Source organism: Deinococcus grandis (assembly GCF_001485435.1).
Lineage (GTDB): Bacteria > Deinococcota > Deinococci > Deinococcales > Deinococcaceae > Deinococcus > Deinococcus grandis.
This window is the reverse complement of the sequence record NZ_BCMS01000001.1, coordinates 1,864,174-1,919,817: the sequence shown is the minus strand read 5'-3', so window position 1 is coordinate 1,919,817 and position 55,644 is coordinate 1,864,174. Positions and strand designations below refer to the sequence as shown.

General features: G+C 71.9%; 60 protein-coding genes and 1 tRNA gene (2 of these 61 cut by a window edge). 35 read left to right on the top strand and 26 right to left on the bottom strand.

The window, feature by feature from the left end:
* On the bottom strand, positions 1-89 hold the 5' portion of the coding sequence (gene rsmA, locus DEIGR_RS09495) for a 16S rRNA (adenine(1518)-N(6)/adenine(1519)-N(6))-dimethyltransferase RsmA (protein ID WP_083523989.1). It extends 841 nt beyond the left edge of the window; 89 of the gene's 930 nt are visible here — the first part of the coding sequence; its start codon is at positions 87-89; its stop codon lies off the left edge, out of view.
* A 157-nt stretch (positions 90-246) separates the two neighbouring features.
* Here rsmA and DEIGR_RS09490 point away from each other — a divergent pair, with 157 nt between their 5' ends.
* The 5 genes from DEIGR_RS09490 to DEIGR_RS09470 all read left to right on the top strand — a co-directional run bounded on the left by DEIGR_RS09490 (position 247) and on the right by DEIGR_RS09470 (position 7,030).
* Positions 247-1,065 (top strand): tetratricopeptide repeat protein, encoded by an 819-nt coding sequence (locus DEIGR_RS09490; RefSeq protein WP_058976739.1) that lies wholly within the window; start codon positions 247-249, stop codon positions 1,063-1,065.
* Between the two features lie 11 nt (positions 1,066-1,076).
* Positions 1,077-2,570 (top strand): bifunctional ADP-dependent NAD(P)H-hydrate dehydratase/NAD(P)H-hydrate epimerase, encoded by a 1,494-nt coding sequence (locus DEIGR_RS09485; RefSeq protein ID WP_058976738.1) that lies wholly within the window; start codon positions 1,077-1,079, stop codon positions 2,568-2,570.
* 47 nt (positions 2,571-2,617) lie between these two features.
* Positions 2,618-3,328: a DUF4388 domain-containing protein gene (locus DEIGR_RS09480; RefSeq protein WP_058976737.1), complete on the top strand. Its 711-nt coding sequence runs from the start codon at positions 2,618-2,620 to the stop codon at positions 3,326-3,328.
* 128 nt (positions 3,329-3,456) lie between these two features.
* Positions 3,457-5,130, top strand: coding sequence for a glycerol-3-phosphate acyltransferase (locus DEIGR_RS09475; RefSeq protein ID WP_058976736.1), 1,674 nt, complete (start codon positions 3,457-3,459; stop codon positions 5,128-5,130).
* A gap of 436 nt (positions 5,131-5,566) precedes the next feature.
* Entirely contained in the window at positions 5,567-7,030 is a 1,464-nt protein-coding gene (locus DEIGR_RS09470) for a phospholipase D-like domain-containing protein (RefSeq protein ID WP_058976735.1), read from the top strand.
* A gap of 29 nt (positions 7,031-7,059) precedes the next feature.
* Here the strand turns inward: DEIGR_RS09470 and DEIGR_RS09465 are convergent, their stop codons facing one another.
* Positions 7,060-7,482: a hypothetical protein gene (locus tag DEIGR_RS09465; protein WP_058976734.1), complete on the bottom strand. Its 423-nt coding sequence runs from the start codon at positions 7,480-7,482 to the stop codon at positions 7,060-7,062.
* A 191-nt stretch (positions 7,483-7,673) separates the two neighbouring features.
* Here DEIGR_RS09465 and ispH point away from each other — a divergent pair, with 191 nt between their 5' ends.
* From ispH to DEIGR_RS09405, 12 genes are all read left to right on the top strand, one after another.
* The gene (ispH, locus tag DEIGR_RS09460) at positions 7,674-8,669 is read left to right on the top strand and encodes a 4-hydroxy-3-methylbut-2-enyl diphosphate reductase (protein WP_058976733.1); all 996 of its coding nucleotides are present in this window, start codon (positions 7,674-7,676) and stop codon (positions 8,667-8,669) included.
* A complete protein-coding gene (locus DEIGR_RS09455; RefSeq protein ID WP_058976732.1) occupies positions 8,670-9,002 on the top strand; it encodes a DUF1294 domain-containing protein in 333 nt (110 codons plus the stop codon).
* A 44-nt stretch (positions 9,003-9,046) separates the two neighbouring features.
* Positions 9,047-9,850 carry a [LysW]-aminoadipate kinase gene (locus DEIGR_RS09450; RefSeq protein WP_058976731.1) on the top strand — a complete coding sequence of 268 codons (804 nt, stop codon included), beginning with the start codon at positions 9,047-9,049 and terminating at the stop codon, positions 9,848-9,850.
* Between the two features lie 48 nt (positions 9,851-9,898).
* Positions 9,899-10,180, top strand: coding sequence for a hypothetical protein (locus DEIGR_RS09445; protein WP_058976730.1), 282 nt, complete (start codon positions 9,899-9,901; stop codon positions 10,178-10,180).
* Between the two features lie 80 nt (positions 10,181-10,260).
* Positions 10,261-11,808 carry a gamma-glutamyltransferase family protein gene (locus tag DEIGR_RS09440; protein WP_083524152.1) on the top strand — a complete coding sequence of 516 codons (1,548 nt, stop codon included), beginning with the start codon at positions 10,261-10,263 and terminating at the stop codon, positions 11,806-11,808.
* A gap of 120 nt (positions 11,809-11,928) precedes the next feature.
* Entirely contained in the window at positions 11,929-12,228 is a 300-nt protein-coding gene (locus DEIGR_RS09435) for a hypothetical protein (protein ID WP_058976728.1), read from the top strand.
* Positions 12,229-12,309: 81 nt separating this feature from the next.
* Entirely contained in the window at positions 12,310-13,350 is a 1,041-nt protein-coding gene (mreB, locus tag DEIGR_RS09430) for a rod shape-determining protein (protein ID WP_444542405.1), read from the top strand.
* A gap of 97 nt (positions 13,351-13,447) precedes the next feature.
* Entirely contained in the window at positions 13,448-13,876 is a 429-nt protein-coding gene (gene fabZ, locus DEIGR_RS09425) for a 3-hydroxyacyl-ACP dehydratase FabZ (protein ID WP_046844758.1), read from the top strand.
* Between the two features lie 73 nt (positions 13,877-13,949).
* Positions 13,950-15,080 (top strand): LptF/LptG family permease, encoded by a 1,131-nt coding sequence (locus tag DEIGR_RS09420; protein WP_058978637.1) that lies wholly within the window; start codon positions 13,950-13,952, stop codon positions 15,078-15,080.
* Positions 15,077-16,204 carry an MGDG synthase family glycosyltransferase gene (locus DEIGR_RS09415; RefSeq protein ID WP_058976726.1) on the top strand — a complete coding sequence of 376 codons (1,128 nt, stop codon included), beginning with the start codon at positions 15,077-15,079 and terminating at the stop codon, positions 16,202-16,204. Before DEIGR_RS09420 ends, DEIGR_RS09415 begins: the two co-directional genes overlap by 4 nt.
* Complete coding sequence (locus DEIGR_RS09410) at positions 16,201-16,941, top strand: polysaccharide deacetylase family protein (RefSeq protein ID WP_153013694.1); 741 nt, start codon at positions 16,201-16,203, stop codon at positions 16,939-16,941. The genes DEIGR_RS09415 and DEIGR_RS09410 overlap by 4 nt, the downstream gene beginning before the upstream one ends.
* 19 nt (positions 16,942-16,960) lie before the next feature.
* Entirely contained in the window at positions 16,961-17,701 is a 741-nt protein-coding gene (locus DEIGR_RS09405) for a class I SAM-dependent methyltransferase (RefSeq protein ID WP_058976724.1), read from the top strand.
* 233 nt (positions 17,702-17,934) lie between these two features.
* Here DEIGR_RS09405 and aceA read toward each other — a convergent pair whose 3' ends face one another.
* The 11 genes from aceA to DEIGR_RS09350 form a co-directional block, all read right to left on the bottom strand.
* Complete coding sequence (gene aceA / locus DEIGR_RS09400) at positions 17,935-19,248, bottom strand: isocitrate lyase (protein ID WP_058976723.1); 1,314 nt, start codon at positions 19,246-19,248, stop codon at positions 17,935-17,937.
* 254 nt (positions 19,249-19,502) lie between these two features.
* The gene (locus DEIGR_RS09395; protein WP_153013693.1) at positions 19,503-20,126 is read right to left on the bottom strand and encodes an HAD family hydrolase; all 624 of its coding nucleotides are present in this window, start codon (positions 20,124-20,126) and stop codon (positions 19,503-19,505) included.
* A gap of 43 nt (positions 20,127-20,169) precedes the next feature.
* Positions 20,170-20,835 carry a hypothetical protein gene (locus DEIGR_RS09390; RefSeq protein WP_236704715.1) on the bottom strand — a complete coding sequence of 222 codons (666 nt, stop codon included), beginning with the start codon at positions 20,833-20,835 and terminating at the stop codon, positions 20,170-20,172.
* Positions 20,836-20,903: 68 nt separating this feature from the next.
* Positions 20,904-21,506, bottom strand: coding sequence for a hypothetical protein (locus DEIGR_RS09385; RefSeq protein WP_058976720.1), 603 nt, complete (start codon positions 21,504-21,506; stop codon positions 20,904-20,906).
* A 1-nt stretch (position 21,507) separates the two neighbouring features.
* On the bottom strand, positions 21,508-22,074 hold the full coding sequence (locus DEIGR_RS09380) for a GNAT family N-acetyltransferase (RefSeq protein ID WP_058976719.1): 567 nt from the start codon (positions 22,072-22,074) through the stop codon (positions 21,508-21,510).
* 46 nt (positions 22,075-22,120) lie between these two features.
* Positions 22,121-22,504 (bottom strand): diacylglycerol kinase, encoded by a 384-nt coding sequence (locus DEIGR_RS09375; RefSeq protein WP_058976718.1) that lies wholly within the window; start codon positions 22,502-22,504, stop codon positions 22,121-22,123.
* A 9-nt stretch (positions 22,505-22,513) separates the two neighbouring features.
* Entirely contained in the window at positions 22,514-22,981 is a 468-nt protein-coding gene (gene ybeY, locus DEIGR_RS09370) for an rRNA maturation RNase YbeY (protein WP_058976717.1), read from the bottom strand.
* An 87-nt stretch (positions 22,982-23,068) separates the two neighbouring features.
* Entirely contained in the window at positions 23,069-24,136 is a 1,068-nt protein-coding gene (locus DEIGR_RS09365; protein WP_058976716.1) for a PhoH family protein, read from the bottom strand.
* A 297-nt stretch (positions 24,137-24,433) separates the two neighbouring features.
* Positions 24,434-25,504 (bottom strand): M48 family metallopeptidase, encoded by a 1,071-nt coding sequence (locus tag DEIGR_RS09360; protein WP_058976715.1) that lies wholly within the window; start codon positions 25,502-25,504, stop codon positions 24,434-24,436.
* A complete protein-coding gene (locus DEIGR_RS09355; RefSeq protein ID WP_083523987.1) occupies positions 25,504-26,757 on the bottom strand; it encodes a YjgN family protein in 1,254 nt (417 codons plus the stop codon). Before DEIGR_RS09355 ends, DEIGR_RS09360 begins: the two co-directional genes overlap by 1 nt.
* 132 nt (positions 26,758-26,889) lie before the next feature.
* The gene (locus DEIGR_RS09350) at positions 26,890-27,141 is read right to left on the bottom strand and encodes a cold-shock protein (RefSeq protein ID WP_046844768.1); all 252 of its coding nucleotides are present in this window, start codon (positions 27,139-27,141) and stop codon (positions 26,890-26,892) included.
* Between the two features lie 272 nt (positions 27,142-27,413).
* On the opposite strand from DEIGR_RS09350, the gene DEIGR_RS09345 reads away from it, so the two are divergent.
* Positions 27,414-27,959, top strand: a complete 546-nt coding sequence (locus tag DEIGR_RS09345) for a gamma carbonic anhydrase family protein (protein WP_058976714.1) — start codon at positions 27,414-27,416, stop codon at positions 27,957-27,959.
* An 88-nt stretch (positions 27,960-28,047) separates the two neighbouring features.
* Positions 28,048-28,887 carry a hypothetical protein gene (locus DEIGR_RS09340; protein ID WP_058976713.1) on the top strand — a complete coding sequence of 280 codons (840 nt, stop codon included), beginning with the start codon at positions 28,048-28,050 and terminating at the stop codon, positions 28,885-28,887.
* Between the two features lie 67 nt (positions 28,888-28,954).
* Here DEIGR_RS09340 and DEIGR_RS09335 read toward each other — a convergent pair whose 3' ends face one another.
* The 6 genes from DEIGR_RS09335 to DEIGR_RS09310 all read right to left on the bottom strand — a co-directional run bounded on the left by DEIGR_RS09335 (position 28,955) and on the right by DEIGR_RS09310 (position 34,464).
* Positions 28,955-29,341, bottom strand: a complete 387-nt coding sequence (locus DEIGR_RS09335) for an NADH-quinone oxidoreductase subunit 15 (protein WP_058976712.1) — start codon at positions 29,339-29,341, stop codon at positions 28,955-28,957.
* A 36-nt stretch (positions 29,342-29,377) separates the two neighbouring features.
* Positions 29,378-31,201, bottom strand: coding sequence for an alpha-amylase family glycosyl hydrolase (locus DEIGR_RS09330; RefSeq protein WP_058976711.1), 1,824 nt, complete (start codon positions 31,199-31,201; stop codon positions 29,378-29,380).
* 184 nt (positions 31,202-31,385) lie between these two features.
* Complete coding sequence (gene bshA, locus DEIGR_RS09325; RefSeq protein ID WP_058976710.1) at positions 31,386-32,504, bottom strand: N-acetyl-alpha-D-glucosaminyl L-malate synthase BshA; 1,119 nt, start codon at positions 32,502-32,504, stop codon at positions 31,386-31,388.
* A 125-nt stretch (positions 32,505-32,629) separates the two neighbouring features.
* Complete coding sequence (locus tag DEIGR_RS09320; RefSeq protein ID WP_058976709.1) at positions 32,630-33,115, bottom strand: hypothetical protein; 486 nt, start codon at positions 33,113-33,115, stop codon at positions 32,630-32,632.
* Positions 33,112-34,035 carry a prohibitin family protein gene (locus tag DEIGR_RS09315; protein WP_058976708.1) on the bottom strand — a complete coding sequence of 308 codons (924 nt, stop codon included), beginning with the start codon at positions 34,033-34,035 and terminating at the stop codon, positions 33,112-33,114. Before DEIGR_RS09315 ends, DEIGR_RS09320 begins: the two co-directional genes overlap by 4 nt.
* Before the next feature lie 45 nt (positions 34,036-34,080).
* The gene (locus DEIGR_RS09310) at positions 34,081-34,464 is read right to left on the bottom strand and encodes a YchJ family protein (protein ID WP_058976707.1); all 384 of its coding nucleotides are present in this window, start codon (positions 34,462-34,464) and stop codon (positions 34,081-34,083) included.
* Between the two features lie 87 nt (positions 34,465-34,551).
* On the opposite strand from DEIGR_RS09310, the gene DEIGR_RS09305 reads away from it, so the two are divergent.
* The 3 genes from DEIGR_RS09305 (at position 34,552) to msrA (ending at position 37,144) form a co-directional block, all read left to right on the top strand.
* Entirely contained in the window at positions 34,552-35,355 is an 804-nt protein-coding gene (locus tag DEIGR_RS09305; RefSeq protein WP_058976706.1) for a TrmH family RNA methyltransferase, read from the top strand.
* A complete protein-coding gene (locus DEIGR_RS09300; protein WP_236704714.1) occupies positions 35,352-36,527 on the top strand; it encodes a hypothetical protein in 1,176 nt (391 codons plus the stop codon). Before DEIGR_RS09305 ends, DEIGR_RS09300 begins: the two co-directional genes overlap by 4 nt.
* Positions 36,528-36,592: 65 nt before the next feature.
* Positions 36,593-37,144 (top strand): peptide-methionine (S)-S-oxide reductase MsrA, encoded by a 552-nt coding sequence (gene msrA, locus DEIGR_RS09295; RefSeq protein ID WP_058976704.1) that lies wholly within the window; start codon positions 36,593-36,595, stop codon positions 37,142-37,144.
* A 321-nt stretch (positions 37,145-37,465) separates the two neighbouring features.
* Here msrA and icd read toward each other — a convergent pair whose 3' ends face one another.
* The gene (gene icd, locus DEIGR_RS09290) at positions 37,466-38,722 is read right to left on the bottom strand and encodes an NADP-dependent isocitrate dehydrogenase (protein ID WP_058976703.1); all 1,257 of its coding nucleotides are present in this window, start codon (positions 38,720-38,722) and stop codon (positions 37,466-37,468) included.
* 230 nt (positions 38,723-38,952) lie between these two features.
* Here icd and DEIGR_RS09285 point away from each other — a divergent pair, with 230 nt between their 5' ends.
* The 5 genes from DEIGR_RS09285 (at position 38,953) to DEIGR_RS09265 (ending at position 43,502) form a co-directional block, all read left to right on the top strand.
* Positions 38,953-39,186, top strand: coding sequence for a hypothetical protein (locus tag DEIGR_RS09285; RefSeq protein WP_058976702.1), 234 nt, complete (start codon positions 38,953-38,955; stop codon positions 39,184-39,186).
* A gap of 94 nt (positions 39,187-39,280) precedes the next feature.
* A complete protein-coding gene (locus DEIGR_RS09280; protein WP_058976701.1) occupies positions 39,281-40,222 on the top strand; it encodes a carbohydrate ABC transporter permease in 942 nt (313 codons plus the stop codon).
* Positions 40,215-41,147 carry a carbohydrate ABC transporter permease gene (locus DEIGR_RS09275; protein WP_058976700.1) on the top strand — a complete coding sequence of 311 codons (933 nt, stop codon included), beginning with the start codon at positions 40,215-40,217 and terminating at the stop codon, positions 41,145-41,147. Before DEIGR_RS09280 ends, DEIGR_RS09275 begins: the two co-directional genes overlap by 8 nt.
* Positions 41,147-41,707 (top strand): NUDIX domain-containing protein, encoded by a 561-nt coding sequence (locus DEIGR_RS09270; RefSeq protein WP_058976699.1) that lies wholly within the window; start codon positions 41,147-41,149, stop codon positions 41,705-41,707. Before DEIGR_RS09275 ends, DEIGR_RS09270 begins: the two co-directional genes overlap by 1 nt.
* A gap of 421 nt (positions 41,708-42,128) precedes the next feature.
* Positions 42,129-43,502 (top strand): FAD-dependent oxidoreductase, encoded by a 1,374-nt coding sequence (locus DEIGR_RS09265; protein WP_058976698.1) that lies wholly within the window; start codon positions 42,129-42,131, stop codon positions 43,500-43,502.
* Here DEIGR_RS09265 and DEIGR_RS09260 read toward each other — a convergent pair.
* The 4 genes from DEIGR_RS09260 to DEIGR_RS09245 are packed head-to-tail and all read right to left on the bottom strand — an operon-like array spanning position 43,499 to position 47,573.
* The gene (locus tag DEIGR_RS09260; protein WP_058976697.1) at positions 43,499-44,101 is read right to left on the bottom strand and encodes a type 1 glutamine amidotransferase family protein; all 603 of its coding nucleotides are present in this window, start codon (positions 44,099-44,101) and stop codon (positions 43,499-43,501) included. The two genes, DEIGR_RS09265 and DEIGR_RS09260, sit on opposite strands and share 4 nt — an antisense overlap.
* Positions 44,098-44,307, bottom strand: a complete 210-nt coding sequence (locus DEIGR_RS09255) for a hypothetical protein (RefSeq protein ID WP_233555387.1) — start codon at positions 44,305-44,307, stop codon at positions 44,098-44,100. Before DEIGR_RS09255 ends, DEIGR_RS09260 begins: the two co-directional genes overlap by 4 nt.
* Positions 44,297-44,701: a DUF3208 domain-containing protein gene (locus tag DEIGR_RS09250; RefSeq protein WP_058978635.1), complete on the bottom strand. Its 405-nt coding sequence runs from the start codon at positions 44,699-44,701 to the stop codon at positions 44,297-44,299. Before DEIGR_RS09250 ends, DEIGR_RS09255 begins: the two co-directional genes overlap by 11 nt.
* A complete protein-coding gene (locus tag DEIGR_RS09245; RefSeq protein ID WP_058976696.1) occupies positions 44,676-47,573 on the bottom strand; it encodes an AAA family ATPase in 2,898 nt (965 codons plus the stop codon). The genes DEIGR_RS09250 and DEIGR_RS09245 overlap by 26 nt, the downstream gene beginning before the upstream one ends.
* Before the next feature lie 152 nt (positions 47,574-47,725).
* Between DEIGR_RS09245 and DEIGR_RS09240 the strand changes: the two genes are divergently transcribed.
* From DEIGR_RS09240 to DEIGR_RS09205, 8 genes are all read left to right on the top strand, one after another.
* On the top strand, positions 47,726-48,421 hold the full coding sequence (locus DEIGR_RS09240) for a tetratricopeptide repeat protein (protein WP_058976695.1): 696 nt from the start codon (positions 47,726-47,728) through the stop codon (positions 48,419-48,421).
* 252 nt (positions 48,422-48,673) lie between these two features.
* Positions 48,674-48,750: transfer RNA gene (locus DEIGR_RS09235), tRNA-Pro, on the top strand.
* 65 nt (positions 48,751-48,815) lie between these two features.
* Positions 48,816-49,520, top strand: coding sequence for a metallophosphoesterase (locus DEIGR_RS09230; RefSeq protein WP_058976694.1), 705 nt, complete (start codon positions 48,816-48,818; stop codon positions 49,518-49,520).
* 98 nt (positions 49,521-49,618) lie between these two features.
* Positions 49,619-50,068 carry a MerR family transcriptional regulator gene (locus tag DEIGR_RS09225; protein ID WP_083523986.1) on the top strand — a complete coding sequence of 150 codons (450 nt, stop codon included), beginning with the start codon at positions 49,619-49,621 and terminating at the stop codon, positions 50,066-50,068.
* Entirely contained in the window at positions 50,065-50,550 is a 486-nt protein-coding gene (locus DEIGR_RS09220) for a hypothetical protein (protein WP_160329926.1), read from the top strand. Before DEIGR_RS09225 ends, DEIGR_RS09220 begins: the two co-directional genes overlap by 4 nt.
* A complete protein-coding gene (locus tag DEIGR_RS09215; RefSeq protein WP_058976692.1) occupies positions 50,547-51,548 on the top strand; it encodes an aldo/keto reductase in 1,002 nt (333 codons plus the stop codon). The genes DEIGR_RS09220 and DEIGR_RS09215 overlap by 4 nt, the downstream gene beginning before the upstream one ends.
* 81 nt (positions 51,549-51,629) lie before the next feature.
* A complete protein-coding gene (locus DEIGR_RS09210; RefSeq protein ID WP_058976691.1) occupies positions 51,630-51,995 on the top strand; it encodes a hypothetical protein in 366 nt (121 codons plus the stop codon).
* Complete coding sequence (locus DEIGR_RS09205; RefSeq protein ID WP_058976690.1) at positions 51,995-52,720, top strand: metallophosphoesterase family protein; 726 nt, start codon at positions 51,995-51,997, stop codon at positions 52,718-52,720. The genes DEIGR_RS09210 and DEIGR_RS09205 overlap by 1 nt, the downstream gene beginning before the upstream one ends.
* 56 nt (positions 52,721-52,776) lie before the next feature.
* On the opposite strand, the gene DEIGR_RS09200 is transcribed toward DEIGR_RS09205, so the two are convergent.
* Together DEIGR_RS09200 and DEIGR_RS09195 are read right to left on the bottom strand one after the other, a co-directional pair.
* Entirely contained in the window at positions 52,777-54,597 is a 1,821-nt protein-coding gene (locus DEIGR_RS09200; protein WP_058976689.1) for a DEAD/DEAH box RNA helicase, read from the bottom strand.
* A 214-nt stretch (positions 54,598-54,811) separates the two neighbouring features.
* Positions 54,812-55,644, bottom strand: partial view of an RluA family pseudouridine synthase gene (locus tag DEIGR_RS09195; protein ID WP_058976688.1) — the 3' portion only. 142 nt of this gene lie beyond the right edge of the window; the window shows 833 of its 975 coding nt (coding positions 143-975); the start codon falls outside the window, past its right edge; it ends in the stop codon at positions 54,812-54,814.

Here is a 55,644-nt window from a genome sequence, read left to right as displayed (position 1 = left end):
TCATCGGGGGCGGGGCGGCGGTCGGGGCCGCGCCGGTCGGACGGGCGGCGGTCGGCGGTGCGGGCGGGTCTGCGGGAGTCTCTGGGCATGCGGGGACGGCCCTCCGGGGCCAGGAAGTGAGGGGCAGCGTGTGGGCGGGACAACGGTGAGCGCCGCTGTGGGCGCGCCGGGAACACGTCAGTATACTCACGGGGTGAGTTTCCGTTCCGGGCTGTTCCCCTGCCGCGCTCCCCACCGAGGCACGCCGTGACCGCCGGTGCGCCGCCCGCCCCACCGGCCGCCACGGCCACGCTGGGCGACCTGATCCGCGCCGGGGAGTGGCGCCGCGCCGCCGCGACCGCCAGCGTGCTGGGCGAGAGTGCCGACCTCGTGGACGCCCTGCAGACGCTGCGGGTCGTGCAGGACGAGATCCGCGCCCGCCGGTACCCCGCCGCGCGCCAGCAGCTCGCCGCGTACCGCGAGGTGGCGGGCACGCTCACGCATCCACTGGCGGCGGAGCTGCGCCTGTACGTCCACCCCGACGAGGTCACGCGGGCCCTCGACGCCCTGGAGGCGCAGCGCCGCACAGACGACACGGCGGCGCTGCGCGCGGCGCTGGAGGGCGCCCTGGCGCAGCCCCTGACCCGCGCCGAGGCGCTGAACGCCCTGGGCGTCCTGCACGCCATGCTGGGCGACGAGCCGCAGGCCCGCGAGGCCCTGACCGCCGCGCGCGAGGCCGACCCCGGCCATTACCGCGCCCTGACGAACCTGGGCAACCTGGACATGGAGGCCGGCCGCTTCGCCGAGGCCGAGGCGATCTACCGCGAGGTGCTGACCCTGGCCCCCGAGTACGACGGCGGGCACCACAACCTCGGGGTGGCGGTGCGCCGCCAGGGGCGCGTGGCGGAGGGCGTGCGGCACATCCGGCAGGGCCAGCGGCTGTCCATGAAACGCTCCCGCGAGGACACCCGCGCCGAGGCGAAGGAGCAGCTGAGCCGCACGCCGGGCCTGAAGTACCTGCGTTTCGTGCTGCTCGCCGCCGCCGCGCTGATCATCTTCCTCGTGCTGCGCGGCGCGGGCGGCTGAGCGGCCCGCCCATGAGCGCCGCGGTCCTCACCCCGGACGGTGTGCGCGCCATCGACGGTCGCCTGGAGCGCGCGGGTCTGCTCGACCCGGCCATGGAGATCGCCGGACAGGCCGTCGCCCGCGCCGTGCAGGAGCGCTGGCCGTCCGGGCGGGTGCTGCTGCTCGCGGGCGGCGGCGCGAACGGCGGGGACGCCCTGGTCGCCGCTCGGCACCTGCTCGCCGCGGGGCGGGAGGTGACGGTCCTGGCCCGACCGTCCACGCACCCCCTGACCCGCCTGAACCGCCGCCGCCTGCGCGCCGTGGGCGGCGAGGTCCGGCCCCTGACCCCGACCACCCTGGTCCGCGCCGCGCGGGACGCCCGGGTGGCGGTGGACGGCCTGCTCGGCACCGGCTTCCGGCCCCCCCTGCGTGGCGACCTGGCCCGCGTGATCGGCGCGCTGAACGCCGCCCGTGACCGCGGCCTGGGCGTGCTGGCCATCGACCTGCCCAGCGGCCTGGACGCCACGCGCGCCGACCTGCCCGGCGAGGCGGTGCGGGCCGACGTGACCGTCACGTTCATCGGCCCGAAACCCGCCCAGCTGTTCGGGGACGCCGCCGCGCAGTGCGGCGAGGTGCGGACCGTTCCCCTCCCCGTCCCCGCCGCGTGGATTCGGGACGCGCAGGTCGCCGCCCGCCCGGACGACGCTGGCCTGGGCGCGCTGCTGCCGGTCCGGACGGCGGCCGCGCACAAGGGCACCGCCGGGCGCGTCTGGATCGTCGGCGGGCACCCGGGCACCCTGGGCGCCCCGGCCCTGGCCGGACTGGGCGCGCTGCGTGCCGGGGCGGGACTCGTCACGGTCCACTCGGCGGCGGACGTGCCGCTCGTCACGCCGGAACTCATGGCGCGGCGCCACGCCGACCTGAACGCCGTCCTGCGGCAGATGGCGCCGGGGGATCGCCCGGACGCCGTGGCGGTAGGGATGGGCCTGGGACCCGAAGCTCCGGCGCTGGCGCGCGAGGTGCTGGACTGGGAGATCCCCACCGTGCTCGACGCCGACGCCCTCCAGCCCGAGCTGGCCGGGCAGGGGCACGCCGGGTGCCTCTGGACTCCCCACCCCGGCGAGGCCGCCCGCGTGCTGGGCGTCCCCACCCCCGAGGTCACGCGCGACCCGCTGGCCGCCGCCCGCGCCCTGCAGGACCGGCTGGGCGGCGTGGTCGTCCTGAAAGGCGGCCCCAGTGTCGTCGCGTGCGCGGGCGACCTGAGCGTTGCGCGTGGGGGCCACCCGGGCATGGCGAGCGCGGGCATGGGCGACACCCTGAGCGGCATCCTCGCGGCGCTGCTCGCGCAGGGCCTGGACCCCTGGGACGCCGCGCGCGCCGGGGTGCGCCTGCACGCCCGCGCCGGGGAGATCGCCGCCCTCCGCTTCGGCTACGGCCTGGGCGCCACCGACGTCGCGCACGACCTGGGCCGCGCCTGGGCCGACCTGCGCGCGGCGCCCCTGACGGGTGTATATGCCGGTGTGTGACTCTCCGCACCGGGCGCTGACAGCGAGGTGATACGGTGACCGCATCCATGCAAGGTCTGCTCAGCGATGTGCCCCTGATGGGCGTCCTGGAACTCATCCACACCACCCGGCAGACGGGCGTCCTCGACGTGCAGTCCGACGTCCCGTTCACGGTCGCGTTCATGAACGGCGAGGTCATCTCCGGCGGCATCCTCGACTGGATGGGTGCCGAGGCCATCCAGGCCAGCCCGATCCTCGCGGAATCCGGCACGTTCCGTTTCGAGCCGCGCGGCGTGACCGGCGCGCCGCTGGCACCGTACGGGCACTTCTCGACCGACTGGGCGCGCATCAGTGACGAGTGGGATCAGGTGTGCGCCGTGATCGGCAGTCCCAGTCAGGTGTTCCAGGGCCGCGTGCCGCTGTTCGACACGGAGCAGGGCCGCTCGATCCGCGCGGTGGCGCGCGAGGTGGACCTCCCGCTGTTCGAGGTCGCGCAGACCGTCGTGCAGGCCGTCCGCGAGGGAAAACTCACCCCGACGGGCCGCTTCGAGTGGGCGCGACTGAAACTGCAGCCGGCCGGTCAGCGGGCCGTGCTGCACCCGGTCGCGCGCCTGCTGGACGGCTCACGCACGCTGAACGACGCCGTCGAGTCCGGCAGCAGCGTCACCGACGTCCGCGAGTACCTGCTGGGCGAACTGCGCCTGGGCCTGCGCTTCGCGGGCAGCGGCTGGGTCATGCGGGACCTCGTGTGGGAACACCGGCACCTGCCCGCCTCCTGACCGGTCGTGCTGCCTGAACGGGTGCGCCGCCTGATCCAGGTCGCGCACCGGCCACCCCGTCGGGAGGCATCGGCCCGCCCGGCGTGCAGGCGACCGGCGCGTGCGCGGCGTGGCGTAGAATGCCCGGCATGCTGTTTCTCTCGGCCCTGCTGCTGATCGTGGCGTTCCTGACGGGCAGCGCGCCGCTCGGGCACGCCGTCCTGTCCCGCGCGGGCGTGAACGTCCGCGTCAACAACCCGCACAACCTGGGCGTGGAGAACGTCCTGTACCGCGTCGGGCCGCAGCTGGCCGCCGTCACCGCCCTGCTGGACGCCGCCAAGGGCCTCGTGGCGGTCCTGATGGCCGCCAGCCTGGGCCAGCCGGACGTGACGGTCATGGCCGCGCTCGCCGCGTACCTGGGGCACCTGAACCCCTCGCGCGCGCTGTTCGGGGACACGCCGCCGCGCGGGCGGGGCAACCTCGTGCTGCTGGGCGTGCTGGCCGGACTGGCGGTCACGGGCGCGCTGCCGCTGTGGGCCTGCGCGCTGCCGGTCGTGGTGTACGCCGCCGTGGCCGGATTCTTCGGGTTCGTGAGCGCCGCGACCCTGGCGGGCCTGCTGGCGTTCACGCTGGCGGTCGCTGCCCTGCCGCTGGGCCCTGCGGCGAAACTGGCCGCGCTGGGGCTGCTCGTCGCGGCGACGTGGCGCTTCAAGGAGAACATCGGCCGGATGCTCGACGGCACCGAACCGCGCCTGGGCGAGGCCGTGCCCCTGGCCGGGCGGCGCAGTGACGAGGTCGTCGCGGCGTTCATGATCCACCCCATGAACATAGAGAACTTCTGGAGTGCGCGGCGTTTCGCGTGGCTGCGGCCCCTGGTGGAAAAGGGCGTCGTCAGCGAGCGCAGCGTGCGCCAGATGGCCGACAGCCTGCGTCCCATGAAGATCGGGGAACTGCACGGCATCCGCACCGTGGACGGCAAGAGCATCCGCTGCTACCTGCTGTCGAGCCCGCTGCTGCCCGACGTGTTCCGCGACAACCCGGACCTCGCCACCCGCCGCGCCATCGAGGGCGCGCGCCTCGCGCAGGAACTCGGCGCGGAGGTCTTCGGCCTGGGCGCGTTCTGGAGTGTCGTGGGCAACAAGGGCATCGACGTGCAGGCCGCCGTGCCGGAACTGACCATCACGAACGGCGGGGCGTACACGTCCGGCACCATCAAGGCCGCCATTCCCGGCATCCTGGAGCACTTCGCCGCCGAGGGCCGCGACCTCAAGCACGCGACCGCCGCCGTGGTCGGCGCGAACGGCGTGGTGGCCTTCGGCATCGCGCGGACCATCGCGCCGCAGGTGGCGAAACTGATCATGATCGGCCGCGACGCCGAGCGGCTCGAACGCACCGCCGCCACCCTGCGCCGCGCCGCGAAGGACACCGAGATCGTCGCCACCACCAGCTACGACACCCTGAAGGACGCCGACCTGATCTTCACGGCCACCAGCGACCCGAACCCCGTGATCTTCCCGCAGCACGTCAAGCCCGGCGCGTGGATCTTCGACGAGGGCCGCCCCGCCGACGTCGACGAGAGCGTGCAGGCCATTCCCGGCGTGCGCGTCATCCCCGGCGGCGTCGTGCGGCCCCCCGGCGGCATGACGAGCAACATCGACCTGCAGTTCGGCGAGGGCCAGGTGCCCGCCTGCCTCGCCGAGACGCTGATCATCGCCGCGACCGGCGAGCACCACCGCAAGAGCCTCGGTCAGCAGACCCTCACGGAGAACATCAACTTCTTCGTCGAACAGGCCGAGAAACTGGGGTTCCAGGTCGTGGACTGATAAGGACTCCGGTTGAAAGGTTTGCAAAAAATTTCAACCCGAGCGGAGCGAGGAGGAGAACAACGGGTTCCGGGCGTGGAGTTGGCAGATCGGTGATTTTCCGATCTGTTAACGAAACAAACGGAATCCGTATGACCACGGTTCCCGGCTGAGGAGGGGGCGTGGGCCGGGCTGGCCGCGCCCCCTCCAGCCGTTGACGTCAGGACACCGTCTGCATGACCGGGTAGGGCGCGTGAGTGCGGCCCGGCCGGACGGACTGGACCAGCTGCGCAGCAGAGAATGGACGCGTCTGGCGTCTGTAGTGCCGATGCTGTGATCTGGAGACCTGCTCCTGCTGCCGGGGCCTACGGTGTTCCCACGCCAGGGACGGCATTGAGGGGACTCTCACGCAGATCGGGTGGAGCGCGCGCGGCGCACGCACTAGCCTGCCCGGCAGATGCGCGCCGTCCTCCTGCTCCTTGCCCTGCTGCTGCCCGCCGGGGCGCACGCCGCGCGCCTCCCGCTGTTCCTCGGCCCGGCCGCGCCGCCCATCACGCCCGCCCCGCAGGTGTGCGCCCCGCCGGACGCCCCGCTGGAGCGGGTGCTGTGGACCCTGGACCGCGCCCGGGGCGGCCCGGACCTGAGCTGCGGGAACGAGGTGCTGGGCTTCGTCCGCACGCCCCGCGACCTGGACAGCCCGCAGGACGCCTTCCGCGTGCTGGCCGACGAGATGCAGGGCGCGCGCGCCGAGGTGCTGCTGACCAGCATGGAATGGGAGAGCGACCCCGGGCGGCCCGGCGCCATGTTCGTGCAGGCCGCCCGCGACCTGTACCGCCGCGTGCAGGCCGACCCCGGCGCGTACCCGCAGGGCATGACGGTCCGCGTGCTGCTGGGCAACTACCCGCAGCTGACCGACCCGGCGGGCACCGCCCAGGTGCTGGGCCTCGCCCGCGCGCTGCGGGAGGCGGGCGTGCCCCTGCGGGACGCCCGCGTGGGCTGGACGGTCACGCTGCTGAACTACGCGTACCTCCCGCACAGTCACGTGAAACTGCACGTGATCGACGGCCAGGACCTGACGGTCAGCGGCTACAACTTCACCGCGTGGCACCTGCCACTGGGTGAACCCGGGGGGCTGGCCCTGCACGACACGGGGCTGCGGGTGCGTGGCCCGGCCGCGCAGGAGGGCGTGGCGGTCTTCGACGACTTGTGGCGGCACAGCGACGAGCTGCGCTGCCCGGACGACGTGGCGCCCGGTGACGTGGCGGCGCGCTGCGCCCTGGTCGCGCCGCCGCCTCCCTCGCACCCGGCCGCGGCGGCCCGCGCGGTCACGGCCGGACCGGACCGGGCCTTCATGCTGTACCGCCGCACCGCCGGGGAGGACTTCGCGGACCGCGCGCACCTCGCCCTGATCGGCGCGGCGCGCCACAGCATCGACCTGATGCAGTCGGATTTCAGTCCCGGGCTGGACTGCTGGTTCGGGTACCTGAATCCCGACCCCTGCACCCTGGACCGGTTGCCGGTGTACTTCCCGGCCCTGCTGTCGGCCATGGAGCGCGGCGTGCACGTGCGGCTGCTGGTCGTGGATTACGGCTTCGGGCGACCAGCCAACCGCACGGGCGTGGCCCTGATGCGCCGCGAACTGCGCCGCCGTGGCCTGGAGGACCGCTTCGAGGCGCGCTACAGCACGTTCAGGATGCACAGCAAGGTCATGACCGTGGATCACGCGCTGGTCGTGGCGGGCAGCATGAACTTCCACTTCAGCGCGTGGGGCAGCGCCGGACTGGCCGAGGCGGCCCTGGCGACCGGCGACGCGGACGCCGTGGCCGAGCAGGAACGCAGTTTCGAGCAGGCCTGGACGACCAGCAGCGTCCCCGTGCCGCCCGAACCGTGGCTGGCACGTGTCGCCCGCGCGACACCCTGAATCAAGGCGGCAGCAGGTATGGGGTCTGGTCAGTACGCGGCGTGGCGGCCCACGCGATCGGCGGTGCGTGCGGGCACGACGGGCCGCTCGGTGGGGACGGGGTCGGGCGTGCCGGGGCGGGTCAGGACCGCGGCGTAGGTGCCCAGGACGTCCCCGGCGGCGTGCAGGATGAAGGTGTGGCGTGGGGTGCAGCGCACGTGCGCCAGGGCGTGCTGGGCGCTGGGGGCCTCGACGAGGTCGGCGCGGACGGCGTCCGGCGTGCAGGCGGGGACGGGGGTGCCCAGCGCGCGGCTGAGGTCCGTGTGGCGCTGGCCGACCAGGACGATCCGGTAGCCGTCCCGGATGGCCAAGGCGACGAGTTTGACCTGCAGGGCGGGGGAGAGGTGGGCGGCGCGACAGACGAGAACTGACTGGGAGGGGTTGAAGGGATGCACGAAGGCAGCGACTGTCATGGGCTGAGGGTCAGTGTAGGAGCGCTCTCATGAAGATGCCGATAAGGTTTTTCACGGCTGAGGGGCAGAGTACCCCCGGAGAGGTCCAGACCGGCTTGACGCCCCACCTGCTGCCCGAGGGCTGACAGCTTCCCCTGAACCGGCGCGCGGGCGCACGGTTCCCGGCTGGAACGCGCTCTACACTGGGCGGCATGATCGAGCGGATTCATCTGGCCAAACCCCGCGGCTTCTGCGCGGGGGTCGTGATGGCCATTCAGGCGGTCGAGAAGGCCGCGCGGACCGAGGAGAAACCGGTGACGGTGTACCACTCCATCGTGCACAACCACACGGTCGTGGACCGGCTGGAATCCGGCTACGGCGTGCACTTCGTGGAGGATCTGGACAGCGTGGAGGCCCTGCCGCAGGGGGGCGAGACCGTGGTGTTCAGCGCGCACGGCATCAGCCCCGCCGTGCGCGAGCGGGCGCGGGCGCTGGGGCTGGCGACCATCGACGCGACCTGCCCGCTCGTCACGAAGGTGCACACCGAGGCGAAGAAGTACGCCCGTGAGGGCTACACGATCCTGCTGATCGGCGACAGCGCCCGCCATCAGGAGGTCATCGGCACGCGCGGCGAGGCGCCAGACTCGACCATCGTGGTGGGCGTGCTCGGCAAGACCGGCGAGGGGCTGGCCGACCCGCACACGGTGCAGGTGCCGGACCCGGAGCGGCTGGTGGTACTCACCCAGACGACCCTCAGCGTGGACGACACCCGGCGCACCATCGAGATCCTCAAGGGGCGTTTCCCGGCGCTGGTGGTGCCGCCCAGCGAGGACCTGTGCTACGCCACGAAGAACCGCCAGGACGCCGTGAAGGCGATCGCGCCGCACGTGGACCTGTTCCTGGTCCTGACGAGCACGCACAGCAGCAACGGCATGAGGCTGCTGGAACTCGCGGAGGCCGAGTGCGGCCGTTCGGTGCGGCTGGAGACGGCGGCGGACCTCGCGGGCGTGGACTTCACGGGCGTGCGCTCTGTGGGGATCACGAGTGCGGCGAGCACCCCGGACGATCTGGTGCAGGAGGTCGTGGCGCACTTCCGCGCGCTGAACCCGGCCCTGGAGGTCGTCGAGGAGGGCGAGTGGGAGAACATCGAGTTCCGCGAGCCGAGGAAGATCCTCCCCACCCAGGCGCTGCCGCGCACCATGCAGTAGGTGCCGGGCGATCTACCGGGCGTAGTGGCGCTGCTGCTGCGCCTGATCCTGGCGTGGCAGGTCGTGTGGGGACTGGTCGCCTTCGTGGCGATGTGGCGGGACAAGGGCCTGGCGGCCGAGGGGCAGGGCCGCACCCGCACCCCCGAGCGGGAGCTACACGCCCTGGAGGCGCGGGGCGGCTGGCTGGGCTCGTGGCTGGCGCAGGGTGTGTTCCGGCACAAGACCCGCAAGGTGGCGTACCAGCGAGTGTTTCGCCAGATCGCGCTGGTGTGGGCGCTGGCGGACGTGGTGATCGTGGCGGGTCTGCTCCTGCCTCCCGCTATTATCAATTGATAAGAGTTTGACCCGTCTTCCTGTCATGCGCTAGGATGCCGGGCATGATTGTTGTGAAGGTCGGCGGAAGCGCCGGAATCGACTACGACGCCGTCTGCGCCGACATCGCCGCCCGCTGGAAGAACGGGGACCGCCTGATCCTCGTCCACGGCGGCAGCGGCGAGACCAACCGCGTCGCAGAGGCCCTCGGGCACCCCCCGAAGTTCGTCACCAGCCCCAGCGGCTACACCTCACGCTTCACGGACCGCCAGACCCTGGAGATCTTCGAGATGGTGTACTGCGGCAAGATGAACAAGGGCATCGTCGAACGCCTCCAGCGGCTCGGCGTGAACGCCGTCGGCCTCAGCGGCCTCGACGGACGCATCTTCGAGGGCAGACACAAGGACTCCGTGCGCGCCGTCGAGAACGGCAAGGTCAAGGTCCTGCGCGGCGACCACACCGGCACCGTCGAACGCGTGAACACGCACCTGATCGACCTGCTGCTCGCCGGGGGGTACCTGCCGGTCCTCACGCCGCCCGCCAGTTCCTACGACGGTGTGGCGATCAACGTGGACGGCGACCGCGCCGCCGCCGCGCTGGCGGTCGCGTTGAAGGCGGACGCGCTGCTGCTGCTGTCCAACGTGCCGGGCCTGCTGCGCGCCTACCCCGACGAGAGCAGCCTGATCTGCGAGATCCCCGCCGCGGACGTCGAGAACTACCTGGAGTTCGCGCAGGACCGCATGAAGAAGAAGGTCCTCGGCGCAGCGGAAGCCGTGCAGGGGGGCGTGAAGCGCGTCATTTTCGGCGACGCCCGCAACGGCCAGCCGGTCAGCGCCGCGCTGGGCGGCCAGGGCACTGTCGTCTCCTGACGCGCGCAGCGGGTGGGGGAGGGCCGGGTACGCTATGCTGACGCGCCCATGCTGTCGCCCGCAGACCTCCTCACCTTCCTGAACGAACGCGGCGGCCGCGAATACCGCGTGCAGGCCCTGCTCCACACCGGGCGGGGCCGCAAGGCCGCCGTGCGTGAACTCGGCGAGTACTCGCTCACCGCGCGCGGCGAGACCGTGCAGGCCACCGGTCCCAGCGGCCAGACCCGCGACCTCACGCACGCGGACTTCCTGAGCGTGTTCGGCAGCTACACCTTCGGACCCGCGCAGCCCACCGGGCGAATGACCGACCTGGGACCCCTCTTCAGCTGAACGGGGCGCGGTAGGCTGCGTCCGTGACCTTCCAGCCTGAATACCCGAGTGTCCGCCGCCCCGTGTACGCCCGGCGCGGCATGGTCGCCACCAGCCAGCCCCTGGCCGCGCAGGCGGGCCTGAGCGTGTTGCAGCAGGGCGGGAACGCCGTGGACGCCGCGATCGCCACGGCGGCCGCGTTGACGGTCGTGGAACCCACCAGCAACGGCATCGGCGGGGACCTGTTCGCACTCGTGTGGGCGGGCGGGGAACTGCACGGCCTGAACGCCAGCGGCGCCGCGCCCGCCGCCCTGAGCCTGGACACGCTGCGTGAACGCCACGCCGGAGAGATGCCCCGCCACGGCTGGACGCCCGTCACGGTGCCCGGCGCGGTGCGCGGCTGGGCCGACCTGCACGCCCGCTTCGGACGGCTGGACTTCGCGCAGGTCCTCGCGCCCGCCATCGCGTACGCACGGGACGGTTACCCGCTGTCCCCGGTGCTCGCCGCGAACTGGGCGCGGGCGACCGGCATCTACCGCCGCCTGAACCTGCCCGAGATGGCCGAATGGTTCCGCACCTTCGCCCCGGACGGCTTCACGCCAGCGCCCGGCGCGCTGTGGCGCAGCGAGGGCCACGCCCGCACCCTGGAACAGATCGCCGCGACGCACGGCGAGGCGTTCTACTCCGGTGAACTGGCTGGGCAGATCGACGCGCACGCCCGCGCGGGGGGCGGCCTGCTGACCGGCGCGGACCTCGCCGGACACGCCAGCGAGTGGGTGACGCCCATCCACACCGACCTGCACGGGCACCGCGTGTACGAGATCCCGCCGAACGGGCAGGGCATCGCCGCGCTGATCGCCCTGAACGTCCTCAGGGGCGTGTCGCTGCCCGAGCGCCGCGACGATCCGCGTGGGCTGCACCTGCAGATCGAGGCGATGAAACGCGGTTTCCACGACGCGCACGCCTTCGTCGCCGACCCGCGTCACACCCCGGTGGACGTCGCGCACCTGCTGTCTGGCGCGAACGCCGACGCGCACCGCGCCCACCTGGGAGAGGCGGCGCACGACCCGCGCACCCGCGCGCCCAGCACCGGCGGCACCGTGTACCTCGCCACGGCCGACGAGGAGGGGCAGATGGTCAGCCTGATCCAGAGCAACTACATGGGCTTCGGCAGCGGCGTCGTCGTGCCCGGCACCGGCATCGCCCTGCATAACCGCGGGCACAACTTCCACACCGACCCCGCCCACCCCAACGCCCTGGCACCCGGCAAGCGCCCGTACCACACCATCATTCCCGGCTTCCTGGGCCGCGCGGACGGCACCCCGGTCGGGCCGTTCGGCGTGATGGGCGGCTTCATGCAGCCGCAGGGGCACCTGCAGGTCGTGTTGAACACCGCCCTGTACGGCATGCACCCGCAGCAGGCGCTGGACGCCCCGCGCTGGCAGTGGCTGGACGGCACCCGCGTGGAGGTCGAGCACGGCCTGGGCGGCACCCTGGCCCGCGAACTGACCCGCCTGGGCCACTCGGTCAGCGTGCAGCTCGACCCCGGCGCGTTCGGACGCGGGCAGATGATCCGCCGCGACCCCGTGACCGGTGTGCTGGAGGGCGGCACCGAGACCCGCACCGACGGCCACATCGCCGTCTGGTAGGTGCCGTGTGGTCGGCGCCGTCTGGTCGGGACTGGCTGGCGGGTGCCGTGGGGTGCGGGCCGCGCGGGCGGTGTGAGGTTCCTCACCGCCCGCACGGCCCAGTTCCCTACAATTCAGCGGATGTCCGTGCCGTCTTCCCCCCGCGTCGACCGCGCGCCCTCGTGGCGGCGCGTGCTGCTGCTGCTCCTGAGTGTCCTGCTGTTCCTGACCGCCGCCGCGCTGGGCCTGCTCGCGCTGGGCCTGTTCTCGTCCCTCGCCTCGAACGGGCCGCTGTGGCTGCGCTCGCTGGGCGTCCTGGGCGCCGGGGCGGTGCAGGGGGCCGGGCTGGGCGGCCTGAGCGGGGTGGCGCAGGCGTTCACGCTGGTGCTCCTGACCAGCCTGACCGCGGGGCTGGCGGCTTTCGTGAAACCGCGCGCCTGAGCGCCCCCAGCGCATGAGCGGCGGTTTAGGTGCTTCTCACGCTGCATGGTAGCATTGGGACGTTTTGTACCGGAGGCGAGTGTGAGGCTGTCAGAAGACATCGGAATTGACCTTGGAACGGCGACGTTCCTGATTTACAGCAAGAGCCGCGGCCTGGTGCTGCAGGAACCCAGCGTGATCGCCATGGCCCGCGACAGCAAGCAGGTCAAGGCCGTCGGCGAGGAGGCCTACCGCATGATCGGCCGCACGCCCGGCGGGATCGTCGCCGTGCGCCCCATCAAGGACGGCGTGATCGCCGACGAGGGCCTCACCGAGAAGATGATCAGCATGTTCCTGCAGAAGGTGCAGGGCGGCCCTGGACGCCTGCTGGGCTTCAAACCGCAGCTGATGGTCGGCGTGCCCAGCAACGTCAGCGACGTCGAGAAACGCGCCGTGCTGCGCGCCGCGATCCACAGCAACGCCCGCCGCGCCTTCCTGATCGAGGAACCGCTCGCCGCCGCGATCGGCGCGGGCCTGAAGATCGCCGAGCCGGTCGGCAGCATGGTCGTCGACATCGGCGGGGGCAGCACCGACGTGGCTGTCATCTCGCTGGGCGGCATCGTCGTCAGCGAGTCCCTGCGCGTCGCCGGGAACGAGTTCGACGAGAGCATCATCCGGTACGTGCGCCGCAAGCACAACGTCCTGATCGGCGAGCGCACCGCCGAGGAGATCAAGGTCAAGGTCGGCGCGGCCATGCTGCTCGACGACGCCGAGAACCTCACCGCCGAGGTCCGCGGCCGCGACCTGATCAACGGTCTGCCCAAGACCATCAGCCTGGACTCCACCGACGTCGTCGAGGCGCTGTCCGAACCCGTCACGAAGATCGTCGAGGGCGTCAAGCGCGTCCTGGAGATCACCCCGCCGGAACTGGTCAGCGACATCATCGACCGCGGGATCGTCATGACCGGCGGCGGCAGCCTGCTGCGCAACTTCGACGAACTGCTGCGCCAGACGACCGGCATTCCCGTCGCCGTGGCCGAGAACGCCATCGAGGCCGTCGCGGTCGGCACCGGCATGGCCCTGGAGATGATCCCGGTGCTGGGCGACTCGCTGGTCAGCAGCGACAACTACCTGCGCCGCTGAGCCGCCGGCCCGGCCCACGCGCCCGGCTCGGATGGGAGGAGGCCCTCGCAGCCCCCTCCCGTTCCCGTTTCTTCCCCCGCGCCCCCGGAGGCCTGACATGGACCCCATCCTGATTCAAGACGTCCTCAAGACCCTGCCCCACCGCTTCCCGTTCGTGATGGTGGACCGCGTGCTGTCCATTCAGGACGGCGAGGTGCACGCCCTGAAGAACGTCACCGTGAACGAACCGTTCTTCCCCGGGCACTTCCCGCAGGAACCCGTGATGCCCGGCGTGCTGATCGTCGAGGCGCTGGCGCAGGCCAGCATGTTCTGCCTGCACGGCCAGCTGGAACCCGGCACGGTCGGGTACCTCGCGGGCGTGGACGGCGCGCGCTTCAAACGCAAGGTCATCCCCGGTGATCAGCTGCACCTGCACGCGAAACTGGAGTTCCTGCGCCGCGGGCTGGGCAAGACCACCTGCCGCGCGCTGGTGGACGGCGAGGTCGCCGCGGAAGCCACCATCCTGTTCGCGGTCGCCAAAGGGTGAATGAAGGCGTGAACGAACCCGCGCGGACGGCCGCAGCGGGTACGCTGCGCGGGATGCCTGCCCCGGAGTGCCGTTGACCCGACTGACCCGCTACGTGACGCTGGAGCTGCTGCCGCCGCTCCTGGCGGGCACGCTGCTGTTCACGGCGATTCTCAGCTTCGGGTACTTCTTCATCTCCAGCCAGTGGCTGCAGGGCGTGCCGCTGGCGCTGGTGGCCCAGTGGATCGCGTATCAGGTGCCGGACACGCTGGTGAAGGTGCTGCCCATGGCGGTCGTGCTGATGACCGTGGTGGCGTTCGGCCGCATGAGCACCGAGCGGGAACTCGTGGCGGTGCAGTCCGGCGGGATCAGCCTGGGGCAGGTGGCCCGCCCGGCGGGTGTGGTGGCGCTGCTCGTCACGGCGCTGTCGGTGTGGCTGAGCCTGTGGGTCGCCCCGAGGTTGAACGTCGAGACGCGCGGCCTCTACTGGGACGTGCTGACCGGCGCGGGCCTGTCGCAGCTGAGCGGCAAGACCGTGGACCTCGGGGACGGCCTGACCCTGTTCATGCGCGGCTACGACCCGGCAACCCGTGAGATGCAGGGCGTGCGCCTGGAACGCTGGGAGCCCGGTAACGCCCGGCTGGGCACGCTGACCTTCGCGGACCGCGCCACCTTCGAGAACCGCGTGCTGACCCTGCGGGATTACCGGGTGTTCCGCGTGGATTTCGGCGCGGCCGCCCGCCTGCCCGGCGCCGCGCGGGACCCGCTGACGCTGCCGGGCACGGTCGCGCAGACCTTCCCCGCGATCCGGTCCGGGGCCACGCTGCGGGTGGACACCGGCCTGAGCCGCGAGGAGACCCTGGCGAAGTACGCCGACGCGGTGGGCGCCGACGCGCAGGGCTGGCCGGAGCTGATCACCGTCCTGACGAAACCGGGCGTGAAGGCCGCCGAGCGGGACGCGGCGCGCGTCACCCTGAACCGCAAGCTGGCGCTGCCCTTCGCGAATCTGGTGCTCGCGCTGGCGGCCCTGCCGTTCGCGCTACGATACGGGCGCACGCTGGGCGTCGCGCTGGGACTGGCGCTGCTGCTGGCCGTCGCGTACTACCTGCTGTTCTTCCTGGGTCTGACCCTGGCCCCGCTGCTGCCCGCCCTGCCCGAGGCCGGGGTGTGGCTGGCGAACGTGGTGTTCGCGGCGCTGGGCCTGACCCTGCTGAGGCGCGCGTGACCGGGCCGGACCGCCACGACCCGCTCCGCGCCCTGATCGTGTCCGCGTCGTTCGGCAGCGGGCACCATCAGGCGAACGGCGCGCTGGACGCCGCGCTGCGCGACCTGGGCGTGCCCCTGGACGCGCGGCACGCCGACCTGCTGAAGTACATGAGCACCCCGGAACGCGTCATCACCGCCGGGACGTACGACCTGTGGCTGCGGCACATGCCCGGCGTGTACCGCGCCTTCTACCACCTGACCGACACCGACCGCGCGCCCACCGCGCAGGCCTTCGGGTGGCTGGGTTACCCCGCCATGCGCCGCGACGTGCTGGAGGTCCGCCCCGAGGTGGTCGTCAGTTCGTACCCCACCCCGGTCGCACTGGCGCACAACGTCCGCCGCCGCACCGGCACCGACTTCCTGAACGGACTGGTCATCACCGACTACCGCGTGCACCAGCACTGGGCGCGCGCCGAGGCCGACCTGCTGATGGTCCCGAACGAGGAGGCCCGCGAGCAGCTCGCCCGCTGGCGCATTCCCGACGACCGGGTGGAGGTCACGGGCATTCCCATCGCGCGGGTGTACCGCGACCTGATCGGCGCCGACCGCGCCGCGCTGCGCGCCAGGCACGGCCTGGACCCCGCATTGCCCCTGATCCTGATGTCCGGCGGCGGGACCGGCAGCTACCGCGCGCTGCCGCAGGTGCTGCGTGAACTGGGCAACCTGGGCCGACGCGTTCAGGTGCTCGTGCTGGCGGGCGCGGACGGGCACGGCGTGGCCCGGGTGGGCGGCGCGACCCTGCACCGCCTGGGCTTCACCACGAACTTCCCGGAACTGCTCGCGGCGTCCGACCTCGTGGTGGGCAAGGCGGGCGGCCTGACCGTCGCGGAGGCCACCACGCTGGGCGTGCCCCTTGTGGTGCACGCCCCCATCCCCGGGCAGGAGGAGTTCAACACCGACTACCTGGAACGCCACGGCGCGGCCCTGTGGGCGCGGTCCCTGGCCGACGTGCGCCCGGCAGTGCTGCGCGCCCTGGACGCCGACGAACGCGCCCGGATGTCCTGCGCCGCCCGGCGGGTCAGTCGCCCGGACGCGGCCGAGCAGGTCGCGCGGGTGCTGCTGCGCCGCCTGGGCCGCGCGTGACCCGGCCCTGGCACTGGCTGATGGGACTGGCCGCCGGGGCGGCGGTGTACATCGGCCTGCCGTACCTCCTCGTGCAGCGCGGCGGCCTGGGCATCGTCACGCGCGGCGACCCGGCTGGGCGGCAGGTCGCCCTGACCTTCGACGACGGCCCCGACCCGAGCAGCACCCCGCCCGTGCTGGACACGCTGCGCGCGGCGGGTGTGCAGGCGACGTTCTTCATCCTGCCTGCGCTGGCGCGGCAGCACCCGGAGCTCCTGCGCCGCCTGCTTGCCGAAGGGCATGAGGTCCTCCCGCACGCGCACCGGCACCGGCACGCCTGGACCCTGCTGCCCTGGACGGCCTTCCGCGATCCGGGACGGGCCACGCATGAGGTGGAGGCACTGACCGGCACGCGCCCCCGCTGCCAGCGGCCCCCGCACGGCGCGTACAGCCTCGCCACGGTCCTGGGCCAGCGCGCCGCCGGAGTGACGGGCATCCACTGGACGGTCGAGGCCCGCGACTGGGCACCGGACGCCACCCCCGACACCGTCCGCGCCGCAGTCCAGCGGCAGGTAACGCCCGGCGGGATCATCGTCCTGCACGACGCCGGGCCCGGCGCCCGCACCACCCCGGCGGCGCTGCCCGGCATCCTGGCCGACCTCCACAGGCGCGGGTTCGAGGTCGTGCCACTGCGCGACCTGCGCGGCGCGCGGCCCGGCACGCTGCGCGACGTGTGGCGCACCCTCCGCGGGCGGTGAATCCCGTACCCTGGGGCGCGTGAACTACGACGAGTTTGCCGACCTGTACGACCACCAGTACGACGTGTACCGCGACGACCTGCACCACTACGCCCGCGTGGGCGAACAGGCGCGCGGGCCCGTGCTGGAGATCGGCTCCGGCACCGGCCGCGTCACCACGTTCCTCGCGCGACGCGGCGTGGACATCACGGGCCTGGAACCCAGCGCGCGCATGATCGAACGCGCCCAGGACCGCGCCCAGCGCGACGGCCTGACCGTGAAATACGTGCAGGGCGACGCCCGCACCTTCAGCCTCGACCAGCGCTTCGATACGGTCATCGCGCCGTTCAACGCCCTGATGCACCTCTACACGCCCAACGAGCAGCTGCAGGCCATGCAGACCATCCACGCGCACCTGCAACCGGGCGGGCACTTCACCTTCGACCTGTTCGTCCCCCGCTTCGGCAAACCCCACACCCTGCGTCACGAGGGCGAGACCTTCCACGCGCCCGACGGCAGCCGCACCGACGTGTTCCTCGTGCAGCGGCACGACAAACCCCGCCAGCACATCACCACCGAATACCACGTGGACACCACCGCGCCCGACGGCACCCTGAAACGCCGCCACTACACCCTGACGCAGCGGTACTACACCCGCTACGAGGTCGAGTGGCTGCTGCGCTTCGCGGGCTTCGAGAGCCCCCGCGTGACCGGCTCGTTCCAGGGCGGGCCGCTCGACGCGCACAGCGAGGTCATGGTCTTCAGCACCCGCACCGTGTAAAACCGACTCCGGTTGAAAGGTGTGCGACATCTTTCAACCCGAGCGGATGCGAGAAGGAGCGAAACGGGTTCCAAACGTGGAGTGGGCAGATCGGTGATCTTCCGATCTGTCAACGAAACAAACGGAATCCGTACAAGGAATGAACGCCGACCGGGAGAACCCTGTGTGGGCTCTCCCGGTGTCGGCGGTCATGGCGCAGTCCCTCTGCGGGACTGGAGTGGGTGGTCAGGCGTTCAGTCGTGCGCTCCGGCGAGTTCCTTGTGGCTGCCAAACTGCTCGGCTTCGGTGCTGCCTGCCAGGGCGGTGGTGCTGCTCTGCCCGCCCCCGGCGGCCTGGGCGACGAGGTCGAAGTACCCGGTGCCGACCTCGCGCTGGTGCTTGACGGCGGTGAAGCCGCGTTCCTGGGCGGCGAATTCGCGTTCCTGGAGTTCCACGAAGGCGGTCATCTGGTTGCGGGCGTAGCCGTAGGCGAGGTCGAACATGCTCATGTTCAGGCTGTGGAACCCCGCCAGGGTGATGAACTGGAACTTGTAGCCCATCTTGCCCAGTTCGACCTGGTACTTGGCGATGGTCTCGTCGTCGAGGTTCTTCTTCCAGTTGAAGCTGGGGCTGCAGTTGTACGCCAGGAGCTTGCCGGGGAACTGCGCGTGGACGGCCTCGGCGAACTTGCGGGCGTCTTCCAGGTTGGGCACGCTGGTCTCGCACCAGATGACGTCGGCGTAGGGGGCGTAGGCCAGGGCGCGGCTGATCGCCTGGTCGATGCCGGGAGTCACGTAGTAGAAGCCTTCGGGGGTGCGTTCGCCGGTGCAGAAGGGCCGGTCGTTCTCGTCGATGTCGCTCGTCAGGAGGTTCGCGGCGTCGGCGTCGGTGCGGGCGATCAGGACGGTGGGCACGCCGCTGACGTCGGCGGCGAGGCGCGCGGCGTTCAGGGTGCGGATGAACTGACTGGTGGGCACGAGCACCTTGCCGCCCAGGTGACCACATTTCTTCTCGCTGGCCAGCTGGTCCTCGAAGTGCACCCCGGCGGCGCCCGCCTCGATCATGGCCTTCATCAGTTCGAAGGCGTTCAGGGGGCCGCCGAAACCGGCCTCCGCGTCAGCAACGATGGGCACGAAGTAGTCGATGTCGCTCTTGCCTTCGCTGTGCTGGATCTGGTCGGCGCGGCGCAGGGTGTTGTTGATGCGCTTGACGACGTCGGGCACGCTGGACGCGGGGTAGAGGCTCTGGTCGGGGTACATCTGCCCGGCGTTGTTGGCGTCCCCGGCGACCTGCCAGCCGCTCAGGTAGATGGCTTTCAGGCCGGCCTTGACCTGCTGCATGGCCTGGTTGCCGGTCAGGGCGCCCAGGGCGTTCACGAAGGGCATCTCCTTCATCTGACGCCACAGTTTCTGCGAGCCGTGCCTGGCGAGGGTGTGCTCGATGGGGAGGCTGCCGCGCAGCTTGACGACCTCGTCGGCGCTGTAGTTGCGCTTGATGCCCTGCCAGCGCTCTTCGGTCTGCCAGGTTTTTTCGAGGATCTCGGCGGGCGTGCGGGGGTTGGTGGTCATGGGGGTGCCTCCGTGGGGTGTGAGGGGCGATCCGCCGCGCCCGGTCCGGGCGTGGAAGGTCTGGGGGTTCGGTGGGTTGTGCCCGGTGTGGGCGGTGCCTTGCGGTGAGGGCATTGTGCCGGGCCGCCCGCCCCGAAAGTGATGGTGTACCCATGACAGGTGGAAGTACACCACCATTTCAAGTACACCACCTGGGTCCCAGCAAGTGAACGGGGCGCCCGGCCAGCACCGGACGCCCCGTCGTGTGGCCAGGCTCAGCCGTTCAGCCACTCCGCCAGCGTCGCCTCGAACGCCGCGTGATGGTCATGGTGGTACAGGATGCCGTGGAACCCGGCGGCGTTCGCCGCGTCGATGTTCTCCTGCACATCGTCCACGAACGCCACCTGCGCCGCCGGGACGCCCATGGCGGCCTCCAGCGCCGCGAACGACTCCGGCGAGGGCTTCTTGTGTCCCAGCTCGTTGCTGAACACCGGTTGGTGGAACCGCGCAAAGCGCGGGTCGCGGCGCAGGTGGTCACTGACCACCGGGTAGTTGTTGCTCAGCAGGCCCACCCGCACGTCCGCGGGCAGCGCCGCCAGCGTGGCGTACATGGGCGCGTTGTCCGCGATGCTGCCCAGGTACAGTTCCTCGAAGTCGCCGTACGGCATGGGAATCCCGGCCTCCTCCTGCATCACCGTCCAGAACTTCGCCAATGTCCAGGCGCCGACCTCCAGCTGCCGCACGTGCCGGAAGTACGAGTCCCGCACGCGCTCCACCGGCACGCCGCTGCGGTCCGCCACGTTCTGCGTGCTGCGCCCGTCGAAGGTTCCCACCGTGAACACGCCGCCCCAGTCGAAGGCCACGTGCCGCTTCTGCTCGCTCGTCATCGGGACGATCATGCCGCACTGGCCGACCGCGATCCCGCGCGCTGTGCATACGGCGCTACTCGGGCAGCAGCAGCCCCCGGCGGTCCCACGCGGTCAGGTTCAGGGCGTGCATCGCCTGCCAGGGCCGCACCCAGTCCGCGTCGGGCTGCACCTTCTGCGCCCGCCCGTGCCGCAGCACATGGGCGCGGTGCGCGCTCAGCAGGTCCGGGGGCGGGCAGTCCGGGTGCAGGTGCACGTCGATCTCCTCGCTCAGCGCCGGGGCGTACGGCGTGCGGGCGCTGCTGGTCAGCACGCACGCGAACCCGCTCGCCCGGTCCCGCAGCCAGCTGATGAGCTGCACGAACGGCCAGCCGTGCGCCGGGTCGTCCGGCGTCTCGCTCCAGCGCAGCGCGGCGCTCACGTCGGGTTCCAGCACATACGCCCGTACGTGCCGCACCTCCGAGATGCCCGGCAGGTACAGCGTCCCCCGCGTCGCCGCGCCCACCCCCAGCAGGTCCTGATGCAGCGCGCCGATCGCGCGGGCCTGCTCGGGCGTGGCGCCCCACGCGCGGTCCTCCAGCGGCTGCGGCGTCAGCGTCTCGGTAACGGTCGGGCCGGGCACCGCGCGGCCCTCCAGGCGCGCGAGGCTCAGGTCCGGCAGCAGGGTCACGGCGCGGTCCGGCCCGACCAGACGCTGCAGTTCGTCGTCTGTCAGGGCAGCGAGATTCAGGCGGCGCGGCACGCCCGTCAGGATAACGTGCCGGACTTACATTTTCAGCACAGGTCGCCGGGTGAGTGCGGCCGTGTCCATCAGTCCCACTCCCAGTCACGCCAGTCGCTGGGCCTCGCCGCGCCCGGCCGGGACGTCGCCGCCTGCTCGTCCGGCGACGGGTACCAGGGGTAGGCGGCGTGCAGCGCGCGGTCCAGCTGCGCGCGCAGCAGCCCCGCCAGCGTGTCCTCCTCCCTGGCGGTCAGCCTGGGGATCTCGCGCCGCAGGGTGTCCAGGCGGGCGTCCAGCGCCCCCTGGTACGGTTCGCGCGCCTTGCGTACCGAGCCCTTGCGGAGCGGTTCGGGGTGCACGACCGGCACGTACTCGGCCGCCGCGCGTTCCAGCAGGTCCTGCCGGGCCAGGGCGCGGGCGGCGCGGGTCTGCTCGGCCCGCTCACGCGCGTCCGCCGCGCGGGCCTGCGCCGCCAGGAACGTGTCGTCCCGTTCGACGTCCAGCACGCGCGCCTCCTCGTACAGCTTCACCGGGGGCAGGCGGCGGCGACCCATCCGCAGGCCGTTCGGCCGGGTCCGGTCGTGCTCGCCCAGGAACCGGCGGATCAGCGTGGGCGTCCAGCCGCGCTCCTTGAGGTCCTGCGTCGCCAGGAACCCTGGCGGGTTCAGCGGCGCCTCCCGCTCGCGCGCCACGTCAGGCCCGCCCGTCCAGGCCCGGCCACTCGCGCCGCAGCAGGTCCAGCCGCACCGCGTCGAACCGCTCACCGCGCACCACGCGGGCCTCCCGCACGCGCCCCGCCTCCCGGAAGCCCAGCCGCAGGGCCGCGCGGATCATCCGGTCGTTCCCGCCCCAGGTGCTGAACGTCAGGACGTGTGCGTCCGTCTCGTCCAGCGTCGCCTGTACCCACAGCGCCAGCGCCCGCGCCCCCAGTCCACGCCCCCAGTGCGCCGGGTCGTAGATCAGGATGCCCAGGTCCCACCAGCCGCCATCCGCTGGGTCCTCCTCGGCGCGGTTCACCATGCCGACCACCACCCCGCCCACGTCGATCACGCGTTCGTTCGGGTTCGGCGGACTGGACGCCAGCGTCTGCGCGTACCGCTGCAGGTTCGCGGTGGTGTCCCACGCGGGTAGGTACGGCGCGTCCCACTCGCGCCAAGCGGCGTCCGGGTCGGTCAGCCAGCGCGTCAGGACCGGCAGGTCACGCGGGCGGCGACCCCGCAGGGACACGGCGGCAGGGGAGAGGTCGGCAGGGGAAGACACGCGCGCATCCTGCCACAGCCGCGCGCCCCGGACCGCATGCGGGCCTTCAGCTGAACTTCAGCGCCCGCAGCAGCGCGGGCAGCAGCGTACCCGCCGCGACGAGCAACGCGCCCGCCGACGCGATCAGCACGGCGGCGGCGGCGGCGTCCTTCGCCACCTTCGCCAGCGGGTGCCGGTCCGGGCTCACGAGGTCCACGGTCGCCTCCAGCGCGGTGTTCACGAGTTCCAGGCTCAGCACCAGCGCGCAGGCCAGCGCGACGGGCGCCAGCGGGGCGCGCAGCAGCAGGGCCACCCCCAGCGCCAGCGCGGCCGCCCAGCACTCGATGCGGAAGTTCGCCTGCGTGCGGTACGCGTGCCGGACCCCCGCCCACGCGAACCCCGCCGAGCGCCACCAGCGCCGCGCGTTCCAGGCCGAACCGTCGCTGCGCACGGCGTTCGCTCAGGCCCCGTCGGGCAGGGCCGCGCGGGCCGCGTCCCACGCGCCGTGGAACACTGCCCACTCGGGCCCGGTCGCGCCTTCCTCAAAGCCCAGGCCCTCCGCGTGCGGGTGGTCATTTCCCACCAGGTGCGTCAGGCCGTGGCTGGCCAGCAGCGCCACCTCGCGCGTCAGGCTGTGCCCGCGCGCCTCGGCCTGCCGCGCGGCCGTGTCCAGGCTGATCACGATGTCCCCCAGGTGAGGCGGGACGAACGGGTCGCCGGGTTCCCAGGTGGGGAAACTCAGGACGTCCGTCACGGCGTCCTCACCCCAGTGCTCACGCTTCAGGGCGCGGATGGTGCGGTCCCCGACGAGCACGACCGTCACCTCGCGCTCCTCGACGCCGAAGTGCGCCATCACCGCCTCCAGGCTCCCGCGCAGCGCGGGACGCAGACCGGCGGGCGGCGTCTTGCGGACAATCAGATCAATCACTTCTCAGAGGATAGAGGATGGCTGATGGCAGATGGAAAAGGCCCGGCACCTGTGCGCGCCGGGCCTTTTCCATCAACCATCTACTGTCTACTGTTCACGCCCCGCCGCTGCGTCCCCTTCACCCTCGGGGATGCTGGCGAACTCGCCGCGGCGCGCGGCGCGCTTGTCCTGCTCGGCGTTCTCGGCCGTCTCGTACGCCTTGATGATGCGGCCCACCAGCGGGTGGCGGACCACGTCCGCGTCCGTGAACTCGTGCCACGCGATGCCGTCGATGTTGCCCAGCACGCGCCTGGCGACCGCCAGTCCGCTCGTGACGTGACGCGGCAGGTCGATCTGCGTGACGTCGCCGGTCACGACGACCTTGGACGAGAAACCCATGCGGGTCAGGAACATCTTCATCTGTTCGCCCGTGGTGTTCTGCGCCTCGTCCAGGATGATGAACGCGTCGTTCAGCGTCCGGCCGCGCATGAACGCCAGCGGGGCGATCTCGATCACGCCGCTCGTCAGGTACGACTCGAACTTCTCCTGGTCCAGCATGTCCTGCAGCGCGTCGTACAGCGGGCGCAGGTACGGGTCGATCTTCGCCTGCAGGTCCCCCGGCAGGAAGCCCAGCCGCTCCCCGGCCTCCACGGCGGGGCGGGTCAGGATGATGCGTTTGACCTTCTTGGCCTTCAGGGCCTGCACGGCCATGGCGACCGCCATGTATGTCTTGCCGGTCCCGGCCGGGCCGATCCCGAAGGTGATGTCGCTTTTATCGATGCTGTCCAGGTACTGTTTCTGGCCGGGCGTCTTGGGTTTCAGGCCGCGCGGGAGGCTCAGGCCGGTCACCTGCGTCTCGGCGGCGAGGCTGCGGCCCTCACCGCTGAGGCGTGCGGAGCGCAGCAGGCTGTCCGGGGTGAGTTCCCCGCCGCCGCGGACGACGTCCAGGGCGTCTTTCACCATGCGTTCGGCCGAGCGGACCTGCTCCTCATCGCCGGTGATGGTGATGGTCTCGCCGCGCGCCACGAGTTTCGCCTTCGTGAGTTCGCGCATGCGGCGCAGGTTCGCGTCTCCTGCCCCGAGCAGCGCGTACGCCTCGCGCTGGTTCTCCAGGGTCACGGTCGCGCTGAACGCGCCGGGAGTGGGGAGGCCGCTGTCCTGTTGAGGCTGTGTCAAATCGTCTCCAGTGCGCGCGGTGCGCAGTCCTCACCCCACGGATGGGGTCAGGGGGAAGGGGCGTGGGGTCATCGGGAGGCCCCCATGATGCCGCACCCGCACGGGGTGGGGGGTGCTCCCCGGCACATTGTGGGCGGTGCCCCACGGCACATTGTGCGCCGCACGCCCACCCGCCCGCATCCCCCATTTCCCTTAGCGCCTGCGTCATACGGACGGCACGGTGACCGGGCGGACGGGGAGAACTGCTGAGCAGCAGAGCATGGAGGCGTGAGCAGGCTGATGATCCATGACCCGTGATCAGCGGGCATCCAGGGCTTTCAGGGCCGCGACCCGCTCCCGCGTGACCGGATGCGACCGCAGGAGGTCCAGCCATGATCCCCGGTCCGTGCCGCGGTCCCCCTCCTGCGCGTCCAGGCGCGTCAGGATGTCCTGCAGGGGCCGGGTCGTGCCGTAGCGGCCGCGCATGAAGTCGGCCGCCACGCGGTCCGCTTCGGTCTCGGCGGCGCGGGAGTACCCGCCGCGCAGGATCGCCGCCGGGACGGCCGCCGCGAACGACGTCGAACTGACCAGATCACCTGTCAGGAGCGTCCCGACCAGCCCCAGCCCCAGCCCCTGGTACACCGTTGCCAGGCCGTGCCGCCGCGTGACGTGCCCCGTCTCGTGCGCCAGGACGCCCAGCAGTTCCCGGTCCGAGCGGGCCAGCGCGACCAGCTGGTCGGTCATGACGATCGTGCCGTTCGGCAGCGCGAACGCGTTCGCGCCCACACCCAGGTCCCCGGCGGGTTCCCCGTCGCGCAGCAGCAGCCGGTACGGGTACCCGCCGCCCGCCCAGGCCTGCACCTGCCGGAACTCGCGTTGCAACTGCGCCTGCCGCTCGGCGGTCAGGCCGCTCGGGCCGATGAGGTCGCGTTCCTCCAGCACCCGCAGCGTCTGTTCGTCGAAGGACGCCAGCACGCCCCGCGGCGTGGCCCGCGCCGCCTGCGCCGCCAGGGCCGGGATGCCCCACACGATGAACGCGCCCAGCAGCGCGAAGGCCAGCGCCACCGCGCCCAGCGCGCTGCCCCAGCGTCCCTCCAGCCACGCCACGCCCCTCAGCGCCCGGTTGCGGCCAGCGGCGCGTTCCCAACCCAGCAGCGGCGCGAAGTCGGTCGTCTCGAACCTCGCCCCGCCGGGCAGGCGCACCACGCGCCGCACGCCGGGCAATGGCGGGTCCACGCTCAGCTCTGCGGGCGTGAACGAGTGGGTTTCGCCGTCCAGGGACAGCATCACGACCGGCCCCAGCGTGAGCCGCGCCGCGCGGTCCCGGCTGCTGTGCCCGTCGAAGTACACGCCGCCCAGCGTCACCGTGACCGGCGCGGGGCGGGTCATCAGAAGCCCACCTGGATGTCCAGCAGTTCCGACGCGGCCTCACCCAGCGCCGAGCCGGGCTGCTGCGCCTGCCCCCGGAAGTGGTCCAGGTCCGTGATCGTGCGGACGTGCACGCCCGCCAGGATGAACCGCGCCCGGCGCACCGCCGCCCACGGCGTCGCCAGGCCCAGCGTCACCACCTGCGCGAGGCTGTTCGTGACGCTCAGCCACACCAGTCCCCACGGACTGAACGTCGCGCCGGTGCGGACCACGCCGCCCAGCTCCGCGTTGTTCAGCACGTACCGCATGGTCGCGCCGCGCACGTACTGCCACGCGACCGTGTACAGCAGCAGGAACGACACGTACGCCACGCCCAGGAAGATCCAGACGGTCGGGCCGTCGAACAGGTCCTCGACGTCCGCCCCGGCGCGCAGCTCACCGCTCAGGGCCGACCACGCGCCCGCCACCAGCCCGCCCAGCAGCAGCGCCACGACACCCCCGGCGAGACTCAGGCCCAGCGACGTCAGCCCGATGATGTAGAACGGCGCCACGTCCCCCCGGAAGTGCCCGCGCGCCTGCCCGTACCCCAGCCCCCTGACCTGATACTGCCGCTGCATGAACCACGCCCACGGCAGCGCGAAGATGCCCGCGACACTGGCCGCCACGTTCGCCGCGCCGTACGCCACGTACGAGTCCCCGGCCGTGCCGTGGAACGAGAAGTTCAGGCCGCGGTGCACGGTGTTCGCCGCCTGGAACCGCAGTGACCGCCACACCAGCCACGGGTACAGCGCCACGTACAGCACGATCAGCGGCAGCGCCAGCCAGTACAGCTCCCGCTGGGACGCGTAGCTGTACAGCCCGAACAGGGCGCCCACCAGCAGGTAGCCGCGCAGCAGCGCCGCCGGGTTCGCGCGGTACTCGAAGTTCTGCCCGTCCAGCCACGTGTGCCCGTAGAAGTACTGCCGGGTCCGCACCCGCGCCCACGGCAGGTACACGCCCAGCGTCACCAGCGTCAGCGCCACGTTCACGATCCACAGCCGGAAGTACTCCCCGGCGGATCCGGTGAAGCTCAGGTCGTGACGGGTCACGTCCGGCGCGGCGCCGCTCACGCCGGGCAGCGACGGGTCCACCCCGGCAGGCACCGCCCCATCAGGCCCTGTACCGGTCGGCACCGCCCCGGTCGGTACTGCCGCGTGCCGACCCAGACCGTGCCCAGCGGGGTGGAGGGGGTCCGGATCGGTCAGGTGCGGGTCGGGCAGCGTGGCGTCACTCATGCGCCCATCGTACGGGGCGCTTCCCGGCACAGCTGCGGCATGTGCCCCGGCGGTACGTCCAGGGCCGGGCACGGCTGGGCGCAACAGACGAAGAGGGGAGGGCGCGCGGCCCCCCCCACAGCGCGGAGCCCCTTACCAGCGGCTGCCGCCACGGGCCGCCACGGGGGCGGGCGCGGCGTTCGTCACGTTGACGTTCTTGGCCTGCGGGCCCTTGCTGCCCTGGCCGGCCTCGACCTCGAATTCGACCTCGTCACCCTCGTTCAGCTTGCGGAACCCGCCGCTCTGGATGGCGCTGTAGTGCACGAACACGTCGGGGTTCCCCGGATGCTCGATGAAGCCGTAGCCTTTTTCCACGTTGAACCACTTCACACGACCTTGCGCCATAACTCTCCTTGCATCCCAGCGCGCGTCCAGCCAGGTGCAGTCCTCTGGACCTGAACCCTGTGTTGCGGCGGCGTGACGTTGAGACAGCTGGAAGTATCGCACGCCCCCCCAGCGTCATGTGGCGCACATGAGGACGCCCCCCGGCGCCCCCCCCGACCGGGCTGCCCGGCCCGCGCGCGCCGTGCTACCCTGGCGGCACTTCACCTGACCACGGCGCGCCCCCGCCCCGCCCCACGCGGCGGCCAGGCCGACCGTGACGCCCCGGAGGCCGCATGCCGCTCTACGCCCTGGACGGGCACCACCCCGACGTCCACCCCACCGCCTTCATCGCCCCCAGCGCCGACGTGATCGGCCAGGTCCGCGTGGGCGCCGGCGCCAGCCTGTGGTTCGGCGCGGTGCTGCGCGGCGACCTGGAACCCATCACGGTCGGTCCCGGCTGCAACGTGCAGGACGGCGCGGTCCTGCACACCGACGCCGGCTGGCCCTGCGTGCTCGAGGACCACGTGACCGTCGGGCACCGCGCGGTCGTGCACGGCGCCACCTGCGGGCCCGGCAGTCTGGTCGGCATGGGCGCCGTGATGCTCAGCGGCAGCAGCCTGGGCGCCGGGGCGGTCCTGGGCGCCGGCGCGGTCCTGCCCGAGGGCGCGCACGTCCCGGACGGCATGCTGGCCGTCGGCGTGCCCGCCCGCGTGGTCCGCACGGCCCCCAGCAGCGGCAACGCGCAGCGATACGTGCAGAACGCCCGGCGGTTCCAGGCGGGCCTGCAGGAACTGAGCCCCGGGCCGGTCCTGCAACCCGGGAACGAATGCGCGTCCTGAGCGGGACCCGGCGCGCGGGACGGTGCGCCGCCCCCTTCAGATCCAGACGATTTCAGGTCCAGATGCCAGTGCAGGTCCGGAGAGACACGTGACTGAACCCAGCGGCAAGCCCCTCGACCCGAGCAGCCCGCCCCCCGCCGCGCCCGAGGAGGCGGAACTGGCGGACATGGTGCAGGAACTGCGCCCCATGTTCCCGAACGCCGCGCCGTTCCTGGCGCGGTTCCTGCCGCAGTCCGACCCCAGCCACACGGGGCTGAGTCACCACTTCTGTGACCTGCACGGCTTCCTGAAGTTCCTGCACGAGCAGGGCTGGTACGGGTACCTGCACGCCGCGCTGGGCGATCAGCACGCGTTCGTGCTGCTGTTCGAGGGCCGCACCGTCACCGCGGCCGCCGCGAGCGCCACGGGCGAGCAGGCCCTCGGGGAACTCCTGAGTCTGTACGAGCAGGGCGCGCAGCTCAGCGCCCATCCGCTCCCGGCGCAGCTGGCGCACGTTCTGAGCGGCATCGGGTCGCGCGCGTGGAAGTTCAACCTCACCGAGGACTTCACGGGACTGCACGCCCGGCCCGGCGGGGCGATCTTCTACGTGAAGGGCGAGATCACCGCCACCATGCCCGCCACCCTCCCGTACGAGGGGGCGTTCCCGGCGCCGCTGCGGCCGCAGACACTGATCCTGCCGCGCAGCCTGGCCGGCTGGGCACACCACCACTACGCCTTGACGCTGCGCGGCAAGGACGCCCTGAACGCCATCACGGACATGCACCAGACGTTCCGCGCCAAGCACGGCCAGCCGGGCCTGGGCTTCATGCGCGCGCTGGGCGAGGACCTGTCGCCCGCCGAGTACGCCATGCGGACCGACGTGGCGCTGCACGACCTGGAACCCATGGTGCAGGACTTCCTGTCCGGCGGCCTGATCCGCGAGCACTGAACCGGCAGGCGCGCGGGCCTCCCCGGATCCGTCAGGGGAGGCCCGCGCCCGTTCCGGCACCCTCGGGTCAGGCGCTCTGGCGGACGCCCCGCACCGCGCCGTCCAGCAGCGCCGCGAGCCGCTCGCGCGTGAAGGGCCGCTTCCCTTCCAGCAGGGCGCGCTCACCGGCGTGCAGGTGCCAGTGCTTGCTGCCGCCCATCAGACGCAGCGACACGCCCTTGAGGTCCACGTGCCGGGGGCTGACCCCCGCGACGAGCAGCGGCTGCCCCTGGTCGCTCAGGCTGACGCTCATGACCGTGGTGGGCAGGTCGTAGGGCCGCTCCATGCGGTAGATGTAGTCCGGGAAGTCCGCGACCTTCTCGAAGCCCAGGCCGCGGGTGGCCGCCTCGGCCTCCAGCCAGCCGAGCAACTCCACCCACTGCGCGTACAACGCCGAGTCGTGTGCATGTGACATGTGACACGAGCATACTCCACGGCGCCGCAGACCGCGTCAGTTCAGCAGCAGGATCCGGCCACCGGCCGCGTCCAGCGTCACGTGCCCACCCTGGAACACCTCGCCGGTCACCGCGTCGCGCCACTCGCCGTCCGGCAGGGACAGGCTCACGTCGTGCCGCCCCGCGCGGCGGCTGGCGATCACGGCGGCCCGCTCGACCAGTCCGCCCTCCTGGGTGTACTCGCGCAGGAACGCCACGGCGTCCTCCTCGGCGTGCACGAACCGCAGCCCGCCGCGTTGCAGGGCGCGCGTGGCGCGGCGTACGCCGATCAGGGCCTTCATGCGGCCGCGCAGGTCCGTGTCCCACTGCGACTCGTCCCAGGGCATCGCCTCGCGGCACCACGGCATCGCGCCGTCGCGGGACTGCGTCACGCCGACCTCGCTGCCGTAGTACGTGCAGGGCACCCCGGCGTACCCCATCAGCAGGGTCACGCCCGCCAGGAACTGCGTGCGGTCGTTGCCGACGCGGTACAGCGCTCGGGCGATGTCGTGCGATTCGAGCACGTTGAACATGCTCAGCGCCACCTGCGGCGGCAGCGCGTGGTACGCGTCCCAGAGGATCTCCACGAGTTCCTCGCCGCTCAGGAGGCTGGGCTCGAACATCATGTTCGCCTGCGCCAGCCACTGCATGACGGGCAGGCCGAACCCGTGGTAGTTCATGCTGCCGTCCTCACCCTGCCCTTCCAGCGCGTGCTCCGGGTCGTAGAAGCGCTCGCCGAACACGTACGCGTCCCCCGTCTCCTCGCGCGCGGCGCGTTTCAGGGTGCGGTGCAGCGGGAGGTTGTCCTCGTCGGTGCCGCCCGTGCCGATCATGTGCGCCACGTCCAGCCGCCAGCCCGCCGCGCCCCGGCGCAGCCAGTGCCGCACGACGCTCTCCTCGCCGCTGAAGAACTCCTGCACGGCCGTCTCGTTGCGGTAATCGATCTTCGGCAGGGTGGGCACGTCGAAGAACGCGTGGTACGGCAGTTTGCCCGGCTCGTCCCGCCACGTGAACATCGCCCGTTCGGGGGACAGTTCGTCGTCCATGGCCGCGCGGAACAGCGCGTTCTCGTTCCCGACGTGGTTGAACACGCCGTCCAGCACGATCCGGATGCCCGCCTTCGCGGATTCGCGGACCAGTTCGTCCCAGGCCTCGTCCCCGCCCAGGTGCGGGTCCACGTGGCGGTAGTCGGTGATGTCGTAGCGGTGGTTGCTGGGCGACACGAAGATCGGCGTCAGCCACAGCCCCGTGACCCCCAGCTCCTGCAGGTACGGGAGCGCCTGCGTGACGCCGTTCAGGTCCCCGCCGTAATGCCCGTGAATGTCCCCCCACGAGTCGATGGGGGTGTTCCACTCGACGTGCTCCACGACGCGGTCGCCGTACACGTACTCGCCGGTCTGCACGTCGTTCGTGGGGTCCCCGTTGCGGAAGCGGTCGGGGAAGATCTGGTAGAATACGCTCTCCCAGGCCCACTCGGGCGCGGTGTGCCCGGTCAGGTACGTGAACCACGAGCGGAAGCCCCGGCGGGTGCGGTGCAGGCCCAGCCCGGTCAGGTTCAGGTGGTCGTTCAGGAAGTTCAGCTGCCACGCGTAGCGCACGCGGCCCTCGTGGACGGGCAGGTCCGCCTCGAACCAGCGGCCCGGTTCCGTGCCGATCGGGTCGATCTCGCGCGCGGGCACGGACTCGATCTCGCCGACCCGCACGAACTTCAGGCTCACCCCGGTCACGGGCAGCGTCGTGCGGACCCGCACGCGCACGGTGGCGCCCATGGGTGCGCCCAGCCGCTCGGTGTACGCGGGCGTGTGGTCGTGTTGGGTGGACAGCAGGGTGAAGATACTCATGGTGGGCCTCCGGGCCGGAAAAACGACAGCGCAGCGGGCACGGCCTCTGCGCGCAGGAGCTGCGGTGAGAGGTCGTGCCCGCGGTGGGCAAGCGTTGCCTTTGAACTTTAGGCCACAGTCTGAAACAGACGGGGCAACACGGTCAAGACCCCCGCCGCCCGGCGCAGGCGCCCCCGCCCCAGCACTACGCCAGCGTGCGCTCGTACGCCGCGAGGTACTGCGGCACGATCACCGACGGGTGGAACTGCTCGGCCGCCGCGCGGCGCCCCGCCTGCCCCAGGCTCAGGTACAGGTCGCGGTTGCGCAGGATCTGCAGCGCCCGGTCCGCCATGGTGTCCACGTCCCCCACGTCCGCCAGGAAGCCGTTCACGCCGTCCTGCACGACCTCCGGAATGCCCCCGGCGCGCGAGGCGACGACCGGCACCTCGCAGCTCATGGCCTCCAGGGCCGCCAGCCCGAAACTCTCCTGCTGACTGGGCAGCACGAACAGGTCACTGATGCCCAGCACCGTCTCCACGTCCGGGAAGGACCCCAGGAAGTGCGTGCGGCCGATCACACCGCGCGTCTGCGCCAGCTCCATCGCCCTGGGCCGCTCCGGACCGTCCCCGATCATCAGCAGCCGCGCCGGGATCTCGGACGCCACCCGCGCGAAGACCTCCACCACGTCACACGCGCGCTTCACCGGCCGGAAGTTGCTGACGTGCACCAGCAGCGCCTCGTCCGGATGCGCGAAGCGGGCCCGCACCGCCGGGTCGGTCACCCGCACGAAGCGGTCACTGTCCACGAAATTGTGGATCACGTCGATCTCGCGGTCCACGCCGAACATCTCCCGCGTGTGCGCCGCGAGGTAATGCGACACCGCCGTCACCCGGTCGCTGCGCTCGATCGCGTGCCGGGTCGTGGAGCGGAACGCGGGCTCCTGGCCCACCAGGGTCACGTCCGTGCCGTGCAGCGTCGTGATCACCCGCGAGCGGCCCGTGATGGCCCGCGCGTGAATGGCCGCCGTGGCGTGCGGAATCGCGTAGTGCGCGTGCGAGAGTTCCACGCCGTACTCCTCGATGACGGCCGTCAGGGTGTTCGCCGCCGCGAGTTCCGGGTACGGCTGGTCGAACAGCGCGTACGCGTACCCGCCCACCTGATGAAAGTACGGGCCACTCACGCAGCGCTGCCCCGTCAGGCGGAACGGCTGCGCCGCGCCCACGAAATGCACCTCGTGCCCGGCGCGGGCCACCTGCAACCCCAGTTCGGTCGCGACCACCCCGGACCCGCCGGCGCTGGCGTGACACAACACCGCGACCTTCACGGACGCTTCCCTTCGATCTTCCGGCGTGACGCACGAGCTGACGAAATCATGAGTGCCAACTATACGGGGCGCGTGTCAGCGCAATGGTTCCCCCACACTCCTTCCGGGCCGCGCGGTGGCGGCGTTCACCGCTCAGGGACGCGCAGGTCACCCGCCGCGCCGAAGTGTTCGCGCAGGAAACGGCCCTGCGTGAGCAGCCGGTCGGCGGCAGCGTGATCGTGCCGCAGCGCCTCGGCGACGCCGCCCTCGATCAGGGACAGCTGTTCGAGGAGCAGCGTCTCCGGCGGCTGCCCCTGCGCGTCCAGCTGCGCGCGGGCCGCGGGGGTCAGGTGCAGGAACGCGCGGACGGTGTCCGGCAGGTAGTCGCTGAGCGTCTGGCGCAGCAGGAAGGCCGCGCGGGCGTCGGCCGGTTCGCTGCGCAGCGCGTCGTGCACGGTGCACAGCAGCGCCCAGGCGCGCGTCCGCGCCGGTTCGGGCAGGCGCAGCAGGTCGTCTGGCAGGGGGCGCGTCGGCGCGGGCGTCTCGGTGGGCGTGACGTCCGGGGCGGGCGCGCGGCGGGTCGCCAGCAGGATCACCACGGCCGCCAGCGCCAGGATCAGCAGCGGGGTCATGGTTTCGGGGTGGCGGAACGGCCGGTCAGGTTCCCGACGTCCAGCAGGAAGTTCCCGTCACTGGGCAGCATGACCGTCTGGATCCCGGGGGACAGTTTCTCCGCGACGGTCAGCTGGATCAGCTGCGGGTTCTCGCGCAGCGCGCGGCCGCGCAGCGAGAGCGCCTCGGCCTCGCCGCGCGCCTTGGCGACCGACGCCTTCGCGGCGCCCTCGGCCTCCACGACGGCGCGCTGCGCGGCGATGTTCGCCTGCTGCAGCTTGTTGCGTTCCACCGCGACCTGCTGCTCGGCGGTCTGCTTCTGCTCGATGGCCTTGGCGACGCTGTCCGGGATGCGCAGTTCGCGCAGCAGGACGCTGTCCAGCGTGAGGTTGTTCTGCTGGAACACCTGCCGCAGGGCGTTCGTGATGCTCGCCTCGACCTGCTGGCGCTGCGTGCTGATGATGTCGGCGGCGCTGAACTGCCCGATCGCGTCGCGGACCTTGCTGCGCACCTGCGGGCGGATCACGGTGCGGACGTAGTCGCGGCCGAGTTCCTTGTGCAGCTGCGCGGCCTTGGCGCGGTCCACCCGGAACTGCACGGTCACGTCCGCCGTGATCTCCAGGCCCTCCTTGCTGCGCGCGCGGATGGCGCCCTCGTCCCCGTCCTGGATGTTGTGCGCCAGCGTGACCTCCTGCAGTTTCGCGTCGTACAGCGTCACGTGATCCACGAACGGCACGAGGAAGTGCACGCCCTCCTGCAGCGGCTGGCCCTTCACGCCGCTCAGGGCGCTGAACGCCACGCCCACGTACCCGGCGGGGACGACCTTCACGCTCTGCGCGACCAGCACCCCCGCGATGAGCAGCCCGCCCAGGATCAGCGCGGCGCGGCGGTTCGGGCGGACGGTGAGCTTCGGGGTGGCGCGGCTCTTCTGGTCGGTCATGTCACCGGTACGGCCCGGACTCTCACCGGGTTCCCATGCGCCGGGTCAGGCGTCGGGGGTGTCGCCATCCACGTACACCCACGCGCCGCCCAGCTGCGTGAAGCGGCTGCGTTCCCGCAGGGCGTACCGCTCGCCGTCCGGCAGGCGCAGCTGCGCCGTGAAGGTCACCTCGTCCCCCTGCGCCCCGTGCACGCGCAGGCCCAGGTAGCGGGTGCCGTCGCGCAGGTCCAGCGTGGCGGGGCGGGTGTCCGGATGCCAGGTGCGCTGCACGTACGCGCTGTCGCCCAGGGCGTACGCCGCGTAGCGCGAGCGCATCAGCGCCTCCGGGGTGGCGGCCGCCTGACCGGCGTGCAGCGGGCCGCAGCAGTGCCCGTAACTCCGCCCGGAACCGCAGGGACACGACTTGAACGGGGGGTACGCGAGGGGCATGCGCGCAGGCTAGAGCATTTGGGCGCCGTCCGTGTACGCGGCCCGGGGGCACGGTCAGTCCGGCCCGGGCGGGCCATAATGGCCGCAATGAGTGCCACCGAAGTCATCACCTCCCTGCAGAACGCGCACGTCAAGCGGCTCGTGCGCCTGCGGGGCCGCCGCGAACGCGAACAGGACGGCGTGATCCTGATCGAGGGCGCCCGCGAGATCGCCCGCGCCGTCACCAGCGGCATCAAGCTGAGTGCCGTGTACAGCACCCCCGAGCTGCACAGCCCGGAAGGGGAGACCCTGGCCCCCACCCTGCACGCCCCCACACACCTGCTGTCCCGCGCGGCCTTCGAGAAGGTCAGCGGCCGCGAGAACCCGGACGGCCTGCTGGCCCTGGCCCCCACCCCCGCGCGGCCCCTGCCGGAACCCGGCGCGCAGGCCGTGACGGTCGTGCTGCACGGCCTGGAAAAACCCGGGAACGTCGGCGCGATCCTGCGCAGCGCCGACGCCGCCGGGGCGGACAGCGTGATCGTCCTGGGGCGCGGCGCCGACCCCTACGGCCCGAACGTGATCCGCTCCTCGCAGGGCAGCGTGTTCACCCTGCCGGTCGCCGTGATGAGCGAGGACGAGGCGCAGGCGTGGCTACAGGAGCGGGACTTCACGACCTTCGCGTGCACCCCGGACGCCGGGCGCGCCTACTGGGACGCGCCGCTGACCGGCCGCGTGGCGCTGCTGCTGGGCACCGAACACGAGGGCCTGCCCGAACACTGGCGCCGCACCGACCACAGCGTCAGCATCCCCATGGACGCCAGCCGCGGCGCGGACTCGCTGAACGTCGCCACGGCCGCCGCGCTGATGCTCTTCGAATGCGCCCGGCAGCGCCGCGCCCGGAGCGGACCGTGATCCAGGCCTCGAACGACCCGTACCGGGACTGGCTGCGCGTCCGCCTGAGCGCCGAACTGGGCGTGAACGAGGCCGAACAGATCATCCAGGGCGCCGTGCAGCGCCGCGGCTGGACCGCCCTGCGCGCCCTGGGGCCCCGCGACGTCGTGGCAGTCCTGCAGGACGTGTACGCCCGCCTGCGCGACGACTACGGCGACGCCCGCGCCGACCGCTGGCTGGAGGGCACCACCCTGGACCTCGCCCGCTTCGCGGAGACCGTCCCGGTGCCCGCGCAGCCCACCGAGGGCCCCATCGCGCCCGCACCGAGCCCCATCCGCTGGGGGCGCCGCGCGCACGACCTGCCGCTGCTGCTGGCCCGCTCGCACGCCGAGATCGCCGGGCGCAGCCTCGCCGGGATCCGCGCCAACCCGGACCTGCGCGCCCTGGAACGCGCCGCCGAGTGGGACGTGCAGGCCACCCAGGCCGAGGTCCGCCGCTGGGAGACCGAGGAGATGCTCAGCCGCCTGCGCGCCGACCACGCCCGCATCGAGGTCGCCGATCAGGTCGCCGCCGCCGCCGCCCAGGCGCAGCTGCTGGACCTGAACGTCCGCGAACTGGAGGACGCCGTGCGCACCAGCCCGGCCGCCGCGCCCCGACTGGCCCACACGCGCCTGATGGCCGCCCAGACCCACGCGTTCCTGGACGCCTTCACGCCCCTGATCGACCTGGCCGACGCCGACACGCCCCTGACCATGCTGGACGTGGACCTCGCGCACGCGCGCTTCTCGCTGGGCGTGCCGCTGCACCCGAACGTCCTGCGGGCCCGGCAGGCGCTGAACTACGCGCAGTGGCACGCCGGGGACGCCGACGGCAGCCCCGCCGTCCTGCAGGCGCACCACGCGCTGCACCTCGCGCAGGAGGAAGCGCGCGCGCAGCTGGCCACCACCCTCCAGGCCGCCCGTGCGCACCAGGAGGCCCTGCGCGACCTGAAGACGCAGGTCGAGACGCTGGAACGCCGCGCGGCGCAGCTGCAGGGCCTGGGCGGCGACCCCCTGAGCCTCGCGCGCGTACGGCTGGACTGGCGGCAGGCCCGCACGGCCGCGCGCGTGCAGGCCCACCGCCTGGAGGAGGCCCTGAAACTCCTCGACGCCCTGGTCAGCGAGGGCGACACCGTCAGCACCCCCGCTCCCTGACGTACGCGGCGGGGATCGTGCCCACCGTCGCCGTTGCCCGCGCGGGAACAGGACAGAATGCCGCCATGACTTCCAACAGCGCGGGACAGCAGCAGGCGATTCTGGCCGGAGGCTGCTTCTGGTGCACCGAGGCCGTCCTGAAGGACGTGCGCGGCGTGCAGAAGATCGAGAGCGGCTACATCGGCGGGCACACGCCCAACCCCGACTACCGCAGCGTGTGCAGCGGCGCGACCGGGCACGCCGAGGCGGTCCGCGTGACCTTCGACCCCGCGCAGGTGTCGTACAGGGATCTGCTGGGCCTGTTCTTCGCCACGCACGACCCCACCAGCCTCAACCGGCAGGGCGCGGACGTGGGCACCCAGTACCGCAGCGCCGTGTTCCCCCTGACCCCCGAACAGGAGGCCCAGACGCGTGAGGTGATCGCCGACCTGACCGCGCAGGACGTGTTCGGCAAGCCCATCGTGACGACCGTCGAGCCCGCCAGCGAGTTCTTCGTCGCCGAGGAGTACCACCAGAACTACTACGAGAACAACCCGCGCCAGCCGTACTGCATGGCCGTCATCGCGCCCAAGGTGGCGAAGATGAGGCAGTACTACAGCGACCGCCTGCGCGCGTAAGGCCACATAGAAAGGCGGCGAGGGAAACTCCCCTCGCCGCCTTCGTTCATCGGTTGGCTCATACGGATTCCGTTTGTTTCGCTGACAATCCGGAACTTCACCGGATCGCCAGCTCCACGTCCGGAACCCGCTTTGCTCCTTCTCGCATCCGCTCGGGTTGAAAGATTTTGCAAACCTTTCAACCGGAGTCCGTATCATACGGATTCCGTCCGTTTCATTGACAACCCGGAACCCGCTTGACTCCTGCTTTGCTGCGCAGCTCTGTGAGTCGCATCCGCTCGGATTGAACGGGTTTTGTAACCCATTCAATCGGAGTGAATATCAGGCTTTGCGGGCCTTCATGTTCTCGATGATCTTGTCCCCGAAGACGCTGGTCTTCACTTCGGTCGCGCCGTCCATGTTGCGGGCGAAGTCGTAGGTCACGACCTTCTGCTGGATGGTGTCGTCCAGACCCTTCAGGATCAGGTCGGCGGCCTCGGTCCAGCCCATGTAGCGCAGCATCATCTCGCCGCTGAGGATCACGGAGCTGGGGTTGATGACGTCCTTCCCGGCGTACTTCGGCGCGGTGCCGTGGGTCGCCTCGAAGATGGCGTGGCCGGTCACGTAGTTGATGTTCGCGCCGGGCGCGATGCCGATCCCGCCGACCTGCGCGGCCAGCGCGTCGCTGACGTAGTCGCCGTTCAGGTTCAGCGTGGCGATCACGTCGTAGTCGGTGGGGCGCAGCAGGATCTGCTGCAGGAAGTTGTCGGCGATGACGTCCTTGATGACGATGCCGTTCGGCAGCTGGCACCAGGGGCCACCGTCGATCTCCACGGCGCCGAATTCACGCTTGGCGAGCTCGTAACCCCAGTCGCGGAAGCCGCCTTCGGTGAACTTCATGATGTTGCCCTTGTGGACGATGGCGACGCTCTTGCGGCCGTTGTCGATCGCGTACTGGATCGCGGCGCGCACCAGACGCTCGGTGCCTTCCTTCGACACTGGCTTGATCCCGAACGAGGAGCTGTCCGGGAAGCGGATCTTCTTGACGCCCATCTCGCGCATCAGGAAGCCGCGGACCTTGTCGGCCTCGTCGGTCCCGGCCTTGTACTCGATCCCGGCGTAGATGTCCTCGGTGTTCTCGCGGAAGATCACCATGTCCACGTCCTGGGGGCGCTTGACGGGGCTGGGCACGCCGTCGAAGTACTGCACGGGGCGCACGCAGGCGTACAGGTCGAGTTCCTGACGCAGCGCCACGTTGATGCTGCGGATGCCGGTGCCGACCGGGGTGGTCAGCGGGCCCTTGATACCGAACAGGTACTCGTTGAAGGCGTTCACGGTGCTCTGGGGCAGCCACTCGTTCTCGCCGTACACCTCGAGGCTCTTCTCACCGGCGTAGACTTCCATCCACTCGATCTTGCGCTCGCCGCCGTAGGCGATCTCGACCGCGGCGTCGAGGACGCGGACACTGGCGCGCCAGATGTCGGGGCCGGTGCCGTCGCCTTCCACGAAGGGAATGACGGGGTGGTTCGGCACGTGCAGCTTGCCGTCTTTCATCGTGATCTTCTCGCCCTGCGCGGGCACCGTGATGTGCTTATCCATGACCCGGACACTGTACCCCACCGGGCCGGAACCCGAGTTGGTGTACCTGTTACCCGAAGGGTTTATACGCAGTCCAGAAGCGCGTACAGGTGCCCGGCGGCCCTGGAAGGTGAAGATTCCCCCAGCGCTGCGTGGGGTCACGCTGAAGTCTGCGCTCACCCCGCCGTGACCGGCGCGCGGCAGGCTGGGGACACCCGACCGGGAATCCACACCGCAGGAGGACTCAACCGATGAGTGACAAGAGCACCGCTGAAAACATGCTGGACGCCGCCAAGGCCAAAGTGAACGAAGGCGCCGACCGCCTGCGCGAGGCCGGGCACAACGCTGCCCACGCCGTGACCGGCGACGCCCACCACAAGGCCGAAGCCCTCGAGGACCGCGCCAAGGCCGAAGTGCACAACCGCGAAGCCAACGCCGAGTACACCGAAGGCAAACGCGAAGCCAAGGACGGCGACGGCCACTAAGGCCCCAGCCTCGACCTGCCCTGACCAGCCCCTCCCGCGCGGAGAGGCTGGTTTTTTCACGCCTCGGCGCGCGGGGGCCGCTACACTGCGCCCCATGACCACAAAGGGGCGGCGCGTGTCTCGCCGCGAACAACACCGCATCGGCGGCACCGGCGCGTCTGTCACGGTGCGCAATACATTGATCGCCTACGCGTTCATGCTGCCGTTCCTGATCCTGCTCGTCGTGTATCACACCTGGCCCGTGATCTTCGGGTCGTACCTGGCGTTCACGAAATACAACATCATCAGCCCGCCGCAGTGGGTGGGGCTGGACAACTTCCGCGAACTGTTCGCCGACGAGCAGTTCTGGTCCGGCCTGCGCAACAGCCTGAAGTACGTGCTGGTCGTGCCGGTCATCCAGGTCATCTCGATCCTGGTGGCGCTGCTCGTGAACCGTCCGCTGCGCGGCATCGGCTTCTTCCGCACCGCGTACTACGTTCCGGTCGTGACGAGCTTCGCGGTGGTCGGTCTGATCTGGTCGTGGCTGTACAAGCAGGGCGGCGCGGTGAACAGCGTCCTGATTGGCCTCGGCCTGATGCGCGGCGACCACAGCCTGCTGGACAACCCCGCCACGGCGCTGTTCGCGGTGATGTTCGTGACCCTCTGGAAGGGCATCGGGTACTACATGGTGCTGTACCTCGCGGGCCTGCAGGGCATCAGCCGCGAACTGGAGGAAGCCGCGACCATCGACGGCGCGACCCGCTCGCAGGTGTTCTGGAACATCACGCTGCCGGGCCTGCGCCCCACCATCCTGGTGTGCAGCCTGCTGTCCACCATCAGCGCCATCAAGGTGTTCGAGGAACTGTACGTCATGACGCCCAACGGCTACCCGGCGGGCAGCACGTACTCCGCGCTGATGTACTCGTTCTCCAAGGCGTTCGGCGGGGACTTCAACTTCGGGCTGGCCGCCGCCGCCAGCATGGTCGTCGCGGTGGTCAGCATCCTGTTCGGCCTGATCAACTTCCGCCTGACCAAAGGAGGCCGCAGCGATGCCTGAGACCACCCTGCCCCAGACCACCCTGGTCAGCGACCCGCACGCGCAACTGGCCGCGCAACTGAAGGTGCAGCGTCAGCGCCGCGAGCGCCTGCGCAACGCCGCCGCGTACGCCGTGCTGATCCTGATCGCGCTGATCATGCTCTACCCGTTCTACTGGACGCTCGTCACGTCCCTGGAACCCACCGGGAACATCTACGAGGCGAAGATCCTCCCCACCGCCGTCAGCCTGCGCAACTACGCGGAAGTGTTCAGCGGCACCACCGTCCCCTTCTGGCGGCTGATCCTGAACTCCGTGATCATCTGCATCCTGGGCGTGACCTTCACCACGACCCTCGCCACGCTCGCCGCGTACCCGCTGGCCCGCATGCGCTTCCCCGGCCGGGACCTGATCTTCTACTCCATCCTGATCCTGATGGTCCTGCCCAACGAGGCCGGGCTGATCGTCAACTACATCACCACCATCAAACTGGGCCTGCTGGCCCAGACCAGTCCGCTGGCGGACGCCGCCCGGCAGTACCTCGCGGTCGTGCTGCCCGGCGCGGCCAGCATCGTGGGCCTGTTCCTGCTGCGGCAGGCGTACCTGGGCATCCCGCAGGAACTCATCGAGGCGGCCCGCATCGACGGCGCGCGCGAACTGACCATCTGGCGCCGCATCATGCTGCCGCTGGCCACCCCCACCATCGCCGCGTTCGCCATCCTGGAATTCGTGGCGTACTGGAACTCGTTCCTGTGGGCGCGCGTCATGCTGCCCGACAAGAACATGTTGCCGCTCTCGGCGGGCCTGCTGGAACTGTCCGGCACCTTCAGCACGAACTCCCGCGCCGTCATGGCGGGCGCCGTCATCACGATCATCCCCATCCTGATCGTGTTCCTGCTGGGCCAGAAGTACTTCATGAAGGGCCTGGAAGGTGCGGTGAAAGGCTGATGCTGACGCTGCCACGACTGCTGACGCGGCCACGACGCCGGAAGGACTTCTACGTGAACGCCCGCGCCGTGATCGAACGCAGCGGCCCCCACGGGCGTGAGGTCCTGCTGCAACGCCGCGTGAAACCCGGGCAACCCAGACGGCTGGAATTTCCCGGCGGGCAACTCGATCCCTTCGAGGGCATCACGGACGCCCTGACGCGCGAGGTCCGCGAGGAAACGGGCCTGACCGTCAGCGACTACCTGACGGACCTGCGCGGCACGACCACGGGCACACCGGCCGCCGAGGTGGAATGCCTGACCCCCAGTTTCGTGTACCAGACCCGGCGCGGGCCGGTGGACAGCGTGGGCTTCTTCTTCCGCGTGCAGGCCAGCGGCGACCTCACGGAGCGCGGCGACGGGGCCGCCGGTCACGAGTGGGTACCGCTGGGTGAGGTCCGACGCCGCTTTCAGGACGCGCCGGACACCTTCGACTGGCTCACGCAGGCGGCGCTGAGGCACCTGCTGACGCACGACTGGGCCGGGCATGATGAGCCGGAGAACGACGGGCAGGGCGCGTGAAAGCCTCCTTGACCCGCTGGTGGCTTGCGGGCGCGACGCTGCTCGTCTCTGCCTGCTCACCTGCACGGGAGACGCAGGCGTCCACCCAGGAGCCGTCCGGGACGCAGGAGCGGTCCATGGAGGTCAGGAACGTGACGTTGCCACGGACCGTCCGGGCAGGTGAATCAGTCCCCATGACCTGGGAGGTCAGCGTGCACTCCTGCGATCCTGTGAAGGAACTCCGCGTGGTGCGCTCCGGTGCTGACCGGATTGACGTCTCGGCACGGACTCTTCCCATGCCAGACGTCTGCACGACCGAAGCAGCGCACTGGGAAACGGCCGGTGTCACCATTCCACCTGACATGCTGGGCGGACCGTCCCGGGCCGGATCATCTGTCGAGATTCACCTCAACGGCCAACCCGCCGGGCGGGTGAGCGTCCAGTGACCCTGACCTACCGCACGCTGGACCGCGACTGGGACGTGATCGTCGCCGGGGGCGGCACCGCCGGGGCCATCGCGGGTATCGCCGCCGCCCGCAGCGGGGCACGCACGCTGGTGATTGAGGCGCAGGGGAGTCTGGGTGGCACCGGCACGAACGCCTGGGTGACGCCGCTGATGCGGAACGTCGCGGACGGGCAGAACCTCAACCGGGGCCTGACCGAGGAACTCAAGGCCCGCCTGCGGGCGCGCGGCGACGGGGCGACCGACCCGTCCGGGAACGACAACTGGTTCAACCCGGAGGGCCTGAAATTCGTGCTGGACGACCTGCTGCGCGAATCCGGCGCGGAGGTGCTGTTCCACACCCAGGTCGTGCAGCCCGTGATGGCCGCCGGAAGGATTGAGGCGCTGGTCGTGCACAACAAGGGCGGCCTGCAGGCCCTGCGCGCCCGGACGTTCATCGACGCGACCGGTGACGCGGACGTGGCCGCGCTGGCGGGCGTGCCCATGAGCGGCGGGGACGAGGACGGCGTGCATCAGGCCATGAGCCTTCGCTTCACGCTGGCCGGGGTGGACGTGACCCGACTGCGCGACTTCCTGAACGGGAATGGGCAGTGGCAGGACCACCCGGATTTCCTGCATTTCTGGATGGTCTGGGGCCGCCGCAGCAGCCTCGAACCCCTCTTCCGGCAGGCGGTCGAGGCTGGCGTGCTGCTGGAACGCGACGGGGATTACTTCCAGGCGTTCAGCGTCCCCGGTCGCCCCGGCGAACTCAGCTTCAACTGCCCGCGCATCCGCGCCGACCTGCACGACGGCACCGACCCCTGGCAGCTCAGCGAGGCGCAGCTGGACGGGCGGCAGGCTGTCACGCGCCTCACGGCGTTCTGCCGCGCGTTCCTGCCCGGCTGCGAGCACGCGTTCATCGGCGTGGTCGCCCCGATGGTCGGCGTGCGCGAGACCCGCCGCATCCACGGGGAGTACACGCTGACCGTCACGGACATCCTCGACTGCGCCCGCTTCCCGGACGGCATCTGCCGCAACCACTACCCGGTGGACATCCACTCGGTCAGGGGCGGCGCGAAACTGCTGCACGAACGCGAGGGCACCGCGCCGTACTTCGCGCCCGGCGCGTTCCACGACATCCCGCTGCGCGCCATCATCCCGCTGAACGTCACGAACCTGCTCGTGCCGGGTCGCGCGGCGAGCAGCACCTTCGAGGCGCAGTCCAGCATCCGCGTGCAGCAGAACTGCCACTCCATGGGCGAGGCCGCCGGGATCGCCGCCGCCTGGGCCGCGCGGGACCACGCCGGAGAGGTCCGCGCGGTCAGCCCGGACGACCTGCGCGCCGAACTGACCGCGCGCGGCGCCCTGGTCTAGCCCAGCAGGGGAGAGCCGCCCAGCCGCTCCGCCGCGTCCCGGGCGGCCTCGTCACCCCACAGGGCCGACGTGACGTGCAGCGCCGCGTGCAGCGCCGCGAAGCCCGCCGGGGCGGAACACAGCGCGCCGTCGGTGACGACCTCGCCGGGGCGCACGTCCGCCGGGGTGAAGCCCCACAGCGTGTCCGCCAGTTCGGCCGGGCCGCCCAGGACGCGCCCGTCCAGGGTGCCCGCCTCGCCCGGCAGGAGCAGCCCGCTGCCGCTGGTGCCGGTCGTCAGTGCCGCGTGCGCCCGCAGGAACCCCTGGAGGAGCGGATCGCGCGCCGCCTTCGCCGCGCCCGGCCCGCCGGGAATCAGCAGGGCGGCGGGTTCCGGCAGCGCCGCGAACAGCACGTGCGGGGTGCTGACCAGTCCGCCCGCCGTGACGATACTGGCCCGCGAGCGGTTCACGGTCCGCACGCAGCCCTCACCGCCGCACAGGCGCAGCACCGACACCATCACGCCCAGTTCCAGTTCGCTGACGCCCGCGTACACGGGAATCGCCACGACCGGCCCGGTGTACGCCTGCGGCGCGTCGGCGGGCGGCGTCTCGCCGGTCATTGCCCCAGGGGCCGCAGCGTGTACGCGCGCCGCGCGACCGGCGGGCCCACCTCGCCGCGTTCGAGCAGCTCGTGCGCGGCGTCCGCCGAGAGCCGCTCGACCCGCAGCAGGTACTGCAGCGCCGTCGCCTGCCCGTCGAAGCGCCGGGGGTGGGGGTCACCCTCGACCCGCAGGTCCAGCCAGGGCAGCCCCTGGTCAGAGATCACGCAGGTCCTCCCACAGCTGCCAGCCCACGCCGTCCGGGGTGCCCTCCAGCAGCGGCCCGAGCAGCCCGCTGGCCGCCTGGGCGTCCGCGTGCAGCGAGTCGTCGTCGGGGCGCGGCTCGTACACGCGCAGCACCGTGAACTGGTAGAACGCCTGCGACGCGGTCGGCTCGCCGTTCTCGAAGAACGCGAACGGCGGGTTCACGCTGTCCCACAGGACGTGCGCGCCCTCCTCCTGCTCGGCGTGTTCGTCCGGCGCGGGCAGGTCGAGTTCATGCGGCAGGAACGTCTCCAGGTCGATGTCGGCGTCCTGCGGGTGCCACACGTACCCCTGAAGGAGCCGCACGGCCGCGCGGCCACCGGGGGCGGGTTCACTGATGCTCACGCGCCACAGCATACCCGCCCGCCGCCCCCCGCGTGGACGCGGCGTCCCGCGCCAGCTCCGCGGCGGCCAGGGCGTCCGGCGCGCGCCAGTCCAGGAGTTCCGCCGGGACGCCCCAGGCCCGCAGCGTGTCGCCCGGGTCCCCGCCTCTGGCCTCCAGCGCGCGGCCCGCCTCGCGCCACACGCCCGTGCGGAACGGTTCCAGCGCGGGGCTGTCCAGGGCGTCCTGCAGAGCCTGCAGGGCGTCCAGCGGCGCGGCGCCGGGATCCAGCAGTCCGGCGCGGGCCTCCAGCGCCAGCAGCTGCGCGTCCAGGCCCGGGTCGAGGGGTGGCCCGCCCGGCGCGGGGCGGCGCAGCAGGGCGTGCGCGCGGTTCACGCTGCCCAGCGCGGCGTCCGGCTGTCCGGCCCGCAGCTGCGCGTCGGCCAGCATCGCGCGCGCCTGCGCCTCCTCGTACGGGTGCGAGGCCAGCGTCAGCGCCTCCTGCACGAGCGCCGTGGCCTGCTCCGCGTCGGGGGTGGCCAGCGCGAGGCTCAGGAGCATGTCGAAGCGCAGCGTCACCTCCCGGTCGGCCGGCCCGCCCGCCCGGTCCAGCAGCGCGCCCAGCAGGACGCGGGCCTGCCGGAGGTCGGCGTTGTCGGCCGCCGCGCCGCCCAGCGGCGGCAGGTACGGCACGCCCAGCCCCCGCGTGAGGTACGTCAGGGCCGCGCGGTAGCGGGTGCGCCGCTCGCGGTACCCGACCTCGGCCGGGCGGGCCTCGCTGCGCGACAGCAGCGTCAGCGCCTGCGCCGCCTGCCGCTGCGCGTCCTCCACCCGGCCCAGCGCCAGCAGCAGCGGCACCCCCTCCGAGAGCAGCCGCGCGCGGGGCACGCCGTCCACGTGGCGGCGCTCGTCCGGCGGCACCAGTGCCAGCGCGTCGCGCAGCCGCTCCAGACCCTCGGCCGGGCGGCCCAGGCGGCGCAGCGCCGTGCCCGCGCGCGCCAGCACCCGCGCCCGCTCCTCGGGCGACCCGCCCGCGTCCGTCAGGCGCGCCCCCGCGTCCAGCAGCGCCCCCAGCGCCGCGTGCGGCTGCCCCAGGCGCAGCAGCAGGTCACCCTCCTGATACCGCGCCCGCGCCGACAGCAGCGGACTGGCCGCGGGCACGCCCCGCAGGGCCTCCAGCGCCTCGGGCCAGCGCCCGGCGTCCTTGGCGATCAGGCCCCGCCACAGCAGCGCGCGCGGCCCGCCGCGCACCAGCCGCGGGTCCTGCGCCGCGCGGGTCGCGCTCCCCAGGTCCCCCTGCCAGCGGGCCAGCGCCGCCTGCACGAGCAGGGCGTCCACCTCGGCCGCCGCCGCCCACGGGTCGCGGGCGTCCATGCCCGTCACGTCCGGGTGCGCCAGCTGCGAGCGGGCCGCGTCCATCCGCCCGGCCTCCAGGCTGCTCTCGGCGAGCTTCACGCGCGCCCAGCCGCGCACCGCGTCACTGCCCGATTCCAGCAGGGTGAACAGCGCGTCGCGCGCGCGCGGGTCGTTGTACTCCCCGCGCCCCGCGTGGTGCATGACGACCGCGCGCGCCAGCGTCTCGCGCGCCTCGCCCGTCACGCCGCGCAGACGCGGCCACAAGGCCGGGAGGTGCCGCGCGTCGTCCGGTCGCTGCGTCACCTGCGCCGCCAGGGCCGCCCAGTCGCCCAGCGTCGCCAGTGCGCCCAGCCGGTACGGCCCGAACCCCTGCCCGGCGTCCAGCGCCGCGACCGCCCGCAGCGCCCCCAGGCGGTCAGCGGCGGGAACGACCGGCCACGCCCGCTCCAGCGCCGGGGTGGCCCGCCAGCCGCCCGCGCCGCCCAGCAGCAGCGCCCGCGCGTGCGGCGGCACGCCCAGCGGTGAGCCGCCCAGCAGCGCCGCCAGCAGCGCCTCCGGCCAGTCCCGACCGGCCGGGTGCGCCGCGTGCAGCGCGCCGGTCAACGTGACCAGCCGCCGCGACTCCGGATCGTCCAGCAGCTCGGCCGGCGCGGCGCCGCCCTCGCCCGCCACGTTCGCCAGCAGCGTCAGGCGGTCCAGGTGCCGGCCCGTCTCGCGCACCAGCCGGTCGGCCTCGGCGCGCGGCACGCCCAGCCGGGCCATCAGGAACGCCCGCGCCTCGGTGGGCGTCGGGGGGCGCAGCTCGATGACCTCCACGTCCGTCCCGCCGGGCACGTCGCCCTCGACGGCCAGCAGCACCGCCACCCCGGTCGGCGCGCGGCGCAGCAGCGCCTCCAGCGCCCACCCGGCCGCCGTGGTGCCCTCGCCGCCCGGCAGGCGCGGCGCGAACCCCAGCGGGCGCAGATCCGCCGAGACGCGCAGCAGCAGCGCCCCCCCGGCGGGCAGGACGGCCCGCGCCGCGTCCAGCTGCGCCTGCGCCTGCGCCGCGAACGACGACCCCACCGCGCCCGGCGGGGCAGGCAGCTCCTCGCACGCTCCACCCAGGCGCAGCGTCACCACCGGCACGCCCTGCGCCTCCAGCGCCGCCGCCACCCGCGAGAGCAGCACGGTCTTCCCGGCGCCCGGCGGGCCGCTCACGATCAGGCGCGGCGCGCGGCCCGCGCGGACGCCCGCCGTGAACTGCCGGAACGCCCGTTTCTTGCTGCGGCCCAGCAGTTCCAGATCGTCCGGCGCCGGGGCCGCGCCCACCGGCCCGTCCGGCAGCGAGGTGCCCAGCTCGCGCGCCAGCTCCTCCAGCACCGCGCGCAGCTGCCCCTTGTCGCGCGCGGTGCCCACGTCGCGGTACACGATGTTGCGCACGCTGCTGGGGTTCGCGCCGCGCTCGCGCATGCGGGCCTCCAGCCAGCGCAGGCTGCCGGGCACGACACCCCCCCCGCCGGGGGGCACCCGGCCACGCAGGTCGTTCAGGGTCGCTTTCCAGTCCACGGTCACGCCGAGCGTAGCACCCCCGCCGTCCGCACTGGACCGGGTGCAGAACAACCCGCGCGCACCGTACCTGACGAACCCGTCAGCTTCACCCCGGCGGCCGCGTGTATAGTCTCACCCAGCACCCAACCCAACTGTCCCCACCGGAGGAACCCCACATGCGTAAGATCGCCCTGACCCTGTCCCTTGCCCTGATCACCGCCGCGTCCGCCCAGTCCCTGCAGAGCGCCCAGGCCCTCTACGACCAGGGCAAATGGCAGGACGCCGCCGCCGCCGCCGCCGAACTGAACACCAGTGACGGTCTCGCCCTGGCCGCCGAGGCCACCACCGCCGGCGCCGGACTGGTCGCCGACGGGCAGAAGAAGGCCCTGTTCGAGAAGGCCCAGGCGTACGCCAAGCAGGCCATCGCCAAGGACAGGAACAACGCCGACGCGTACTTCGAACTCGCCCGCGCGCAGGGCCGCCTCGCGCAGTTCAGCGGCATCCTCCAGAGCCTCGGGCTGGCCGGCGAGATGAAGAAGAATCTCGACATGGCCGTCAAGCTCGACCCCAAGATGGCCGGCGCGTACGTGGCGCTGGGCCTGTGGAATGCCAACCTCGTCTCCAAGGGCTTCATCGCCACCCGCGCGACCGGCGCGGACAAGGGCCAGATCATCCCCAACTTCGAGAAGGCGATCAGCCTGGAACCCACCACCGCCGTGCACCGCATCGAGTACGCCAACGCCCTGATCCTCCAGGGCCGCAAGGCCGAGGCCGCCGCGCAGCTCGAGAAGGCCATCAGCTTCAGCGCCACGACCTTCTGGGAGAAGCGTGACGAGGAGACCGCCAAGGCGACCCTCGCGAAACTGAAGTAATCCGGACTCCGGTTGAACGGTTGTGCGCAGCCGTTCCACCCGAGCGGATGCGAGTGGGAGCACAGAGGGTTCCGGGGGTGGAGTGGGCAGATCGGTGGTGTTCCGATCTGTCAACGAAACAGACGGAATCCGTACAACACGCCCAGCGCGCCGCTCCAGGCTCCGGCCCGGGCGGCGCGCCTCGCTTGACACCCCGGGGGGGGCCGCGTAGACTTCTCCCTGCCCAGCCTACCGGCGGGTGATGGTCGGGTTCGGGGCGTAGCGCAGCCTGGTAGCGCACGTCGTTCGGGACGACGGGGTCGGAGGTTCGAATCCTCTCGCCCCGACCATCGAGGAAGCCCTCCCCGCCGGGAGGGCTTTTTTCACGCCGCCCACCCATCCCGGAGATTGCCCCATGCGCGTGTACGCGATAGCCGACCTGCACCTCGCCTTCTGTACCCCGAAACCCATGACGGTGTTCGGACCGCAGTGGGCCGGTCATCCGCAGGCGATCTTCGACGAGTGGCGCGCCGCGGTGCGGGACGAGGATCTGGTGCTGCTGCCCGGCGACCTGTCCTGGGCGATGCGACTCCCGGAGGCGATGCAGGACCTCGCGCCGGTCGCCGCGCTGCCCGGCACGAAGGTGCTGCTGCGCGGCAACCACGACTACTGGTGGCCCACCGCCGCCAAACTCCGCGCGGCCCTCCCGGAGGGCATGCTGGCGGTCGTGAACGACGCCGTACGCGTCGGGAACGTCGTCGTGTGCGGCTCGCGCGGCTGGATCACGCCCGGCTTCGAGGCCCTCGGTGCGGACGACCAGCGCCTGCTGGACCGCGAGGCCGAACGCCTGAGCCTCAGCGTGCAGGCTGCCCGCAGCCTCCGGCAGCCCGGCGACCACCTGATCCTGATGCTGCACTACCCCCCGGCCACCCCGCCGTACCCGGCCAACCCGATCACCCGCGTGATCGACGACGCCCGGCCCGACCTGATCGTGTACGGGCACCTGCATGGCGTCGCACCCGAACGCGCCATGCGGCACGTGAACGGCGTCCCGGCGCATCTGGTCGCGGCGGACGGCCTGAAATTCCGGCCCCGGCTGCTGCTCGACTCCGGCGCCTGAGGGACGGGCTGCCCGCGTGGGGCGCACCGGGTTCACGCGCCCTTCATGACGTGGGGGCCGCTTGACTTCGCGCGCACTCGAAGGCGTACGGTGCGGTCATGTCCGCCCCAATTCCACTCAGCATTCAGGAGGCCGCCGCGCGGCTGGGTGTCAGCCCGCACACCCTGCGCTACTACGACCGCGAGGGCCTGCTGGACGTGCCCCGCGCCTCGGGGGGCGAGCGCCGCTACAGCGAACGCGAACTGACCCTGCTGCGCTTCCTGCTGCACCTGCGCGGTACCGGCATGGGCATGGCGGGCCTGCGCGCCTACATGGCCCTGGTGCGCGAGGGCGAGCACACCGCCCCCGAACGCCGCGCGCTGCTCGTGGCACACGAACGGGAGGTCGAGGCCCGACTGCTCGAGCTTCAGGCGGACCTCGGCGCCATCCGCGCCAAGATCGCCCGCTACGACGCGCACCTGGGCTGCGACGGCGCGCCCGCACGACCTGTGCTGGACGGCCCCGTCCTGGCCGCGCAGCGGGCCGCCCCGCCGGAGGTCAACGCTTGAGTCGCCCCGTCCCTTCGCCTGCGACCGGCGCTGCACCGTCCAGTCCGCTGCGCCTCATGGCGGGTCGCTGGCTGGGGATCTACCCCAGCATCACCGCGCTGCTGCTCCTTCTGGGCCCATACCTGCTGGGTCACTACCCCACGCCCCTGATCGCGCTGCTGCTGACCGCCCTGCTCGTTCCACTCACCCACTACGTCGTGTTCCCGCTCGTGGAACGCCTGACGCGCGGCTGGGTACGCTTTCCGGCGCTGCACGGCGCGGCGCACCACCGCGTGGCCCTGCTCGTCTGGGCCGTCACCTACCCCCTGATCACCGCCGTGCTGCTGGTGGTGCTGCCCGTCCTGGCCGGGCGCGCCCCCCTCCCCCTGATCACGCTGGTCGTCACGCTCATCGCCGTGCCCATCCAGTCGCTCGTGATCCTGCCCCGCCTGATGCCGCGCGCCCGCCCCTGGATTCTCGGCGCGCAGAGGAGTCCCGCATGACCCCGACCACGCCGCTGCCCACCCGCTACCTGCGCGACCTGACCGTCTCAGCCCTGGGCCTGGGCTGCATGGGCATGAGCGCCTTCTACGGCCCCACCGACCGCGCGCAGAACTTAGGCACCCTGAACCGCGCCCTGGAGCTGGGCGTCACCTTCTACGACACCGCCGACATGTACGGCCCGCACACCAACGAGGAACTCCTCGGCGACTGGCTACAGGGAAAACGCGACCGGGTGGTGCTCGCCACGAAGTTCGGCATCCAGATCGCCCCGGACGCGCCGGGCGGGCGGCGCATCAACGGTCGCCCCGGGTACGTCCGGCAGGCCATCGAGGGCAGCCTGAGGCGCCTGCGCACCGATCACGTGGACCTCTACTACCTGCACCGCGTGGACCCGGAGACGCCCATCGAGGACACCGTCGGTGCGATGGGCCAGCTCGTGCAGGAGGGACTGGTGCGGGCCATCGGCCTGAGCGAGGTCAGCCCGGACACCCTGCGCCGCGCGAATGCCGTGCACCCCATCACCGCCGTGCAGAGCGAGTACTCCCTGTGGACCCGCGACCCCGAACAGGGCGTGCTGGCCGCCTGCCGCGAACTGGGCGTGGGTTTCGTGCCGTACAGCCCCCTGGGGCGCGGCTTCCTGACCGGCGAGATCCGCAGCCCGGACGACCTGGCCGACGACGACTTCCGCAAGCACAACCCCCGCTTCCAGGGCGAGAACTTCCAGCGGAACCTCGACCTCGTGCGTGAGGTACAGGCCATGGCCGCGCAGAAGGGCTGCACGCCGTCGCAGCTGGCCCTCGCGTGGGTCCTCGCGCAGGGGGAGGATCTGGTGCCGATCCCCGGCACGCGGCGCGTGAAGTACCTGGAGGACAACCTCGGTGCGCTGGACGTGCACCTCACCCCGGACGATCTGGCCCGCATCGACGCGGCGTTCCCGCCCGGCGCGGCGCAGGGCACCCGCTACCCCGAGGCGACCATGAACAGCGTGAACCGCTGAGCCACCCGGGGCGGGGGAGTGTGGAGGGGGCATGAAGCGCCCCGCCGCGTTCCCCCGCCCCGCTCGTGGCAGCATGGGCGGGTGAATGCCCCCATCCTCCGCACGGCCCTGATCACCGGCGTGGTGATCGCCGCCGTGAACATCCTGTTCGCCGCGCTCGACTACGGCCTGGACACCCTGCCTGTCTGGTTCTATCTCGCGCAGCTGCTGCTGCTGCCCGCCATGCTGCTCCCCATCCGCTACTTCCCGCAGGCGGCGGTCACGCGGGAGTTCCTGCCGCGCGCCGCGCTGTACGCGATGGGCTGGGCGGTGCCGTACGCGATCTACAAGTTCGCGCACGACGCCCTGAGCCCCGCGTTTCAGCCTGCCGGGTCGCTCGTGTCGTACCTGATCACGGTGGCGCTGTTCTCGCTGCTGTTCGCCGCGATCCGGAAACCCGTCCGCTGATGCGCCTCGCCATCCTGGGCGACGTGCACGGCAACGCCTTCGCGCTGCGCGCCGTGATGGACGACATCCGCGCGGCGAGCCCCGATCAGGTGCTGAACCTGGGGGACACCGTGTGGGGCTGCGCCGACCCGGCCAGCGCCTGGGCGCTGCAACAGGAGCACGCTCCGCCCAGCGTGCGCGGCAACACCGACGAACGAGTGGCTGGTCTGCGCGACGGCAAGGAAAGCATGCGCGAGTGGGTCCGCGCCCAGCTCCCGGCGGACGTCCCCGCGATCCTGGCCGCCCTGCCCACCCACCTCGACGCGGCGGGCGGCGAGGTCCGCGTCGCGCACGGCAGCCCCCGCAGCCCCTGGGAGGACCTGATGCTCACCGAAACGCCGGACGGGCACACCCGCCCCGCCCACTTCCGGGAACTGCGCGAGCGGCTCGGCGGCTTCCGCTTCGACACGGGCGGCCGCGTGTGCGTCGTCGGGCACACCCACCGCGAGATGCTGACCGTCGTGGACGGCCTGACCGTCGTGAACGCCGGACCGGTCTCCCGGCAGAAGGACGGGCTGCCGCTGGCCCGCTGGGTGCAGCTCACCCGCCGCGCTGGGCACTGGACCGCCGAGTTCCGCCGCGTACCCTACGACACGCAGGCGGCCGCCGCGTGGGTCCGCACGCATGGCCCGGCCGGTGCGGGCGACCATGACGCACGGTGGCTGACCGCCGGACGCGAACCCTGACACACGACAAGAAAAGCGCCTCCCTATGGCAGGGAGGCGCTTCTTATCTGTTGGGCTCAGCGGCCGGCGGGGACGAACTCGCGGTCGGCGAAGTCCTCGCGGCGCGGGGCGCGGTCGTCACGGTCACGGCTCCAGCGGCCCTGGCCCTGTCCGCCACGGTTGCCACCCTGGTACCCGCCGCGGTCGCCGCCGCCCTGGCCCTGGTAGCCGCCGCCACGGTTGCCGTAGCCGCCGCCGCCGTTGCCACGGCCACGGTAGCCGCCCTCGTCCCGGTCGCCACGGTAACCGCGGCCACCCTGGTACCCGCCCTGGTCGCGGCGCTCGCGGGTGGGCTGCTCGAACAGTTCGGGCAGTTCCTGCGCGATCTCGACCTGCACCTCGCCTTCCAGCGGGCTGGCGGCCATCAGCTTCTCGACGAACTCGCTGGGCACGTCGGCCACGGCGCCGCCGCGCCACTGGCGCACCTTGCCGAGGCGGCGGGTGTCCAGGTCGCCGTTGCGGGCCAGGACGGCCACGGCGCGCGCCACGCTCATGCGCTCGGCGTGCAGGATGACGGTGGTCAGACCCTCCTCGCCGCTCAGGAGGCTGGCGGCCTTGACGGGCTCGGTCACGCCGCTGATCTTCGCCAGGGCGCGGCTCAGGGCCTCCAGGCCCAGCTCGCTGAAGAGGCGCTCGGCTTCCGCCTGGAAGTTCGCCGCGGCGCTCTCGTCCACCTTGCGGACCATGTCGGCGCTGGCGCGGGCGCTGGCCTGCGCGACTTCCTTGGGCGTGGGCAGGGGACGCTCGATGAAGCGCACGCCGGTGATGCGTTCCAGGCCCGCCACCTCGCGGCCTTCACGGTCGCCGTACATGATGATCGCGGTGCCGGTGCGGCCCGCGCGGCCCGTGCGGCCGGAGCGGTGCACGTAGCTCTCGGGGTCCTGGGGCAGGTGGTACTGCACGACCAGGTCGACCTCGGGGATGTCCAGGCCGCGCGCGGCCACGTCGGTGGCGACGAGCACGTTGGCGCGGCCGCCACGGAAGGCGCCCAGGGCCCGTTCACGCTGGCTCTGCGCCAGGTCGCCGTGCAGCGCTTCGCTCTCGATGCCGCGGTGGATCAGTTCGTTCGCCAGTTCGTCCGCTTCACGCTTGGTGCGGGTGAACACGATGGCCTTTTCCGGGTTGTAGATGGTCAGCAGGTCGGCCAGCACGCGGGTGCGGGTGCGGCCCACCTTGACCTTCAGGTGCTCGACGGTCTGCGCGGCCTGGCTCTTGCCCTCGCCGACCATGTCCACGATGACGGGGTCGTTCAGGTACTTGCGGGACAGGCGGTTGATATCGTTCGTCAGCGTGGCGCTGAACAGCAGCGTCTGACGGGTCTCGGGGGTGCTCTTGAGGATGGTCTCGATGGCGTCGGCGAAGCCCACGCTGAGCATCTCGTCGGCCTCGTCCAGCACGGCGAATTCCACGGCGCTCAGGTCGAGGTTGCCGCGCTCGAGGTGGTCGATCAGGCGGCCGGGGGTGCCGACCACGACGTCCACGCCGCGGCGCAGGGCGTTCTCCTGCGGGCCGTAGCTGGCGCCGCCGTACACGGTGACGGTGGTCAGGTGGGCGCCGCTCTTGCTGAACTCGTCCGCGACCTGCTTGGCGAGTTCACGGGTGGGGGCCACGACGATGGCGCGGGGCAGACGGGCACGCTCGCGGCTGGTTTCCAGCTTGCTCAGGATGGGCAGCGCGAAGGCGAGGGTCTTGCCGGTACCCGTGCGGGCGCGGCCGATCATGTCCTTCCCGGCCAGGGTGAGGGGCAGGCTCTCGGCCTGGATGGGGCTGGCTTCCGTGATACCGCGCTCGGCGAGACGCGCCGCGAGTTCGGGCGCAATCAGTTGATCAAAGTTCATTTGTGGTCCTTTCGGGAAAGCACAGCCCCAGTGACCAGCAAACGCCCTTTGAAACGGCATCCAGCATGTCCTGAAAGTGGGGGCACCTTCCAGCCGCACGGGAACCTCCCGTCGCGGCGCACGAATTGAAATGATACCGGATCGCGGGACTGAATGCAAGTGGCGCCCGCAGTGCGGCGGCGTGATCGTCCTGTGAGGCGCAGGCCCCGGGGACTCAGGGGGCCTGTTCCAGCCCGGCGGGCAGGACGCCGCCCAGCGCGACCCACGCCTGGAGAATGTCGTCCGGGATGGGCGCGTGCAGGTGCAGCGCTTCGCCCGTCACCGGATGCGGGATGGTCAGGAACTGCGCGTGCAGCGCCTGCCGGGCGATCAGCTCCGAGGGGCGGCCGTACACGGTGTCCCCCAGGATCGGGCTGCCCAGATGTGCCAGATGCACGCGTAGCTGGTGGGTGCGGCCCGTGCGTGGCTGCGCCCGCACCAGGGTCAGGATGCGCCCGTGTCCGTCCGGACGGGAGTCCAGCGGCGTGAACAGCGTCTGCGCCTCACGCGGCTGAGCGCCGCCCACCGTCATGCGCTGGCGCTGCACCGGGTGCCGCCCGATGGGGACGTCCACGTTCACCGGGGCCTGCGCGGCCCACGCGCCCGCCGCAATGGCCAGATACGTCTTGCGCGTCGCGCGGTCCTTGAACGCCGCCGCCAGCCGCGCGTGGGCCGCGACCGTCTTCGCCACGACGATCACGCCGCTCGTGTCCTTGTCCAGCCGGTGCACGATGCCGGGCCGGTACCCGTCCGGACCGTCGAAGCCCGACTGCTCGGGCAGTATCATGCGGCCCAGCAGGGCGTTCACGAGCGTGCCCGTCGTGACGCCCGGCGCGGGGTGCGTGACCATCCCGGCGGGTTTGTTCACGGCGATCAGGTGCTCGTCCTCGAAGATCACGTCCAGCGGCACCTGCTCGGGCGCCACCGTCGCGTCGGCGGGCGGCGGGACCTGCACGGTCAGGACCTCCCCGCCGCGCAGTTTCAGGCTGGCCTTACCCGCCACCACGC

Coding starts and splice junctions, on each gene's coding strand:
- DEIGR_RS09485 (WP_058976738.1), top strand. CDS start 1,077: ATGAGCGCCGCGGTCCTCACCCCGGACGGTGTGCGCGCCATCGACGGT.
- DEIGR_RS09480 (WP_058976737.1), top strand. CDS start 2,618: ATGCAAGGTCTGCTCAGCGATGTGCCCCTGATGGGCGTCCTGGAACTC.
- DEIGR_RS09475 (WP_058976736.1), top strand. CDS start 3,457: ATGCTGTTTCTCTCGGCCCTGCTGCTGATCGTGGCGTTCCTGACGGGC.
- DEIGR_RS09470 (WP_058976735.1), top strand. CDS start 5,567: ATGCGCGCCGTCCTCCTGCTCCTTGCCCTGCTGCTGCCCGCCGGGGCG.
- DEIGR_RS09465 (WP_058976734.1), bottom strand. CDS start 7,482: ATGACAGTCGCTGCCTTCGTGCATCCCTTCAACCCCTCCCAGTCAGTT.
- ispH (WP_058976733.1), top strand. CDS start 7,674: ATGATCGAGCGGATTCATCTGGCCAAACCCCGCGGCTTCTGCGCGGGG.
- DEIGR_RS09450 (WP_058976731.1), top strand. CDS start 9,047: ATGATTGTTGTGAAGGTCGGCGGAAGCGCCGGAATCGACTACGACGCC.
- DEIGR_RS09445 (WP_058976730.1), top strand. CDS start 9,899: ATGCTGTCGCCCGCAGACCTCCTCACCTTCCTGAACGAACGCGGCGGC.
- DEIGR_RS09440 (WP_083524152.1), top strand. CDS start 10,261: ATGGTCGCCACCAGCCAGCCCCTGGCCGCGCAGGCGGGCCTGAGCGTG.
- DEIGR_RS09435 (WP_058976728.1), top strand. CDS start 11,929: ATGTCCGTGCCGTCTTCCCCCCGCGTCGACCGCGCGCCCTCGTGGCGG.
- fabZ (WP_046844758.1), top strand. CDS start 13,448: ATGGACCCCATCCTGATTCAAGACGTCCTCAAGACCCTGCCCCACCGC.
- aceA (WP_058976723.1), bottom strand. CDS start 19,248: ATGACCACCAACCCCCGCACGCCCGCCGAGATCCTCGAAAAAACCTGG.
- DEIGR_RS09395 (WP_153013693.1), bottom strand. CDS start 20,126: ATGATCGTCCCGATGACGAGCGAGCAGAAGCGGCACGTGGCCTTCGAC.
- DEIGR_RS09360 (WP_058976715.1), bottom strand. CDS start 25,504: ATGACCCGCCCCGCGCCGGTCACGGTGACGCTGGGCGGCGTGTACTTC.
- DEIGR_RS09355 (WP_083523987.1), bottom strand. CDS start 26,757: ATGAGTGACGCCACGCTGCCCGACCCGCACCTGACCGATCCGGACCCC.
- DEIGR_RS09350 (WP_046844768.1), bottom strand. CDS start 27,141: ATGGCGCAAGGTCGTGTGAAGTGGTTCAACGTGGAAAAAGGCTACGGC.
- DEIGR_RS09345 (WP_058976714.1), top strand. CDS start 27,414: ATGCCGCTCTACGCCCTGGACGGGCACCACCCCGACGTCCACCCCACC.
- DEIGR_RS09335 (WP_058976712.1), bottom strand. CDS start 29,341: ATGTCACATGCACACGACTCGGCGTTGTACGCGCAGTGGGTGGAGTTG.
- DEIGR_RS09330 (WP_058976711.1), bottom strand. CDS start 31,201: ATGAGTATCTTCACCCTGCTGTCCACCCAACACGACCACACGCCCGCG.
- DEIGR_RS09320 (WP_058976709.1), bottom strand. CDS start 33,115: ATGACCCCGCTGCTGATCCTGGCGCTGGCGGCCGTGGTGATCCTGCTG.
- DEIGR_RS09315 (WP_058976708.1), bottom strand. CDS start 34,035: ATGACCGACCAGAAGAGCCGCGCCACCCCGAAGCTCACCGTCCGCCCG.
- DEIGR_RS09310 (WP_058976707.1), bottom strand. CDS start 34,464: ATGCCCCTCGCGTACCCCCCGTTCAAGTCGTGTCCCTGCGGTTCCGGG.
- DEIGR_RS09305 (WP_058976706.1), top strand. CDS start 34,552: ATGAGTGCCACCGAAGTCATCACCTCCCTGCAGAACGCGCACGTCAAG.
- msrA (WP_058976704.1), top strand. CDS start 36,593: ATGACTTCCAACAGCGCGGGACAGCAGCAGGCGATTCTGGCCGGAGGC.
- icd (WP_058976703.1), bottom strand. CDS start 38,722: ATGGATAAGCACATCACGGTGCCCGCGCAGGGCGAGAAGATCACGATG.
- DEIGR_RS09285 (WP_058976702.1), top strand. CDS start 38,953: ATGAGTGACAAGAGCACCGCTGAAAACATGCTGGACGCCGCCAAGGCC.
- DEIGR_RS09280 (WP_058976701.1), top strand. CDS start 39,281: ATGACCACAAAGGGGCGGCGCGTGTCTCGCCGCGAACAACACCGCATC.
- DEIGR_RS09275 (WP_058976700.1), top strand. CDS start 40,215: ATGCCTGAGACCACCCTGCCCCAGACCACCCTGGTCAGCGACCCGCAC.
- DEIGR_RS09270 (WP_058976699.1), top strand. CDS start 41,147: ATGCTGACGCTGCCACGACTGCTGACGCGGCCACGACGCCGGAAGGAC.
- DEIGR_RS09260 (WP_058976697.1), bottom strand. CDS start 44,101: ATGACCGGCGAGACGCCGCCCGCCGACGCGCCGCAGGCGTACACCGGG.
- DEIGR_RS09250 (WP_058978635.1), bottom strand. CDS start 44,701: ATGCTGTGGCGCGTGAGCATCAGTGAACCCGCCCCCGGTGGCCGCGCG.
- DEIGR_RS09240 (WP_058976695.1), top strand. CDS start 47,726: ATGCGTAAGATCGCCCTGACCCTGTCCCTTGCCCTGATCACCGCCGCG.
- DEIGR_RS09230 (WP_058976694.1), top strand. CDS start 48,816: ATGCGCGTGTACGCGATAGCCGACCTGCACCTCGCCTTCTGTACCCCG.
- DEIGR_RS09225 (WP_083523986.1), top strand. CDS start 49,619: ATGTCCGCCCCAATTCCACTCAGCATTCAGGAGGCCGCCGCGCGGCTG.
- DEIGR_RS09215 (WP_058976692.1), top strand. CDS start 50,547: ATGACCCCGACCACGCCGCTGCCCACCCGCTACCTGCGCGACCTGACC.
- DEIGR_RS09205 (WP_058976690.1), top strand. CDS start 51,995: ATGCGCCTCGCCATCCTGGGCGACGTGCACGGCAACGCCTTCGCGCTG.
- DEIGR_RS09200 (WP_058976689.1), bottom strand. CDS start 54,597: ATGAACTTTGATCAACTGATTGCGCCCGAACTCGCGGCGCGTCTCGCC.